Below are 40920 nucleotides of genomic sequence, written 5' to 3' on the forward strand. Positions count from 1 at the left end.
CTTATCGGTGAGCTTTGCATGTTTTTCATATGATGAATGATTGTCCACGACAACTCTCCAAAAAAGCTCAGGACTTATCGGCGAGTTCTGCATCTTTTCATACAATGAATGATTGTCCACGACAGCTCTCAAAAAAAGCTCAGGACTTATCGGCGAGTTCTGCATTTTTTCATACAGTGAATGATTGTCCACGACAGCTCTCAAAAAAGCTCAGGGCTTATCGGCGGGCTCTACATGTTTTTCATATGATGAATGATTGCCCTCGATTCTGCATTTTTAGCGTTGACCTGTTGTGTATCCTGTTGATTTCTTTTTTTTCATCTTGCCAGTGATCTTGTTTGTGATTAGTAGGCGTTCAATTTTTTAACTCTCTGTTATTCAAACGGTTTTTATCCGGCGCTTTCGCTGTCCGCTTTTCTGTATTTGCCTCACTAATAATCCGTCGATTTATAAGCTTGTTTCGGGGAGTTTCTCCCTTGCAAACCTGTAGGTTAATTTCTATAGTGTGCGTTAGTGGGTAATTGTGGGTAATTGTGGGCAGTTTTGGTTAAGGAGTGAGTTTTTTTGGTATTTCGGGGTGTCAATCCAATCAATCTGGATGCCAAGGGCCGTATGGCCATACCGGCACGCTACCGTGACAAGATCACGGAGCATTGCGGTGGGCAACTGGTTGCAACGATTGACACCGAGGAACGCTGTCTGCTGCTTTATCCCCTGGCTGAATGGGAAGAGATTCAGGAAAAGATTGAAGCACTTCCCAGTTTTAACCCCGCGGCGCGGCGTATTCAGCGCTTGCTGATTGGTCATGCAACCGATCTGGATATGGATGGCAATGGCCGGTTGCTGTTGCCTGCTCCACTGCGGGAATACGCAGAGCTTGATAAGAAGATTGTGTTGCTGGGGCAGGGGAATAAGTTTGAGATCTGGAGCGAAACGCGTTGGCTGGCAACCCGCGAGGAGTATCTGGCAGAGGTTGATGGCGGTGCTGAACTGCCGCAAGAGTTACAGAATTTATCACTTTAAACCGACAGGGGTTAGCACATGAGTGCAGAGTTTAAACATATCACAGTACTGCTGAATGAGGCTGTGGATACCCTGGTCGATGATCCGGATGGCTTTTATATCGATGGCACCTTTGGACGGGGTGGTCATTCTGCACTGGTATTGAGTCGCTTGTCTGCGCAGGGACAACTGATGGGGATTGATAAGGATCCTGAAGCGATAGCCTGCGCTGCAGAACGATTTGGTGATGACCCGCGTTTCAGTATTGAACGAGGGTCATTTGCTCAGCTGGAGGCGTTTGTTCGTCAGCGCGAGCTGGCGGGAAAAGTCGATGGTGTATTGCTGGATCTGGGGGTTTCATCTCCTCAGCTTGATGATCCGAACCGGGGGTTCAGCTTTATGGCTGATGGTCCGCTGGATATGCGGATGAACCCGGATGTGGGAGAGAGCGTGGCCGAGTGGCTTGCGCATGCCGCAGAGAAAGAGATTGCTGATGTGCTCTATACCTACGGTGAGGAACGTCACTCCAGACGGATGGCCCGGGCTATTGTGAATGAGCGGGAGCAGGAACCGATCGTGACCACCGGCCGGCTGGCGAAAATTATTACAGAGGCTAACCCCGCATGGGAAAAAGGGAAAAACCCGGCCACCCGCGCTTTTCAGGGGATCCGGATCTTTATTAACCGGGAGCTGGAAGACCTGGAAGACTGTCTCGATCAGGCGTTGGAAGTATTAAAACCCGGTGGGCGACTGGTAGTGATCAGCTTTCACTCTCTGGAAGACCGGATTGTAAAGCGATTTATCCGTAAGTATGTCAAGGGCGATGAGCATCTGCCGCCGGGTATTCCGGTGACCGATGATATGTTGAATATCCGCCTGAAAGCGGTGGGTAAAGCGGTGAAAGCCGGGCGGGAAGAGGTGTCGGATAATCCTCGCTCACGCAGTGCCGTTATGCGGGTAGCGAAAAAAGTACGATGAAACTGGGAGTGACACTGCCTGGATGGCTGAGAGCCCGGGATGAGCAACCGATTGATGATGTGATAGCGCCTGTCGAGCTGGTTAAGCCGGCGCTGATGGTGTTCTGCATGATCGCTCTGGTAGTAGTGTCATCGTTGATGGTGATCTGGTCGGCACATCAGTACCGGATCTTATTTAACCAGCAGCAGGAGCTGGTACAGCAGTGGGATGAGTTGCAGGTTGAATGGGGGCAACTACTACTTGAACAGGGGACTCTGGCCGCGAATAACCGGGTTGAGTCAGTGGCAATTAAACGCCTGGGAATGCATATTCCTGAGCAGGTTGAGGTGATCAGAGATGAGCGATGAGCAGGACTTTCAAGCTCGTGCTGCAAGGGGCTGGCGCTTATGGCTGGTGTTTTTGCTGCTGTTGCTGATCGCGGCTGCGGTGGCGGGTAAGATGCTGTCACTGAATGTGCAGGAGCAAGCGTTTCTGAAGCAACAGGGGGATGCCCGGGTTCTGCGTACTGCGGTGATTCCGGCGCATCGGGGGATGATCAGTGATCGCAACGGTCTGCCGTTGTCGGTCAGTGCGCCTGTCTCAACGGTGTGGATGAATCCTAAAGAGTTTGACCTGCATAACGCCTCGATCAATAAACTGGCGACCCTGATCGACAGTACTAAATCCGACCTGCTGAAGCGGGTAGCGCAGTTCCGTGATAAGCAGTTCATCTATCTGAAACGTCAGATGACGCCTGCTCAGGCGGAGCAGATTGAAGATCTGCACATGCCTGGCGTCTATGTAGACCGCGAATATAAACGCTTCTACCCTGCTGCAGAGGTTGCCACGCATCTGGTGGGCTTTACCAGTGTTGATGGGGTTGGCCAGGAAGGCATTGAACTGGCGTTTGAGGACTGGTTACAGGGTGTACCGGGTAAAAAACTGGTGATGCGGGATCTGCTCGGCCGGACGGTTAAACATATCCGCGAGCTGGAACCGATGGTGCAGGGTAAAGATCTGCAGCTGAGTATCGATCTGCGGTTGCAGTATCTGGCATATCGGGAGCTGAAAGCTGCGGTGCAGGCCCATAAAGCAGATTCAGCGGCGATGGTAGTGCTTGATGTGCATACCGGTGAAGTGCTGGCGATGGTCAATCAGCCCTCTTACAACCCGAATGATCGCAGCAACCTCGGCAGTGATATGAAGTCGCTGCGTAACCGGGCGGTGACCGACACCTTTGAGCCGGGGTCTACCATGAAACCGCTGACGATCGCGGCGGCATTGATGAGTGGTAAGTATACCCCTGACAGTGTGATTGATACCTCGCCTGGTTATATCCGGGTGAAGGGCAACACGATCCGTGACCACCGAAACTATGGTGAGCTGGATCTGGGCCGGATTATTACTAAATCCAGTAACGTTGGGGTGACGAAGCTGGCGCTGAGTATGCACGGGGATGCTGTGCGGAATGTTTTTCAGAATGTCGGGCTGGGACAGGTACCGGGTACCGGTTTTCCTGGAGAACAGCCGGGCGTATTACCCTATTTGTCCGAACGGCAGAAGGTTGAGCGTGCCACGATGGCTTATGGCTACGGTCTCTCTGTAACCCCGTTGCAGCTGGCGCAGGCGTATCTGCCGTTCGCCACCGGTGGGCTGGTGCGCCATGTATCGCTGCTGAAACTTGACCGGCCCGAGCCCGGCACCCGGGTGATGCCGGAAAAGGTTGCACGGGAAGTGCTGGAGATGATGGAAACCGTTACTCAGGCTGGTGGTACCGGACGCCGGGCTGCCATCGACGGATATCGGGTAGCGGGCAAGACCGGGACTGTGCATAAAGTTGGCACCGGCGGCTATGCGGATGATCAGTATGTTTCCATTTTTGCCGGTGTCGCGCCGGTGGATAATCCTGAAATCGTGGCGGTGGTGATGGTGGATAATCCGAAAGGGCAGGAGTACTACGGTGGTGAAGTGGCCGCACCTCTGTTTTCGCGGGTGGTCGGTGGCGCTCTGCGCATGTTGAATGTGGCACCGGATAACTGGCAGCCAGTGCACACGCAGATGGTGATGAAATGAGCCGGGTCAGTTTTCATCTGGTTGAGTTGTTGCCACAACTGGCCGGTAGTGATCTGGCACAGCTGGAGATCGGCGGTATCTGTCAGGATAGCCGTCAGGTGAAACCGGGTGATCTGTTTTTTGCCCGTAATGGTGTGAGCCATAAAGGGATCGATTTTGTTTGCTCCGCTGCAGCAGAAGGGGCAGTTGCTGCGATTGTTGATGACGCAGAACTGGCTGCAGCGGACTCTATTGATGTGACTATCCCGCTGATCGGTGTGACGGATGTCGCGGCACTGATTGGCGAGGTAGCTTCACGTTTCTTTGGGGAACCCTCTCTTCATATGCGGGTGGTGGGTGTCACCGGCACCAACGGTAAAACCTCCAGCGCGCACTATATCGCCCAGTTGCTGCAGGGCTGTGGCGAGGTATGTGGCCTGATAGGGACCGTGGGTAATGGTTTGCTGGGGCAACTCAGGGAGTCAACCCATACCACGCCGGATGCTATTGGTGTGCATCGCCTGCTGGCAGAACTGCGGGATAGTGGTGCAACGGCTGTGGTTATGGAGGTATCCAGTCATGCACTGGATCAGCAGCGGATCAGCGGGGTGCACTTCAATGCGGCAGGCTTTACTAATCTGTCGCGGGACCATCTGGATTACCACGGTGATATGGACAGCTACGGGGCAGCAAAAGCCCGGTTGTTTTTCGAGATGGAGATTGATCATCAGGTGGTGAATGCCGATGACGCTTTCGGCGCAACGATTCTGGCCCGTAAAGATGGGCAGGACCGGATCGGTTTTGGCGAGTCTGAACGGGCGGAAGTACGAGCCACCGGAGTGGTACTGTCGGCCAGCGGAATTATCGCCCGGATTGAGACCGCAAGGGGAACCTTTGCTCTGGATACGGGTCTGATCGGCCGCTTCAATCTGAGTAACCTGTTGCTGGCCATCGCTATTACTGAGCAGATGGGTTATCCGCAGCAGCAGATTGAACGTGCGTTGCAGCACCTGACACCGGTGGCTGGACGGATGCAACGGGTATCCCGCCAGACACCTCTGGTGGTAGTGGATTATGCCCACACGCCGGATGCGCTGGAAAAAGCCCTTGAAGCACTGCGGAATCATTGTCAGGGGCGGCTCTGCTGTGTGTTTGGCTGCGGCGGTGACCGGGATACCGGTAAAAGAGCGCAGATGGCACAGGTAGCGGAGCGACTGGCTGACTGTATTGTGGTCACCAGTGATAATCCCCGTACAGAAGATCCGCAGCAGATTATACAAATGATTATGGCAGGTTTTAGCCGCAGCGCCTCTGTGTCCTCTGAAACTGACCGCAAACGGGCCATTGAACAGGCGATTGCGGCGCTGCAGCCAGACGATATTTTATTGATCGCCGGAAAAGGGCATGAGAACTATCAGGATATACAAGGGGTGAAGATGCCGTTCGATGACCTGGCGGTTGCCAGAGAGGCATTAGTAATGCGGGCAGCTAAACAGGGGCGTTCCCAATGAACGGTCCGTTCAGTCTGAGTGAGCTGGCGCCAGCACTGTCAGCCCGCCTGATTGGCGGAAGCTGCGAGGTGCTGGGGGTGAGCACTGATACACGCCATATTGGCAGCGGTGATCTTTTTATTGCCTTACGGGGTGAACACTTTGACGCCCACAACTTTGTAAAACAGGCAGTCGCTGAGGGGGCGGTTGCGGTGGTGGTTGAGCATGAGGTCGATGTTGATGTGCCTCAGTTGGTGGTCAGTAATACCCGCATGGCGCTGGGTAATATCGCCGCTTATAACCGTCAACGGTTCAGCGGTTCGATGTTTGCTGTGACCGGTAGTAGTGGCAAAACCACAGTAAAAGAGATGCTCGCGTCTATCAACCGGCTGCGGGGACAGACTCTGGCAACCCAGGGCAATCTGAACAACGATATCGGTGTTCCTCTGACGCTGTTAAGGCTGTCGGCCGGTGACCGTTATGGGGTGATTGAGATGGGCGCCAGTGGTGCCCATGAGATCGCCTATAGCACCCAGCTGACCCGACCGGATGTGGCGATTCTGAATAATGCCTTTGGTGCTCACCTGGAAGGGTTTGGCTCCCTCAGAGGCGTGGTGCTGGCGAAAGCGGAAATTTTCGAAGGGCTATCTGACAGCGGCACGGCAGTGGTTAATCTGGATGATCCCCACGCTGATATCTGGCTGGGCATGTTGCAACAGCAGCCGCTGATGACCTTTTCGGTAGAGCGCAGTGAGGCGTCTGTGTTTGCCTCAGATATCTGCTTACAGGGCAACGGCTGTTATGCCTTCAAACTGAACTATCAGGGGCAGCAGTATCCGGTCAGTCTGGCGGTAATGGGGCGGCACAATATCGCCAACGCGCTGGCAGCAGCGGCTGCAGTACTGGCCGACGGCTGCCCGCCTGAAACTGCAGCGCAGGGACTGGGGCAATGCCAGGCCGTTGCGGGGCGGATGCGTCCGATTCAGTCAGACGGCTCCACCCTGATTATTGATGACAGCTATAACGCCAACCCTGATGCGGTGAAGGCGGCACTCAATACACTGTCAGAACTGAACGGTGAAAAGGTAGTGGTGCTGGGTGATATGGGGGAGCTGGGTGACGGCGCAGAGGAACAGCACCGGCAACTGGGAGCGTTTGCGGCAACCCGGCCAATCGACCTGCTGTTGACTTGCGGCGCCCTCAGCACCGCGACTCATGCAGGCTTTAGTACCGCCGGAGGCAAAAAAGCAGAACACTTCGCGGATAAAGCCGCTCTGCTCAGCTATCTGCAACAGCTACCACCGCGTCAGCGCATTATTCTGGTAAAAGGCTCCCGCAGTGCGGGGATGGATCAAATTGTAACTGGCCTGGCGAATACAGGCTCTACCGATGGGGGTAGTCACTGATGTTATTGCTTCTGGCCAACTGGCTGGCTGAATATAACAGTTTTTTCTCCGTATTCAGCTATCTGACGTTGCGCGGAATTCTTGGCGTGCTGACGGCACTGGCGATCTCGCTGTTGCTGGGGCCTGCGCTGATCCGCAAGCTGAAAAGCAAGCAGATTGGTCAGACGGTACGTAGTGATGGTCCGGAATCCCACTTCAGCAAGGCGGGAACGCCGACAATGGGTGGCGCGCTGATTATTCTGGCGATCATGATCAGTAGCCTGCTGTGGTCCGATCTGAGTAACCGATACACCTGGATCGTTCTGGGTGTGACCTTTATCTTTGGCGCTGTTGGCTGGGTCGATGATTACCGGATGGTGATCGAGAAGAGTTCGCGGGGATTACCAGCGCGCTGGAAATATTTCTGGCAATCGGTTGGTGGCCTGGGGGCCGCCATCGTGCTTTATGTAACTGCCCATGGGCCTGCAGAGACACAACTGATTATCCCGATCTTTAAAGATGTCGCCATTGAGATGGGGCTGTTCTTTATCGTCTTCACTTACTTTGTCATTGTGGGGACTTCCAATGCAGTCAACCTGACCGATGGCCTGGATGGCCTGGCCATTTTGCCCACCGTGCTGGTTGCCGGTGCGCTGGGGTTCTTTGCCTATCTGGGGGGGAACGTCAACTTTGCCAACTATCTGCATATACCCTACATCGCGGGTTCCGGTGAGTTGATTATTATCTGTGGTTCAATTGTCGGGGCCGGCCTCGGGTTTCTCTGGTTTAACGCCTATCCTGCTCAGGTGTTCATGGGGGATGTGGGCGCGCTGGCGCTGGGGGCTGCGCTCGGTGTTATCGCCGTTATTGTTCGTCAGGAGCTGGTGCTGCTGATTATGGGCGGCGTGTTTGTCATTGAGACGGTATCGGTGATTCTCCAGGTAGCATCATTCAAGCTGACCGGACGGCGGATCTTTCGCATGGCGCCGCTGCATCACCATTTTGAACTGAAAGGCTGGCCGGAACCCCGCGTTATTGTGCGGTTCTGGATTATTACTGTGGTGCTGGTTCTGATCGGACTGGCGACCCTGAAAATACGTTAACGGAGCGATTGTGAGCCTGATAGCAACAGATCAACTGCGGATTATTATCGGTCTTGGACAGACCGGGCTGTCCTGCGCCCGTTATCTGACACGCAAAGGTGTTCCGTTTGTTCTGGTTGATACCCGTGATGTGCCGCCCAATCTTGACCTGATTCGCTCAGAGTTCCCAGCGACAGAGTTGCATTGCGGCCCACTGGATCAGCAACTGTTGTGCCGGGCGGGCGAAATTCTGCTGAGCCCGGGCGTTGCCAAGGATCAGCCCGCTATTCAGGCTGCCGTTGCCGCCGGGGTTAAACTCAGTGGTGATATCGATCTTTTCTGTCAGGCGGTTACTGCTCCGATCATTGCGATTACAGGTTCCAATGCCAAGAGCACCGTGACCACTCTGGTCGGTCAGATGGCGCTGGATGCGGGTATTGATGCTGGTATCGGAGGTAATCTGGGGACGCCGGTACTGGATATGCTGGAAGGAGGCGAACAGCAGCTCTATGTTCTGGAGCTATCCAGTTTTCAGCTGGAAACCGTCAATGACCTGCGGGCTGCGGCGGCAACGGTGCTCAATGTCAGTCCCGATCATCTGGACCGTTACAACAACAGCCTGCAACAGTATTACCAGGCGAAGCACCGTATATTTAAGGGTGCTGCAAACGTTATTGTTAATCGTGATGACCCACTGACATCCCCCCTGGTGAGCAGTGGAGTTAAAGTATCCAGTTTTGGCCTGGGCCGCCCCGATCTTAACCAGTTTGGTTTACTGGAGCAGCAGGGTGAGTTGTATCTGGCCCGGGGCCTGAAACCCTTGCTGGCGATCAGTGAACTGAAAATTCAGGGGCAACACAATATCGCCAATGCACTGGCGTCGCTGGCGCTGGGAGAGGCGGCCGGTATCCCGCTGCTATCGATGTTGCAAACCCTGAAAAACTTTACCGGCCTGAAACATCGCTGTCAGTGGGTTGATGATAAGGGCGGCGTGGCCTTTTTTAATGACAGTAAAGGCACCAACGTGGGGGCCACGGTCGCAGCCATTAACGGGCTGGCGGCAACCCTGACCCCAGGTAATAAAATTGTGCTGATTGCTGGTGGCGTTGGCAAAGGGGCTGATTTTAGTGATCTGAACCAACCGTTGCAGCAAGCGGGGCGGGCGTTGGTGCTGATCGGAAAGGATGGTGGGCTGATCGATCAGGCGGTCAGTTGCCTGCCCGGGCAGTACGCTGCCACGATGCCGGAGGCGGTTTCACTGGCTGCCCGTCTGGCCCGGCCCGGTGATATCGTGCTGCTGTCTCCGGCCTGTGCCAGCTTTGATATGTTCAGCGGTTTTCCGGCCCGGGGTGATGCCTTTATTGAGTCGGTGGAGGCACTATGAGTATGGCCACCACTGCCCCAGTCACTGCCCGTAACCGGGTGTTGCCATTCGATCCGCTGTTTGTCAGCGCGGTACTCTGCCTGATCCTGATAGGCTTCGTGATGATCAGTTCCGCCTCGATTGAGGTGGCTGCGGTACGTAACAATAATCCGTTCTTCTATATGATTCGCCATGGTGTTTTTATTCTGTTGGGGCTTGCAGCGGCGATTGTTGTACTGCGAATTCCAATCAGCTTCTGGCAGCGCAGTGGCCCCTGGTTGTTGCTGGTAGGTTTTGTATTGCTGGTACTGGTGCTGGCGGTGGGCCGGGAGATTAACGGTTCGGTTCGCTGGATCTCTCTGGGGCCGGTAAACCTGCAGGCATCAGAGGTGGCCAAGTTTGCCATGGTGATCTATCTGGCCGGTTATCTGGTGCGGCGACTGACCGAGGTCAGAAGCAGCTGGAAGGGGATTGCCAAGCCTGCGCTGCCACTGGCTTTTTTTGTCTTTCTGATGATTCTTGAGCCAGACTTCGGTGCCGCTGTGGTATTGATGGGCAGTGTTATGGGGATGATCTTTCTTGGCGGGATGAAGTTCAGTCAGTTTGCCCTGATTGTGATCGGTTGTGCCGTTGTGATCCCCTCACTGGCGATGCTTCAGCCCTACCGGGTGGTGCGTCTGAAAACCTTCCTTGATCCCTGGGCTGATCCGTTTGGTTCCGGCTATCAACTGGCGCAGGCGCAGATCGCTTTTGGCCGGGGCGACTGGTTTGGCGAAGGTCTGGGCAACAGCGTTCAGAAGCTGTTCTATCTGCCTGAAGCGCATACCGATTTTGTGTTCTCCGTTCTCGCCGAGGAGATGGGGCTGGTGTTTGCGCTGCTGGTGGTATGTCTTTACGGCCTGATCGCCGTGCGTATGTTTCGTATTGGCCGCAGAGCGGAAAAACTACAGCAGTTTTTTATGGCCTATATCGCCTATGGCTTCGCCATCATGCTGACAGGTCAGGCGCTGATCAATATCGGAGTTAATGTGGGGGCCTTGCCAACCAAGGGACTGACCCTGCCACTGGTGAGCTACGGCGGCAGTAGCCTGGTGGTCAGCTGCGTCATGATCGCTATCGTGATGCGGGTTGATTACGAACTGAAAAGGTTGTTGGCAGATGCTCCGGCTCCGGCCACAACAAAACAGCGAAAAAAGACAGCGGGCGCTGATGATGAAAAATAACCGCACAGTACTGATTATGGCAGGCGGCACCGGTGGCCATGTGTTTCCCGCGCTGGCGACTGCTGACTGTCTTCGCCAGCAAGGAGTGTCTGTCGAGTGGCTGGGGACTGCAGCGGGTATTGAAGCCGATGTTGTTCCTGCCGCGGATATCCGTTTGCACTGTATCGATGTAAAAGGTTTGCGGGGTAAGGGGAAGTTAAGCTTACTGATGGCACCCTTGCGGTTGCTCCATGCTTTGTATCAGGCGTTGGCTGTGTTACGCCGGGTTAAACCTGACATGGTGTTGGGGATGGGAGGTTTTGCTTCGGGGCCCGGGGGGCTGGCAGCCTGGTTGACCGGGGTTCCGGTTGTGGTGCATGAGCAGAATGCCTGTGCCGGAATGACCAATAAAATTCTGGCGCGGATGGCCCGGCGGGTGCTTGAAGCGTTTGGCGGCGCATTTCGCGGCAAATTTACAACCACCGTTGTGGGTAATCCGGTGCGCGGCGATATTCTCAATCTGCCCGCACCCGAACAGCGCTTTGAGGGACGCCAGGGGCCTGTTCGATTGCTGGTGGTGGGGGGCAGCCTGGGGGCGACCGCCATCAATGAGTTACTTCCCGCCGTATTAAGCCAGCTACCAGATAGCTGTGAGCTGGAGGTTTTGCACCAGGTGGGTAAACGGAATCTGTCGCAGACTCAGTCGCTGTATCAGGCGGCAGGACTTGCAGAGCGGGAGACGATCCGGGTGGTGCCCTTCATTGAACGGATGGATGAAGCTTACGGCTGGGCTGATCTGGTGTTATGTCGGTCAGGCGCATTGACAGTCAGCGAGCTGAGCATTGCCGGGGTTGCGTCTGTACTGGTGCCTTTTCCCTTTGCGGTGGATGACCATCAGACGGGAAATGCCCGGTTTCTGGCTGAAGCGGGTGCTGCGATTCTGGTGCAGCAGAAAGATCTGGATCGGGACCGGCTGATCAATATTTTGACAGAGCAGCTGAATGACCGGCAGGTGCTGCTAGAGATGGCGCAGAAAGCGCGCCAACTGGGACAACCTGACGCTAGTCAAACGGTAGCCGATATCTGTCTGGAGGTAATGAAAAAGTGACTGAGAATACGACAGAAGTTTATGAAGTACCGGAGATGCGACGTATTCGCAGGATCCACTTTGTGGGTATTGGCGGCGTAGGTATGTGCGGTATCGCTGAGGTTTTGCTGAACCAGGGATACCAGATCTCCGGTTCAGATATTAAAACCTCAGCCACCACGGAACGGTTGCAGAAAATGGGTGCAGAGATCTTTATCGGACATCTGGCGGAGAATATTACCGCCGCCAATGTGGTGGTCACCTCTACAGCGGTTCGGGATGATAACCCGGAGGTGAGCGCAGCCCGCGAACGACGTATTCCTATTGTTCGTCGTGCCGAGATGTTGGCCGAACTGATGCGCTATCGTCATGGTATTGCGGTGGCGGGCACCCATGGTAAGACCACTACCACCAGTTTGCTGGCATCGGTGATGGCAGAAGCCAAACTGGATCCAACCTTTGTGATTGGCGGGCGGCTGAACAGTGCCGGAACCAACGCGAAGCTGGGCGGCAGCCGCTATCTGGTCGCTGAAGCTGATGAGAGTGATGCTTCCTTCCTCCATCTGCAACCGATGGTGGCAATTGTCACCAATATCGATGCCGATCATATGGACACCTATGGGGGGGACTTTGGCAAGTTGAAGCAGACCTTTGTCGATTTCCTGCATAACCTGCCGTTCTATGGACTCGCTGTGCTGTGCACCGATGATCCGGTGGTCAAAGAGATTATAGCCGAGGTCGGCCGGCCTGTTGTCACCTACGGGTTTAATGACGAGGCGGATTACCGCGCAGAGAATATCGTTCAGAACGGTTTGAAAACCCGTTTTACCGCTAAACGTCCAGATGGACGGGACGATCTGCAGGTGACTCTGAATATGCCCGGCAGACATAACGTCCTGAACGCTCTGGCTACCATCGCCGTAGCGACTGATGAAGGGATCGATGATCAGTCGATCTGTCAAGCGTTGCAGACGTTTGAGGGGGTCGGTCGCCGTTTTCAGGTGCTGGGAGAGATTCCGGTTAAGGGCGGCACGGCGATGCTGGTGGATGACTATGGTCACCACCCCCGTGAGGTTCAGGCAACGATCCGTGCGGTGAAAGAGGGATGGCCGGATAAGCGTCTGGTGATGATCAATCAGCCCCATCGTTATACCCGTACCCGGGATCTCTATGAAGATTTTGTCCAGGTACTGTCTGAAGCGGATGTGCTGTTGTTGATGGAGGTTTTTTCCGCCGGCGAAGAGCCGATAGCGGGGGCCGACAGTCGCAGCCTGTGTCGAAGTATACGTCAGCGGGGCAGTGTTGATCCGGTGTTTGTTGAGTCGGTTGATGCGGTGCCTGGATTGTTACACAACCTGCTGCAGCCGGGAGATCTGCTACTGACCCAGGGCGCGGGAAATATCACCGCTCTGGCGCATGAGCTTTCCAAACTTGATCTGACTGTGGCGGCGGAGGCAGATTGATGACGACTTTTATGATTAGTGCACAGGAACGAAGCCAGTTTGGCCGGGTTGCGGTGCTCTATGGTGGTTCTTCGGCGGAGCGCAGTATCTCTCTGAAAAGTGGTGCAGAGGTGTTGCGAGGATTGCTGCAGGCCAATGTTGATGCTTTTGGTATCGACCTCTGTGCTGAGGGGGCCGACCCGTTGCAGCAGTTGCAAAACGCTGAGTTTGACCGGGCGTTTCTGATTCTGCACGGTCGTGGTGGCGAAGATGGCACGATCCAGGGGGTGCTGGAGATTATGGGCAAACCCTATACCGGCAGTGGTGTTATGGCGTCAGCCCTGGGGATGGATAAGGTTAAATGTAAGCAGATCTGGAGTGCTGCCGGCCTGCCAACCCCGAGCTATGTCGTGCCAGATGAAAACTCAGATCTGCAGCAGATCGCAGATCAGCTTGGTTTTCCGATGATTGTTAAGCCTGCCCATGAGGGGTCCAGCATCGGTATGAGTAAGGTTGACAGTGCCGGGGCGTTAGCGCAGGCGATTGGTGCGGCCCGGCAGTTCGACCGGGCTGTTCTGGTTGAAAGCTGGATCAGTGGTCCTGAATTTACCATTGCGGTCCTGAATGGCCAGGCGCTGCCGGTTATTCGTCTGGAAACGCCCCATGAGTTTTATGATTTTGACGCCAAATACCAGGCCAGTGATACCCAGTACCACTTTGATAACGAGCTGACAGCGAATCAGGAAACTGAGCTCAAACATCTGGCAGAACAGGCATTTGATATGGTCGGCTGCAGTGGCTGGGGACGGGTTGATGTGATGCTTGATCAGCAACGGGGCTTTCAGCTGCTGGAGGTGAATACGCTTCCGGGGATGACCGATCACAGTCTGGTACCGATGGCTGCCCGGGAAGCGGGTATCAGCTTTGAGGAACTGGTGGTCACCATTCTGCGGGGGAGCCTCTGAAGCATGTTAAAAAAACTGTTTTCACAGGCTGAACAGCAAGAGGAGCCGCCTAAAAGGGGGGCCTCTGCCACTGTTCACAGGAAAGCAGAGACCAGTGGCGCTAAAAAACGCTTCTGGAGATCAGAACGGTCTGCGGTTGCCGATGAGCGTCTGCTGAAGCAGAAAAGCAAAACATCCGCTGAAGGGACAGAACGTGAGCCGCTGGCCGCAGAGGAGACTGCGCGCTGGCATGGTATTGATGGTGACTGGTGGATCAAGCCCGCCACCATACTGACGGCACTGGCGGTGTTTATTGCCCTGGGTAATTACTGCTACAGCTCGCTCTATCACTGGCTGGATCAGCCGGTTGAGTGGGTTACTTTTGAGGGGAATACAGAACATCTGGACCGGACGCAGCTGGCGGCCAGCTCCGTTGCCCTGATGAAGGGGGGGCTGCTGAGCGCCGATCTGGACGCGGTAAAGGCGGGTATACAGAAGAACCCCTGGGTGTATCAGGTGGGAGTGAGTCGGCGCTGGCCTGCCTCCCTCTACCTGCAAATAAAAGAGGAGGTTCCGGTTGCCCGCTGGGGAGATGATGCTCTGTTGAACCATGAGGGGGATATTTTCTGGCCCGATCAGGTCGCCCGATACAGCGCTCTGCCGCTTTTGACAGGACCTTCCGGTAATACTGCGATGATGATGTCGGAGTATTACGACCTGAATCAGATGCTGCGCAACGCCGGCCTGCAGCTGGTTGAGCTGAAGCTGGAAGCGCGGGGGGCCTGGACCCTGATGCTGAATAACGGCATTAAAGTTGTGGTGGGACGGGACCAGGTAGTGGCCAGACTGGAACGGTTTCTGACGGTCTATCAGCAGCGATTGCAGGCGGAAGCTGACGCCGGGCGGATAGAACAGATCGATATTCGATATAACAACGGCATTGCCGTTAAGTGGCGCCCTGAGGCGGCCACAGATGAACAACAAAAAGGTTGATACTGTGAATATGGCGATGAAGCCTGGAAATAATATGATCGTGGCACTGGATATAGGCACCTCGAAAGTGGTGTGTCTGGTGGGCGAGGTTGGCCTGGACGGCACGATCGATATCGTTGGTATCGGCTCCCATGAGTCGCGGGGGCTGAAGCGGGGCGTGGTGGTGAATATCGAATCCACCGTGCACTCCATTCAGCGGGCGGTGGAAGAGGCCGAGCTGATGGCGGGCTGCAAGATCCACTCGGTGACGGTGGGGGTCGCCGGCAGTCATATCAACAGCATGAACTCCCACGGTATCGTTGCCGTCCGCGACGGCGAAGTGATGGAACATGATCTGGAACGGGTGATTGATGCGGCCCGGGCGGTGGCGATTCCCGCCGATCAGAAGATTTTGCATATCCTGCCGCAGGAGTATGTCATCGATAACCAGGAGGGCATTCGCGAACCGCTGGGGATGTCCGGGGTGCGACTGGAAGCCAAAGTGCATCTGGTGACCGGCGCGGTGAATGCGGTGCAGAACATTGAGAAGTGCGTTAAGCGTTGTGGTCTGGCGGTGGATAACGCGGTGCTGGAACAGCTGGCATCCAGTTACTCGGTGCTGACCGAGGATGAGAAAGAGTTGGGTGTCTGCATGGTGGATATGGGGGGCGGTACCACCGATATCGCTATCTTCACCGGTGGTGCGATCCGCCATACCGCGGTGATCCCGATTGCCGGTGACCAGGTGACCAACGATATCGCCATGGCGTTGCGCACACCGACACCCCATGCAGAAGAGATCAAGATCAAATATGCCTGTGCGCTGGCCCAGCTGGCCAGCGCCGAGGACACCATCAAGGTGCCCAGTGTCGGTGATCGTCCGGCGCGGGATCTGTCGCGACAAGCGCTGGCAGAGGTGGTTGAACCGCGCTATGACGAACTGTTTACCCTGGTGCAGGCGGAACTGCGTCGCAGCGGTTTTGAGGATCTGGTGGCCGCGGGAATAGTACTGACCGGGGGCACGGCGAAGATGGAAGGGGCGGTGGAGCTGGCGGAAGAGATCTTCCATATGCCGGTGCGACTGGCGTTGCCAAAAGGTGTGCGGGGCATGGGAGATATCCTTAACAGCCCGATCTACGCCACCGGCATCGGCCTGTTGCAATACGCCAAACAGGATATTCAGCATCTGGGCGAAGCGGTAGTGGTTGAAGATGTAGTAGAGCGACCTAATGTACTGAACCGGATGAAAGCCTGGTTCCAGGGGAACTTCTGATGAGTTACTAACTGAAATTCGACGCAGACAGAGAGGTCGCGTAAGACAAGTTTAGGGGGCAGGTACCCAGAGTATTAACCCCGGTGATTGATGTGTTCACAGGATGTGACAGACAGCAATGAAACAGAACGCAACAAAAAAACAGGTGCGGGTTGGGCACTGAACCTGGAGGGAAGGGATATGTTTGAACTAGTTAATAATATCGCACAGAACGCTGTCATTAAGGTGATTGGCGTCGGTGGTGGCGGTGGTAATGCCGTACAGCACATGGTCTCATCGGATGTCGATGGGGTCGAGTTTATCTGTGCCAATACCGATGCACAGGCGCTCAACAATATGGGCTCACGCAGTGTTCTGCAGCTGGGTGGTGAGATTACCAAGGGGCTGGGCGCGGGGGCCAATCCGGATATCGGTCGTCAGGCGGCTCTGGAGGATCGCGATCAGATTGTTGAGATGCTCAGCGGTGCGGATATGGTGTTTATCACCGCTGGTATGGGTGGTGGTACCGGTACCGGTGCGGCGCCGGTTGTCGCTCAGGTGGCCAAAGAACTGGGTATTCTGACGGTTGCGGTAGTGACCAAGCCGTTCCCGTTCGAGGGTAAAAAGCGGATGCTGATCGCCGATCAGGGGATCAAAGAGCTGTCCGAGCATGTCGACTCGCTGATTATCGTGCCCAACGAAAAACTGCTGCAGGTGCTGGGCAAAAACTGCACCCTGATGAAAGCGTTCGACGAAGCAAATGATGTCCTTAAAGGGGCGGTGCAGGGGATCTCTGATCTGATTATCCGCCCGGGTATGATCAACGTCGACTTTGCAGACGTACGCACGGTGATGTCAGAGATGGGTACCTCAATGATGGGGACCGGCATGGCACGGGGTGAAAACCGGGCGATTGAGGCGGCTGAAGCGGCTGTTCGCAGTCCGTTGCTGGAAGATGTCGACCTGATGGGGGCTCGCGGTATTCTGGTGAATATCACCGCTGGTCTGGATCTGGGTCTTGGCGAGTTCAGCGATGTGGGTCAGGTGATCGAAGAGTTTGCCTCTGATAATGCTATTGTGGTGGTGGGCACCGTTATCGATCCGGAGATGGTGGATGATATTAAGGTGACCGTTGTGGCGACCGGCCTGCAGAGAGCGAAGCAGGAAGATACCACGGTTAAGGTGGTCAGCAATAACCGTAAACCCGATGGTCAGCTTGATCTGAATCAGCTGGAATTGCCTGCAGTTCACAGGCGTAAGGCAGACCATATCAGCGCTGAAAAAAATAGAGTGTCACACAGGGAACTTTCTGGAAATCAGGAGTCGAAGAGTGGCACACAGGGGGAAACTGAGACCTATCTGGACATCCCGACATTTCTGCGGCGTCAGGCGGATTAAGCAGTCCACTGGAAAGCCTGATGTTGCAGGGGTTACGCGAATCAGTTATTGCTGATATAGCGGTATTTTTGTTAATATGGCGCGTTAATTCGCGACACACCAAACAGCCTTGGCAGACAATATGATCGGACAACGTACATTACGGAACAGCATTAAAGCAACTGGCGTAGGCCTTCACACCGGTCAGAAAGTGTATCTGACTCTGAAGCCCGCGCCTGTAGATACCGGTATTGTTTTTCGTCGGGTGGATCTTGAGCCGGCTGTAGAGATCCACGCACGGGCAAAAAATGTGGGTGACACGACACTGTCGACCAATCTGCAGAAGGGTGATGTACGGGTTTCCACCGTTGAGCATCTGCTGTCGGCTATGGCTGGACTGGGGATCGATAATGCCTATGTCGAGCTGAGTGCCGAAGAGGTGCCGATTATGGATGGCAGTGCCGCGCCATTCGTTTTCCTGATTCAGTCTGCGGGTATTCAGGAGCAGAATGCGCCGAAACAGTTTATCCGCATCATGAAAGAGGTCACTGTTCAGATTGAGGACAAAATTGCTACCTTTAAGCCGTTTAATGGTTTCAAGGTTGGCTTTACCATCGATTTTGATCACCCCGCTTTTGCTGACCGTAACATGGAAGCCAGTCTGGATTTTTCCAGCACTTCATTTGTAAAAGAGGTTAGCCGGGCCCGTACTTTTGGCTTTATGCGGGATATTGAATATCTCCGTGCCCAGAATCTGGCACTGGGTGGCAGTATGGATAACGCTATCGTGGTGGATGATTACCGCATCCTCAATGAGGATGGTCTGCGTTATGACGATGAGTTTGTTAAACATAAAGTACTGGACGCGGTGGGTGATCTTTACCTGCTGGGCAAAAGCCTGATTGGTGAGTTTCACGGCTTTAAATCCGGCCACTATCTGAACAATCTGCTGCTGCGCAAACTGCTGGAAACAGAGGATGCATGGGAGATTGTAACCTTTGAGGGGCGCGAGCAAGCGGTGCCAATCTCATATCTGCAGCCTGCAGCTGTAAGCTGATTAGCATTAACACCCTGAAAGCCGGACTCCAGAGTCCGGCTTTTTACTTTTTTTAAGGTCGATATATCCGCAAAAAAAATATCCCTATTGAGATTCAATTTGATGCCCCAATAGAGGTAGAATGTTGCGTTAATTTAATACTTTAACCGGCCTAAGACCGCCGCTTCTAACAGGTAAATAATCAGATTATGTTCACTTCGATGTTAAAGAAGGTTTTTGGTAGCAAAAACGAGCGTGTACTCAAACAGATGGGTAAGATCGTTAAACAGATCAATAGCTATGAAAGCGAAGTTGAACAACTCTCCGATGATGACCTGAAGGCGAAGACGGCGGAATTCAAGTCGCGTCTCGAGCAGAATGAATCCCTCGATGCAATTTTGCCGGAAGCTTTTGCTGTTGTCCGGGAAGCGTCACGGCGGGTGATGGGGATGCGCCACTTCGATGTACAGATGATCGGTGGTATTACCCTGCATGAGGGTAAAGTTGCTGAGATGCGTACCGGTGAGGGTAAAACCCTGGTGGCAACGCTGCCGGTGTATCTCAATGCCCTGGCGGGGCGGGGGGTGCATGTTGTTACTGTCAACGACTACCTGGCCAGCCGTGATGCTGAGTGGATGCGCCCACTGTATGAGTTCCTGGGGCTGAGTGTGGGTGTGGTTCTGTCGGGACAGGATCCGCAAACCAAGCGGGATGCCTATCATGCCGATATCACTTACGGCACCAACAACGAGTTTGGTTTTGACTATCTGCGCGACAATATGGCGTTCAGTGTCGAGGATAAAGTTCAGCGGGATTTCTATTTTGCCGTGGTGGATGAGGTGGACTCTATCCTCATCGATGAGGCGCGTACCCCACTGATTATCTCCGGAGCGGCGGAAGACAGTTCAGAGATGTATCGCAAGATGAACACTCTGATTCCGGGGCTGGAAAAGTATGAGGGTGAGATCGACCCTAAAAGCGACGAAGAGATCGATGGCGATTTTGCGGTTGATGAGAAGAACCGTACTGTTGAGCTGACCGAGCGGGGCCATCAGCGGATTGAGGATATGCTCGCCAAAGAGGGGATCCTGACTGAGGGCGAAAGCCTGTATGCGCCACAGAATCTGAGCCTGCTGCACCATGTGCTGGCAGCACTGCGGGCGCATAACCTGTTTCAGCGTGATGTAGATTACATCGTTCAGGACGGCGAAGTGGTGATCGTTGATGAACATACCGGCCGTATTATGCCGGGACGCCGCTGGTCAGAAGGCTTGCATCAGGCGGTGGAGGCCAAAGAGGGCGTCCATATCAATCAGGAGAGCCAGACGCTGGCGTCGACGACCTTCCAGAACTATTTCCGGCTTTATGACAAACTCTCCGGTATGACCGGTACAGCGGACACCGAAGCGTTCGAGCTTAATCAGATCTATGGTCTGGATGTTGTGGTTATTCCGACTAACGTGCCGGTGGCCCGAATCGACTATAACGATCTGGTATTTCTCACTATCGAAGAGAAATATGAAGCGATCCTCAAAGAGATTGAACACTGCGTTGAAGAGAAACGTCCGGTGTTGGTGGGTACTGCATCGGTTGAGTCCTCTGAGCTGATCTCAGCATTTCTGAAGAAGAAAAAAATCCCCCACAATGTACTGAATGCCAAGAATCACGGTAAAGAGGCAGGGATTATTGCGGATGCCGGTCGTGCAGGGGCGGTGACAATCGCTACCAATATGGCGGGCCGGGGTACCGATATTGTGCTGGGTGGTAAGTTCGAGTCCGTTCTTGAGGGGATGGATAACCCGACTGAGGAACAGATTGCCGCGGCTAAAGCTGAGTGGCAGGCGCGGCATGATGCAGTGCTGGAAGCCGGTGGCTTGCATATTATCGGTACCGAGCGTCATGAATCACGCCGCATCGATAATCAGCTGCGGGGTCGTGCCGGTCGTCAGGGTGACAACGGTTCATCCCGTTTCTTCCTGTCACTGGAAGATGATCTGATGCGGATTTTTGCTTCCGACCGGGTTCGTCAGTTTATGAAAGCCCTGGGGATGGAGAAGGGTGAAGCGATTGAGCATAAGATGGTCTCCAATGCGATCGAGAAAGCTCAGCGTAAAGTAGAGGGCCGCAACTACGATATTCGTAAGCAGCTGCTGGAATATGACGATGTTGCCAATGATCAGCGTCGTGCTGTGTATGATCAGCGTAATGAACTGATGGCCACCAACGATATTTCCGAGACTATTGAGGCGATTCGAGCTGAGGTGGTTGATAATGCGATCAGTGACTATATCAAGCCGCAGAGTCTGGAAGAGCAGTGGGATGTTCCCGGCCTGGAGAAGCATCTGCAGTCGGAGTTTGGCCTGGAGATGCCAGTACAGGAGTGGCTGGATAAAGATGATACCTTGCATGAAGAGTCGCTCCGTGAACGCATTCTGCGCGATATCGTCGAGGATTATCAGGCTAAAGCGGCGATTGTCGGGGTAGAAAATATGCGCCTGTTTGAGAAACAGGTGATGTTGCAGGTGTTGGATACGTTGTGGAAAGAGCACCTGCAATCGATGGATATGCTGCGTCAGGGTATCCATCTGCGCGGCTATGCCCAGAAAAACCCGAAACAGGAGTATAAGCGTGAATCCTTTATCCTGTTTGAGCAGCTGCTGGAAAATATCAAGACCGATGTGATTAAGATTCTCAGTCACGTGCAGGTGCGCCAGCCGGAAGAGATTGAAGAGATGGAGCGTCAGCGACGTGAGCAGGCGGCGAAACAGCAGATGAATTTCCAGCATGACCAGTCCTCCGCGATGGCGGCTGATGAAGCTGGTGATGAGGAGGCCGTTGCCGGTGCTGAGCCTTTTGTTCGCGAAGGTAAGAAAGTGGGGCGTAATGATCCCTGTCCCTGTGGTTCCGGCAAAAAATATAAGCAGTGTCACGGTAAACTGAGCTGATCATTAATATTGAGTATTTACCCTGATCTGGTGATTGATTAATACAGAGAAAGCAGCGAAGCTGCTTTCTTTTTGTCTATAGATTAACAATAAGGTTTAAGGAGTCTGTAATGGCAGTAGGTCCTGGCACGCTTCCAACGCTGCACCCGGTTGCAGGTTTTCGTATCGGTACAACCTCGGCAGGGGTTAAAAAGCCAGGGCGAAAAGATCTGGTGCTGATGGAGATCGCAGAGGGCGCCAGCACTGCAGGGGTTTTTACCCTGAACCAGTTTTGCGCTGCACCGGTGAGAATTTGTAAGACACATCTGCAGCAGGGGATGCCATCCTATCTGGTGATCAATACCGGTAATGCCAATGCGGGGACAGGTAAGCAGGGGCATCAGGATGCTCTGGATGTCTGTCAGGCGGTTGCAGATCGGGCCGGTGTTGCTATTCAGCAGGTGCTGCCATTCTCGACAGGGGTGATCGGTGAAAAACTCCCCACGGATCGTATTATCAGCGCGGTGCCTGCTGCGTTTGATGCGCTGTCTGATGATGGCTGGCTGGAAGCCGCCAGCGGGATTATGACCACCGATACCCGGCCAAAAGCGTATTCGATGCAGCTGGAACACCAGGGGCAGGTGATCACCCTGACCGGTATTTCAAAGGGCGCGGGTATGATCAAGCCCAATATGGCAACTATGCTGGCTTATATTGCGACGGACGCAAAAGTTGAGCCTGCCCTGCTGCAGTCACTGCTAAGCCGTGCCGCAGACCAGTCGTTTAACCGTATCACCATCGATGGTGATACCTCTACCAACGACTCCTGTATGCTGGTGGCGACTGGTGCCAGTGGCGTAGAGGTGACAGAGGATAATAGCGAGCTGCTGGCTCAGTTTGGCGCCGCTGTGGATAAGGTGTTGCTGGAGCTGGCTCAGGCGATTATTCGTGATGGCGAAGGGGCAACTAAATTTGTCACCATCAGGGTTGAACAGGCCGCCAGCTCGGAAGAGGCGTTGAAAACCGCTTATGCGGTTGCTCATTCACCGCTGGTTAAAACCGCGCTGTTTGCCAGCGACCCTAACTGGGGACGGATTCTGGCGGCGGTTGGTTATGCCGGGATTGATAATCTGGATGTTGATACTCTGCAGATCTGGCTGGGAGAGGCCTGCATTGTCGAAAACGGTGGTCGGGCTGCCAGTTATACCGAGGCTGCCGGACAGGCGGTAATGAATCGTGAAGAGATCACTATCCGCATTATCCTTAATCGTGGTGATAAACAGGAAACGGTCTGGACCACGGATCTGAGTAAGGAGTATGTGGCAATCAATGCGGATTACCGCTCCTGATCCCTGCCCAGCGCTGAAACGGTACCGATTTTGAAACTGATACATGTCGCGGCTGCGGCGATCTTCAATGACTCCGGTGATCTGTTGCTGGCGCTGCGTGATAAGGCGCAGCATCAGGGGGGCTTATGGGAGTTTCCCGGGGGTAAGGTCGAACCGGGTGAAGAAGTTCGCAGTGCGCTGGCCAGAGAGTTACAGGAGGAGCTGGGGATTGAGATTGATCAGTCTGCTACCGTCCCCCTGATACAGGTCCCCTTCCACTATCCTGATAAATCGGTATTGCTGGATGTGTTCCGCGTTAACCGCTTTAAGGGGCAGGCCTATGGCCGGGAGGGGCAGCCGCTTAACTGGGTTAAACCGGCGGATCTGAGCAATTATCAGTTTCCGGCAGCGAATACACCCATTGTCAATGCGCTTCTGCTGCCGACAGCGTTAGCCATCACCCCTCGATTATCACCTGATCAGTACAGTGAATATATCGATAAAGCCCTTCAGAAGGGGGCTGAGGCGGTTATGCTGCGGGCGAAACACCTGGCTGAAACAGAGCAGCTAAACCTCTATCAACAGCTGGCAGAGGCGTTTCCTGAGCTGTTAGTAATATGGAATGGATCGCTGGACGCAGCAAACCATGCTGAAGTCACAGCGCTTCATCTCAGTTCAGAACGGCTGATGCAGCTGAACAGTCGAGAAACCTATCGTGGGCGCTGGCTGGGGGCTTCCTGCCACAATGAGGAACAGATACGCCGGGCAGAACAGATCGGCGCGGATTACATCACCCTTTCACCGGTGCAGAGAACCGCCAGTCATCCAGAGGTCACGCCAATGGGCTGGGCTGAATATTCTCGCCTGGTACGTCTATCCTCTCTGCCGGTTTATGCTCTGGGCGGTGTATCGCTGGCAGATCTTGAGCAAACCCGTCAGGCGGGTGGCCAGGGGATCGCAGCGATTAGATGTTTTTTTTGAAGCAGGGAGTGGTGAAACTGCCGGGGTTTCAAATCAGTAGGCGCTGCATCTTGCAGCGATAAAGCTTTGCCGTTGCGCAGACCCTCGCCGCTGGAAGCGGCTCCCACACTATAAAGCTGACTCGCCACCGAGGTCACAGATTAGTAGGAGCTGCATCCTGCAGCGATAAAGCTTTGCAGTTGCGCAGACCCTCGCCGCTGGAAGCGGCTCCCACACTATAAAGCTGACTCGCCACCGAGGTCACAGATTAGTAGGAGCTGCATCTTGCAGCGATAAAGCTTTGCAGTTGCGCAGACCCTCGCCGCTGGAAGCGGCTCCCACACTATAAAGCTGGTTCGCCACCGAGGTCACAGATTAGTAGGAGCTGCATCCTGCAGCGATAAAGCCAGATGTTTATAAATCAGCTTTTACAGGTTATTCCCTGTAGTGGAAATGCTCCAGAGGAGCAGTATTCTCAGTGCAGTGGCCGGTCCAGATAGTCTGCGCTTTCGCTATCTTCGAAGCTGCTGCTGTAATCATCAACACTGGGCTCTGCCGGTATCTGATACGCCTCATCAGCCCAGGCACCCAGATCAATCAGCTTGCAGCGCTCGCTGCAAAACGGGCGAAATGGATTAGCTGTGCTCCACTCCTGGGCTTTACTGCAGGTAGGGCAGGCCACCAGTGGCTTTTTCTTGTGTGAATCAGTGTTGTCAGGCTTTTTAACCAAAATCAGACTCCCGCTCCTGTCGCGCTTTTTGCAGGAACTTTGTATGTAGTTTTTCCACCAGGGGTTTCAGTTCATCCGGCGTTCCACTGTTGTCGATCAGATCGTCTGCTTTAGCGATGCGCTGATCGCGGGGGATCTGGGCGGCAATAATCGCTTCGACCTGCTCTGCATCGGTATTATCCCGTTCGGTTGTACGGCTGATCTGAGTGGCTTCATCGACATCGATCACGACCACATGGTTTACCAGCAGGTGCTGATCGGTTTCCAGCAGCAGAGGCGAGGCGAGAATAGCATACTCCGCTTTTGAATTATCAAGTTTCAGCAGAATCCGGTCCCTGATCAGGGGGTGGAGCAGTTGCTCCAGCCAGTCCCGCTGACGGGGTGCTTCAAAGACTATTTTTCTCAGCGCTTTACGGTCCAGATTGCCATCGGATAACAGAATATCGCTGCCGAAACGCTGGGCAATTTTAGCCAGTGCCGCTTCACCCGGTTCAACGACCTCCCGGGCGACCTGGTCGGCATCAATCACATCGACAGCCAGCTGTTCAAAGAGCTGCGAAACGGCTGATTTACCACTGCCGATACCACCGGTAAGACCTACTACAAACATATCAGACTCTCTGAATGAACTGACTTTACGAAATGAAGTTTATCAATAAACAGGTTTATAAGTTTAGCAGATGCAGATACCAGCTGGTCAGCTCATCTCCCCATAACAGCGCGATCCAGCCTGCGCCTGCCAGATAGGGGCCAAAAGGGATTGGTGTTTGCGATTGCTGACGGCTGAAAGCGATCATGATCCCACCGATAATAGCGCCGATCAGTGAGGAGGCCAGAATAATCAGTGGTAGCATATCGGCGCCGGCCCAGGCTCCCAGTGCCGCAAGCAGCTTGAAATCGCCATAGCCCATCCCCTCTTTGCCGGTGGCCAGTTTGAATAGCCAGTAAACCGACCAGAGGGAGAGGTAGCCCAGCACCGCTCCCCACAGGGCTGAGGGCAGCGTGGTGAAGTAACCAAAGCTATTGATGATCAGGCCGATCCAGAGCAGCGGCAGGGTGATTTTATCCGGCAATAGCTGATGATCAATATCGATAGCGGTAAGCGCAATCAGACACCAGCTGAAGAAGATCGCGGCAAAAGCCACCGGGTTAAAGCCGAACTGCCAGACAATAAAAGCCGATATCAGCGCAGTGACCAGTTCAATAAGGGGATAGCGCAGTGATATCCTGGTTTTACAACCACTGCATTTTCCACCCAGAATCAAAAAGTAGCTAATTAGCGGAATATTTTCATACCAGTGGATCAGATGTCCGCAGTTAGGGCAGGTTGATGCAGGTTGAGCCAGGTTGAAGGGGGGGGATGGCTCTGCGGGTGTTTCCTGTGCCTCCGGATCTCTTGTTTCAGCAGCTTCAGCAGCTTCAGCTGCCATCAACTGCCATTCCCGCTCCATCATCTGTGGCAGTCTGTGAATAACCACATTCAGAAAACTGCCCACCATCAGTGCAAAAACAAAGGTAAGTGACAGCGACAACCAGGTATCAGCTGCAATCAGTTCGAACATCATAGTATCTAGGTTTTCTCAGTCAGGGTTCGTTGTATTGTTAGTGTACGACATTACCCAACTGGAAGATTGGCAGATACATGGCGATAACCAGACCGCCCACCAGAATACCCAGAATCGCCATAATCATCGGCTCGATCAGCGTAGAGAGGTTATCGACGGCGTTATCCACCTCCTCCTCATAGTAACTGGCAACCTTATCCAGCATCATCTCAAGGGAGCCCGCCTCTTCGCCGATGGCGATCATCTGGGTAGCCATCGCTGGAAACAGTCCGGTCATGGTGACGGCGTTTTGCAGTGATTGTCCGGTAGAAACGCCGTTCTTGATCTGCATAATCGCCTTTTCATAGACTACATTCCCGGAAGCGCCCGCCGCAGAATCCAGCGCATCGACCAGCGGGACACCAGCGGCAAAGGTGGTGGCCAGGGTTCGGGCAAACCGTGCAATAGCGGAGTTATGCAGTATCTTCCCGACAATGGGTAGTTTCAGTACCGTGCGATCGAGCCACTCCCGGAACCCCCGAGATTTTTCATGAGCTTTGGCAAATGAGAAACCGGCGACCGCAATCGCGATCAGTGCGATAAACCACCAGTCCTGGGCAATTTTCGACAGATGCACAACAAACATAGTGAAGGCGGGCAGGTCGGCACCGAAGCTGGAGAATACACTTTCAAACTGGGGGACTACCTTGATCAAAAGAATGGCGGACACTACCAGACCGATGACAATTACCGCAATGGGATAGGTCAGGGCTTTTTTGATCTTCTTTTTAAGAGTCTCCATTTTTTCTTTATAGGTAGCGATCCGGTCAAGCATGGTTTCCAGCGAGCCGGAACTTTCACCGGCATGGACCAGGTTGCAGTACAAATCATCAAAATATTTTGGATGGCGTTCCAGGGCTTTGGCAAAGTTGGTGCCGCCACTGACATCGGCTTTCAGATCGTATATCACCTGTTTCATCTTCTGTTTTTCGATACCGTTAGCAACGATATCGAAGCCCTGCAGTAGTGGCACCCCGGACTTCAGCATGGTGGCGGTCTGGCGGGTAAACAGGGCGATGTCCAGCGGTTTTATCGGTTTGTTATGGTTGCTGAACATGCTGTAGCTCTGTTTACGAACCTTTTTGGGCATAATACCCTGTTTGCGCAGCATCGCTTTGGCTTCAGCGAGGTTTTCAGCGTTGATCGCCCCTTTGCTGGCATTACCGCTCTTATCTTTACCTTCCCAGTTAAAGGTGAGAGGCGTTTTGTTTGCTGCTTTCTTAGCCATCCGGTTGTTTCCGTATTACAGGTTTAGAATCGTTTAATAATCAGTCGGTTTAACAAACAGCGGTTTACAGTTTTATAACCCGGTTCATCTCTTCCAGGCTGGTGACGCCCTGAATTACTTTGCGCAGGCCTGACTGTCTGAGAGAGCGGAACCCCTGCTGTTTTGCGGTTGCCAGAATATCCAGAGATGAACCGTTGTCCATAATCACCTGGGCAATCTCCGGGGTCATCGCCATGGTTTCATAGACCCCCACCCGGCCTTTATAGCCCTTATTGCACTTACTGCACCCTTCCGGATTATGCTCAAACAGACTGAGACCCGCTTTTATCTGTTCCGGAGTAAAGCCCTCTTCCAGTAATGTTGCTTCAGGAATGGTGGCGGGCTTTTTACACGCGCTGCACAGACGTCGTCCCAGTCGCTGGGCAATAATCATAGACACAGAGGTAGCAATATTAAAGGCCGGAACCCCCATATTGCGTAGTCGTGTGAGTGTTTCGGCGGCACTGTTGGTGTGCAGAGTTGACAATACCATATGGCCGGTCTGGGCGGCTTTGATAGCGATCTCAGCGGTTTCCAGATCTCGGATCTCACCTACCATTACTACATCCGGATCTTGTCGCAGGAAAGATCGCAGTGCTTCTGCGAAGGTCAGTCCCACTTTATTATTCACATGGACCTGGTTGATCCCCTCCAGGTTGATCTCTACCGGGTCCTCCGCGGTGGATATATTGCGTTCAACGGTGTTGAGAATATTCAGGCCGGTATAGAGGGAGACGGTTTTACCGCTACCGGTGGGGCCGGTCACCAGAATCATCCCTTGTGGTTTATGCAGGGTTTGCATAAACAGCTCTTTCTGGTCTTCATCGTAACCCAGCGCTTCGATCCCCATCTGCGCACTGGTGGGGTCGAGAATACGCAGCACCACTTTTTCGCCCCAGAGGGTGGGCAGGGTGTTAACCCGGAAGTCGATGGCGCGGTTTTTGGAGATCTTCATCTTGATACGGCCATCCTGGGGGACTCGTCGCTCGGAGATATCCATCTGCGACATCACTTTCAGTCGGGCGCAGAGACGGGAAGCCAGATTGGCTGGGGGCTTGGCGACCTCCTGCAGAATGCCGTCGATACGGCAGCGGATGCGGTAGGATTTCTCATAGGGCTCGAAGTGGATATCCGAAGCACCGGTTTTTATCGCATCCAGCAGTATTTTGTTGACGAAGCGTACAATCGGAGCATCGTTGGCGGCTTCTTCACCATTGTCTTCCTGCTGCTCATTAAGCCCCTCATCGATCTCCAGGTTATCGAGATCGGCATCTTCCAGGCCATCGAGGGCGGAGTTCTGTTCATCGAGGAAGGTGTCGATCAGATGGGCGAGCTTATCCTCTTCAACGATCACCCCCTCGGTGGTGGTGCCGGTATGGAACTTAAACTCATCCAGCGCCTGAATATTGGTAGGGTCTGAGATTGCCACATAGAGGCGGTTCTCACGCTTGATCAGAGGCAGGGCATGGTGTTTGGTGATTAGCTTTTCATCCACCAGGCCCTGGGGCAGCGCTTCAATATCGATGACATCGAGGTCAAACAGGGGCATGCCGAACTCATCGGCAGCGGCCGCAGCAGCCCGATAGGCACTCACCAGGCGGTTTTCGATAATATGGGCGATAAAGGGCTTATTGTCCTTGCGGGCGGTTTTCAGGGCGTCCATGGCAACATCGGATGAAAACACACCGTCATTAACCAGTCGTCGTGCCAGACCACTCAGCGGCTGAAAGGGTTGTACGCTCATTATTCAGAGAATCCATTTTTATCTGTTGATATCGGCGACAGAAACAATAGCTTAAGTTGGCGGCCTGAATTTGTATAGCTAAAGCTGTTATCCTTTATCTCTTATTGTTTGTCAGTTCTTAATACCGACGGCTTTACCTCTAAGGCATCCATTACTGTCTACCATCACCACTCATGAAAAGTTATAAAGAATAAGATCTTACCTTTAACCTAAACTGCCTTGTATTATTATCTATTTGTAAAGTAACATCTATCGGTCGGTTTGAGAATCAACAGACGCTTGCTTCAGGTCACTGGACTGCCATAAAAAATAGGTTACTATCTGTATCAGGCTCGTATGGAGCATGGAGGATGGGCCCTATGGCAAGGGAAAGAGTCGTTCGGAGCAAGGATGATGATGAATACTTTACTCGCTGGAGAGATTACGAATGAAAAACACTATTAAAAAACAGCAGGGTTTTACCCTGATAGAATTGATGATCGTGGTCGCGATTATCGGTATTCTGGCGGCAATCGCGCTGCCTGCGTATAACACTTATACCAAGAAAGCTCGTTTTTCTGAAGTGGTACAATCAGTTACAGGTGTTAAGTCTGCAGTTGAAGTGTGTTATCAAACAGGAAATGCTTTAGCTGATTGTGATACCGCGGGCAACGGTTCAGTTAGTACTGCTGTAGGTATGGCAAACGTTGGTACTTATGTTTCTACTGTTACTGCTGTAGATGGTACAATAACAGCAACCGGTAGTGCAGAAGTTGATAATAAAACCTTTATTCTCGTACCAACAGAAGTGAATAGCGGTCTTACTTGGTCTTCAAGCGGTGGTACTTGTATTGCTGCAGGTTTGTGTGACTAATAACCTGAATAGGTTTGTGAAAAAAGCGCAAATTATTTTGCGCTTTTTTTATGCCTGAAATTAGCCTTTCAGCTACTATATTTAGCTATAAGGTTATGATTTACTTAGGTTCAAATTATAAGAAAGCCCCGGTACCCAATGAACAAAAAAACCATCCTCCTTATCCTGATCGCTATAACCGCGGCAGTCACCTACTATCTCTACGAAGAGCCGCTGCCTATTGAAAAACGGGCAGTGGTTGAAGCGGATCTGGCCGCTCAGCCGGATAAATACCCTGCGACCCCGGTATGGTGGTCAGATGGTGGTATTCTGGCGATCGGTATGCTGCCCCGTGAAGGAGGGGAAAAACGCAATGACAGTGCCAAAGAGATCTGTCAGATTCTCTGGAAGCATAACGTTAATAAAACCGTAGTTGAGGTGTACGATATCCTGCAGATTCAGAAAAGTGATGAGTGGGAACTGATTGGCGCAGCGGATTGTCGGCGCAAAGCACCATAATTAAAAGCACCGTAATTCAAAGCTCTGTAATTCAAAGCTCTGTAATGGAAAGCTCCGTCATTAAAAGCCGGGTAATTATTCAAATTCAGGCTTTTTTGAGCAAATCAACAGATAGTTTGCAGGGTTGTTACTCAAAGTGAGTATGAGAGTTTTATTGTTATTCTTTCTATATTGGAATTAATAGGCCGCTCTGAACATAAAAAAATCCGCACAGACAGGCGGATTTTTTATGGCGCATCGCACTTTAATTGGGAATATATTCTGCAGTCCAATTAAAAGCAGACTTACCACAGTACCCAGGGGGCATAATAAGGTCACGAAGAGCACAAAGAAACTGAGAGGATAGAGCTTCTATGAATAGCTCTTCTTCGTGTCCTCTGTGTCCTCAGTGGTGAATTTTTCTTTTGCTTTGCGTTTTGCCTCAGATAAACCGCATCGACAGGTCCACCGCTTTGCAATCTTTGGTTAGCAAGCCGATCGAAATATAGTCAACGCCGGTTTCGGCGATGCTGCGCAGGGTGTTGGCATCGATGCCACCTGAGGCTTCCAGTTTAGCCGGTGTGGGGTGTTCCTTGTTCTTCTGTACTGCCAGGCGCAGGCCGGCATGGTCAAAGTTATCCAGCATAACGATATCGGCCTGAGCATCCAGTGCCTCTTGTAGTTCTGCAAAAGACTCGACCTCAACTTCTACCGGTTTGCCCGGTTCGTTGCGCTTGGCGGTGGCGACCGCGCTGGCGACTGAACCGCAGGCCATAATATGATTTTCCTTGATCAGAAATGCATCATAGAGACCGATTCGGTGGTTGAAACATCCTCCACAGGTCACCGCATATTTTTGCGCGTTACGCAGGCCGGGAATGGTTTTGCGGGTATCCAGCAACTTCACGCCGGTGCCTTCAACCAATGAGGCATAGTAGGCACTGATCGTCGCGGTACCGGAGAGGGTTTGCAGAAAGTTCAGTGCGCAACGCTCTCCGGTGAGCAGTGAGCGAGCCGGCCCCTGCAGTTCAAACAGGGGCTGATTAGGAGTCACCCTATCCCCATCGTTGACCAGCCAGTTCACCCTGACACGGTCATCGACCTGGCGAAATACCTCATTGACCCACCCGACACCGCAGATAACCGCGTCTTCACGGCTGATTACCCGTGCGCTGGCCTGCTGCTCTGCCGGTATCAGTTGGGCGGTGATATCTCCGTCACCCAGATCTTCCGCCAGCGCGGTGGTTACGGTAGGTGGGATATCGCTGAGCAGTCGGTTAGTGGCCATAAGGGCTCCGTGTTGGTGATCAGATTGCGGTTGTTCTGCTATCAAAGGGTCTGTCTGTTCTGATAGCTTGTCTGAAATAGAAGGCGTGGTACTATCAAAGGGCACTTATATGAGCCACACCAAGGTCGCTATTTTAACGGAAAGCCGCTGGGTAAAGTAGTCGCTGGCAGGGGAAAAATGACGCAGTTTAACGAGATTTACACAATCAAGGAGGGCTGGCTTAGTGGTGCAGAGCGCTGCCCATCGCCCAACTTTAATCAGCGACCAGATAGCATGCAACCCCGGTTGCTGGTAATACACAATATCAGTTTGCCGCCGATGAAATTTGGTGGGGGTTATATCCGGGATTTTTTTCTCAATCGCCTGGATAGCAGTGCTGACCCCTATTTTGAAACGATCAGCGCTTTGCAGGTGTCAGCGCACCTGCTGATTGAACGCAATGGACGGATGGTTCAGTTTGTTGGTTTTGATCAGCGCGCCTGGCATGCCGGGCAGTCGAACTACGATGGTTGTGATAACTGTAATGACTTTTCCATCGGTATTGAACTGGAAGGAGCAGATCATATCCCCTACACCGATGCGCAGTATCGGCAACTGGCCAGAGTGACTGCGGCATTGATCAGCTACTATCCTGAGATGGGGACTGAACATATCACCGGCCACTCTGATATTGCGCCGCAGCGTAAAACAGACCCCGGTCCGGCATTTAACCGGAACTATTTTTATCGCCTTTTGACACAGGAGATACACGGATGAAGTTTCTGGCAGTGATGCTGGTGATTGTTTTGGGACGCTATACACGACGGTCACCTAAGGTTATCAGGCTGGCCCGTGCCGCCATTCCTCAGAGTTCTCTTCACTGGATTATGCTGACCCTGTATATGGTGGCTCTGGAGGCCCTGCTATTGCAGTTTTTCCGCTGGGAGTTTGGCATCTTTGTGCTGGCCATTGAGCTGGCGGCGCTCTACCTTTATCTGGAGAACTGGTCGCCCAGTGATATTACCGGGAAGTACTATCGGGACTGGTGTAAAGGCAATTTTCAGGCATCCTGGTTGCAGTTGGCGGAGCTGCTTGGGCTTAATCGCACGGATGATGTCACGGATTGTCAGTCAGCCCACTATGCGATTTGTCAGCAGTATTTCTACCTGTCGCTTGTTGGCTTTTTTGCCCTGTTGTTCTGGTTTATCTTGCTGGGTATCCCGGGTTTGTTTCTGGCTCTGTGGGCGGGCTGGTTAATCCAGCATAAACATACCAAACGACTGCCGGGCATCGCTGAACTGGTTATCCGGATCCCCGCCCGCTTATTAGGCTTTACCTTTTTCATTGTCGGCAACGGCCTGAGTGCCTATACCCAGCTTAATAACCCGGAAGCCAAAGATCATAATGTCAGTGACTGGCTGTTCAGAATCGCTCTGGCCGCGGTGGGAGAGGAGAGCTATCAGCAATACCGGTTTGCGGGCGATTGTGGCGATGAAGAGTTTCGACACCATGCGGCTGAAGAGATTATCAGCCTGAATCGGTTGATCCGCCGATCAGCGATCCTGTGGTTAATGGTATTTGGTGTGCTGACAATGCTGGGTGTGGAAACCCCGCTGTATTAAACTCCGCTGTATCCCTCGCCAGAAGCCCTTAATTCCCAGCAGATATGCTAGCGTCATAGATGGATGCTTTTATGGGAGGCGCGCCCTCGCAGCGAGGCAGTTCTCTTGTGCGGGGTTATATGGTTGAAATCAGCGTCGTTATAAGCGAGAATCATTTTCATTTAGGTGAGAGTGTTCCCAACTTATGACCCCCCTGCTGGAACTCAGATCGATCAGCTGCGGCTATGACAACACAGTGATTACCCAACAACTGAGTTTTCAGTTGCAGGCGGGGGAGATTGCCTGCCTGCTGGGCCCCAGTGGTTGTGGTAAAACAACGGTGTTGCGGGCCATCGCCGGTTTTAATCCTCTGCTATCCGGAAGTATTGTGCAGAACGGTACACCGATATCTGCAGCGGGTTTTACCCTGCCGCCGGAACAGCGTGGCATCGGTGTGGTTTTTCAGGACTACGCACTGTTCCCCCACCTCAGCGTATTTGACAATATCGCCTTTGGTTTAAAGGGCCGTAGTCGCGATGAAAAACGTGAAGCGGTCGCCGCTTTATTGCAACTGGTTGAGTTGCCTGATCTCTCCGCCCGCTATCCCCACGAACTTTCCGGTGGTCAGCAGCAGCGGGTGGCGCTGGCCCGGGCGCTGGCACCGAAGCCAAAACTGCTGTTGCTGGATGAGCCTTTCTCCAATCTTGATACCGATCTGCGCCGCCAGCTGGCGCTGGAGGTGCGTTCCATTCTCAAGGCTCAGGGAATAGCGGCGATTATGGTGACCCATGATCAGGAGGAGGCGTTTGCCATCAGTGATCAGTTGGGAATTCTGGCGCAGGGACAACTGCAGCAATGGGGGACGCCTACAGAGCTGTATTATCGCCCGGTTAACCCGTTGGTGGCTGGTTTTGTGGGTAAAGGGGAGTTGTTTTCGGGTGAATGCCTGGATGCGACCACGGTCAGAACCGAGCTGGGTACCATTGAGTTTGCCGAGCCCTTTGGTGCTGAAGTTGGGAAACCGCTGTCGCTCTTTATCCGCCCGGGGGATATCCGTCCCAGTATTGAGCCCGGTGCCGTGATGGCCACTATCGAACAGAAAGAGTTTCTCGGCAGTTCTGTGGTGTATCAGTTAAGCCTGCCTTCCGGTCGCCGGATTGAGTCTGAGATCTATGAACCCCTGATGCTGGAAGTGGGAGCCAGGGTGTCACTGCATGTGGCGGCCCATCGGCCGATTGCCTTCGCGCTTTAATGGTTTTCAGTTGCTATCGCGGGTCGCTGAGATGGTCCGGCTTAGCAGTATGACCGGGATAATGCCAACCAGAACGATCAGCAGGGCGGCCAGTGAACAGGCTTCCAGCATCTCGTCTGAAGCATACTGATAGACATAGGTTGCCAGGGTGTCGTAGTTAAAGGGTCGCAGGATAAGCGTGGCGGGCAGTTCCTTCATGCAATCGACAAACACCACCAGTGCGGCTGTCAGCACCCCTCCCTTAATCAGCGGCAGATGAACTTTTACCAGGGTTTGCAGTGGCGAGTGACCCAGCGAACGGGAAGCCATGTCCATGTTTTCGGTTATCTTATTCAGGCTGGACTCGACTGAACCCACCGAGACGGCCAGAAAGCGAACCACATAGGCAAAGATCACTGCGAAGGCGGTTCCGCTGAGCAGAAGTCCGGTGGAGATACCCAGCAGTTGCTCCATCAGGCTATCAACGAAGTTATCGAAAGCAGCGAGGGGGATGATGACCCCGATCGCTAGCACGGCTCCGGGCATCGCGTAGCCCAGGCTGGCAAACCGGGCAGCCAGACTGAGGCTGCTGTTTTTGTGTAGCCGTTTTGAATAGGCCAGTAGCAGTGCCACAAGAATGGTCAGTAGTGCCGCACAGCCTGAGAGTATAAAGCTGTGGCTGGCATGGAGCTGAAAATCGCTGCTCCAGAGCTGATCAAGGTTATTCAGGGCGTAACCCGCCAATACCCATACCGGAATAATAAACCCGGCAATCACTGGCAGCGCACATAACAGCGTGGCCCCCCAGGCGCGCCATCCTTTCAGAGGATATCCGGTCAGCGTTTTGAAGCGGTCTGCGCTGTGAAACTGTCGCTGCTTCGCCCGGGCCAGTCGCTCCAGTGAGATCAGGATGACCACAAATATCATCATCAGACTGGCGATCTGTGCTGCACCACCCAGATTGCTCATATTCAGCCAGGTATCGTAGATACCGGCACTCATACTTTTGACGGCAAAGTAATCCACCGTACCAAAATCGTTAATGGTTTCCATCGATACCAGCGAGAGGCCTACGGCGATGGCCGGACGGGCGATCGGCAGGGATACCCGGTAGAAACTCTGCCACGCGGTACAGCCCAGCGTGCGGCTGGCATCGTGAATAGTGGTGGACTGCTCCAGAAAGGCAGCCCGTGCCAGCAGATAGATATAGGGGTAGAGTACCAGAGCCAGCATCAGAATGGCGCCGCCGAGGGTGCGGATATCGGGAAACCAGTAATCACGGGCGGATTGCCAGCCGAACAGCTCCCGCAGAAAAATCTGCAATGCCCCGGAGTATTCCAGCAGATCGGTATACACATAGGCGATCACGTAGGCCGGGACCGCAAAGGGCAGCAGCAGTGCCCACTCAAACATTCGACGACCGGGAAAACGACACATGGTCACCAGCCAGGCACCGCAGACGCCGATAGCGATTGACAGCGCGCCAACCCCCAGCATCAGTATCAGGGTTGTGGTGATGTACACGGGTAGCACCGTTTCTGCCAGATGGGTCCAGATATTTTCTCTGGGGAACAGCGCCAGATAGAAAACCGACAGCACCGGCAGGGCTACCATCAGTGCTGTACCCCAGGTACAGCTATACCAGCCAAACAGGTAACGGTTGTTTTCAGAAATACTCTGTTTTGAATCGCTCACTCTGGCCATATGGGGAGCGGGTTTTGCCCGCGCAACTCTCTGCTGTTAACGAAAAAACGGTAGCACGAGACTACCGTTTGTGTGAATCATTGTCGATCACTGTTACAGAAGGTTGATCAGTTATCGAAGCCAACTTTATCAACCATCCGTGATGCCTGCACTCTTAACTCAGCGACCTTCTGCAGGTTGATATTGTCCTGTTTGAACTCTCCCATATATTGGTTCAGCAGCGCTGAACGGGGAGTTGCGGGGCGCACCGGAAACTCAAAGTTAGCTTCGGCGTACATCGATTGTGCCTGGGCTTCGCTCAGGAACTCCAGCAATTTGATGGCACTCTCTTTGTGGGGCGCATACTGGGTGAGAGCAGCACCGGAGATGCTCATATGTGCGCCACGATCATCCTGATTGGGAAAGACCAGGTTGACCGCATTGGCCCACTCTTTCTGTTCCGGTTGTTTTTCATTGGTGAGCATTTTGCCGAAGTAGTATGAGTTGCCCAGGGCGATATCACACACTCCCTCTTTAACCGCTTTGACCTGCGCACGGTCATTCCCCTGAGGCTTTCGGGCCAGGTTGGCTTTGACACCTTCGAGCCATTTTTCTGCTTCCGCTTCACCGTGATAGGCGATCATCGAACCGATCAGTGACAGGTTGTAGGTGTGCTTGCCACTACGGGTGCAGATACGTCCCTTCCATTTGGGATCCGCCAGTTCTTCGTAAGTTTTAATCTCGCCCTCTGCGACCCGCTCTTTTGAAGCGTAGATCAGACGGGTACGGCTGGTAAGTCCGAACCAGCGGTTTTGCGGGTCACGATAATGGGCTGGAATATTATTTGTCAGGACGTCACTCTGCACCGGTTGGGTCAGTCCCTTTTCGACCACATCGTAGAGTGGCCCGATATCCGATGTCAGGACAATGTCCGCGGGGGAGTTCTTACCTTCATGCTCTAAGCGTTCAATCAGCCCTTTTTTGGCAAACACAACATTGGTTTTGATACCGGTGTCTGCAGTGAAAGCTTCCAGCATCGGTTGAATCAGAAACGGTTGACGATATGAATAGATATTAACTTCATCAGCGGTGGCTACAGAGCTGACCGCCATTGTCAGTGGCAGAGCGAGAAAGGCGAGTTTTTTGAACGGCTGCTTGAACGTTTTTCGCATAGTTGAAACACCTGAGTTGTGCCTGAATGATTAAAAGGGTTAAGCGTCAGCCCTTTATATTGCAGTGATAATGCGAACTATTCTTATTTAACTTGGGGCTGATGTCAACTCAAATGAGGATGATTCTCAATTAAATTTTTTTATATCTGGGTTATCCGACGGTCACAATGGCGGTTGCAGACAGGTACAGCGAAGCGTGACTCAGATGGGGAACAGTCTGGCCAGTAATACCGGCACTGCGTTTTCAACCCGCAGAATTCGCTGACCGATATGGATCGCTTCAAATCCGCAGGCCTGAAGCTTTTCCACTTCATAGGGAATAAAGCCGCCCTCGGGACCGATCGCCAGTGTTGTCGCTTCGTCGCTGGCCCCGGGGCAGGGAACGGCGTGATAGGGGTGTGCGACCAACGCCCGGGTCTGACGGGCGATCTCGGGAAGTTCATCCTCTACAAAGGGCTTAAAACGCTTTCGCAGGTGTACTTCAGGCAGCACTGTGTCGCCTGCTTGTTCCAGGCCCAGCAGTAACTGCTCTCTGAGATTATCCTGCTGTAAAGCCGGCGTTGACCAGTAGCTTTTATCCACTTTGTAGGAGTTGATCAGATAGAGTTGTTTGACACCCATACTGGTAATGGTTTGCAGGGTGCGTTTCAGCATCTTGGGTCGAGGCAGAGCCAGAAGCAGGGTCAGCGGCAGAGCGGCAGGGGGTTGGTGTACCAGCTCTACCTCCAGAGTAATACTCTGATCCGTCAGACCGATCACCGTGCCGCTGCCGGTCGCGCCGTTTAGCAAACCTACTCTGAGCTGCTGACCCAGGGCGGGTTGGTGAAACAGTCTGATATGGTGAAAGCGCCGGTCACTGATGACCGCCCTGTTGGTTGTACTATAGTCACTTTCAAACAGCAGTATCAGGTTCATGGCCGACTCAGAATGGAGATAAGGGGGCCATTCTAAAGCAGCTTTAAGCGGTTATCCATCGCCGAGTTTTTTCAGGCGATAGGCCAGCGCCGGACGCGTGAGTCCCAGTTTACGTGCCGCTTTTGAAACATTGTTGTTGCACCGGGACATCGCCTCCTCAATCAGCTTCTGCTCCAGCTGTTCGAGGCTGAAGTTGTCAACCAGCAAACTCTCTACCGGTTCTGTCGTCGTTAAGCTGGATTTGGGTGCCTCTTCGCAGAGTTGTCCCCGGCCACCAATAATATTCAGGGGATGAGAGGGCTCAGACAGTGAGGGAAAGAAGCTGGACATACTGATGGACTGATTATTTTCAGTCAGAATAACGCCCCGCTCGATCATGTTTTCCAGCTCGCGGATATTACCGGGCCACTTGTACTGAATCAGTGCCTGCATCGCCTTATCTGAAATACCGGAGGTTTTTTTATTGTACAGGGTGCAGTATTTTTTCAAAAAGTGCTCTGTTAACAGCGGAATATCTTCAGTACGGTCGCGCAGCGGAGGGATATGCACCGGATAAACATTTAAGCGGTAAAACAGATCTGCGCGAAAACGACCCTCCTGGACCGCTGTTTCAAGATCCTCATTGGTCGCAGCTACCACCCTGACATCGATGCGCCGGGTGCGGTTATCACCGACCCGTTCAAACTCTGATTCCTGCAGAACTCTCAACAGTGAGGCTTGCGCCCTTGGGGTCAGCTCGATCACCTCATCGAGAAAAATAGTGCCGCGGTGAGCCCGTTCAAATTTACCTTCGCGGGATTGGATTGCGCCGGTGTAAGCGCCTTTTTCTACCCCGAATAACTCAGCTTCAATCAGGTCCGGCGGGATGCAGGCACAGTTAACCGCAACAAAGGGTTGGTTTGCCCGGTCACTGGTTGTGTGAAGGCCCCGGGCTACGACCTCTTTGCCGACGCCGGTTTCTCCCTGCAGCAGCACACTCACTTTACTTTTTGAGGCTTTACGAATCAGGTGGCAGACATTTTTAAAGGCTGCTGAGTGGCCGACACTGTTAAATAAGAGGTCCTCTTCTGCATCGTTACTGCGAAACTGATCTTTCAGAACACTGACCTCATCCTGTAGCGCCAGCAACTGTTCAATAATCGGGTCGGGAAGCAGGTATTTTTCTGTCTCTTCGGCATCATCCCAGTCTTCGGCCGGACGCCCCTCAATATGACAGTGATCGGCTCCAGTCGCAGCGCACTGAGTTTCCCTGAAGATGATCTGCCGGTTCATGTAATAGGTTGAGAAACCACTGGCGTAACCGAGCAGTGTCCAGCATACCGGAACGTCTGAATTGCCAGAGCTTGCCAGGTGGGTTTCCACTTCATGGGAGTTGTACCAGTCAAAAGCACCATAGAAATGCTGGCTATCTTCGTCGAACTCCAGAGAGCGCGGGATAACTTTGACCATGCCTTTGATGGCATGAAGCTGAGGTCCCACCATGAAAACCTCTTCAGCGGTCATATCAGGACGAACTTTTTTAGCCAGTTCGGCATCCCGCCAGCCGGTATGATATCCGAAGCGCATCAGAAAGCCTTTCGCTCTCTCGACTCCCAGGGTCTGGATCAACTCGTTTCGCAGCAACCCCATTACTGCGGAATGGATCAGCAACATCCGCTGCTCATCCAGCCAGATTTTGCCCTCCTCATTGTCGAAACGGATCTGTTCTAAGAGATCCTGAGCGTCAGGAAGCTTAGGTTGTAGTTCTGTCATATGGCACTGCTTTTGTTATTTTTTTTTTTAATGAGTATCGGCGTCGGAGGCCTGCTTGTTTTTTATTGTGACGCTTATTTTGTCTAAAAAACAACACCTATTTTTAAATATCCCTCGGGAGTGTACAGCTCATACTCAGAGGGGCTTTTTTAATTTTTTCATTAACTTTTCACTATTTCATCACCTGTTATCCGTTCCACTGCGGGGTAGCTGTTGGCCATAGTCAGGCTGATGTATTGTTTTTTTTATTATTTAAAATCAATATCTTATTTGTTCTGTTTGGCCGTTTTACAGATTTTTTCTATCTCTGGCACAGCCATTGCTGTAACCCCTGTGATCAAAACTTAATTTTACAGGTGATCATATGGCAGATCTGAAACTACACAGCCCTCATGCTTCTGGGAACCGGTCCGGCTTAGACCAGATGACTAAGTATATCCGGGTGCGTAGTGATAAAAATGCTCGTTTTGTCGAGTTTGATTTTGCTATTGGAGACCCCTCTCTGTTTGTCGAACTGATTATGCCTCAAGGTGCCTTTAAACATTTCTGTACCACCAACGATGTGGTCTTTATGACCCGGGAACAGCAGGAAAATGTCGATGCCGAGATGGAAAAATGGCGCTACGGAGAGGACACGCTGATGGCGAACAACCATAGCTGAGCCTTGCGGCAACACTGCACTTATTCAATAAAAACAATGAACCCAAGATGGGATAACGCAGATGACTATAGAAATAAAAACAGCCATGCTGGAACCGGTGCGCAACAC

Annotated in this window: 36 protein-coding genes; 25 read left to right on the plus strand and 11 right to left on the minus strand. The window is 53.0% G+C overall.

Annotated elements, in window-relative coordinates:
- Positions 1 to 192 (minus strand): hypothetical protein (locus tag BMY09_RS22290; protein WP_217647480.1); only part of this gene is annotated, 192 nt, incomplete at its 3' end.
- Positions 193 to 564: 372 nt separating this feature from the next.
- Here BMY09_RS22290 and mraZ point away from each other — a divergent pair.
- The 19 genes from mraZ (at position 565) to BMY09_RS20960 (ending at position 23876) form a co-directional block, all read left to right on the plus strand.
- Positions 565 to 1023 (plus strand): division/cell wall cluster transcriptional repressor MraZ, encoded by a 459-nt coding sequence (mraZ, locus tag BMY09_RS20870; protein WP_091362081.1) that lies wholly within the window; start codon positions 565 to 567, stop codon positions 1021 to 1023.
- An 18-nt stretch (positions 1024 to 1041) separates the two neighbouring features.
- Complete coding sequence (gene rsmH, locus BMY09_RS20875) at positions 1042 to 1980, plus strand: 16S rRNA (cytosine(1402)-N(4))-methyltransferase RsmH (RefSeq protein WP_091362082.1); 939 nt, start codon at positions 1042 to 1044, stop codon at positions 1978 to 1980.
- Positions 1977 to 2327, plus strand: a complete 351-nt coding sequence (ftsL, locus tag BMY09_RS20880; protein WP_091362083.1) for a cell division protein FtsL — start codon at positions 1977 to 1979, stop codon at positions 2325 to 2327. The genes rsmH and ftsL overlap by 4 nt, the downstream gene beginning before the upstream one ends.
- Positions 2317 to 4032, plus strand: a complete 1716-nt coding sequence (locus tag BMY09_RS20885; protein ID WP_091362084.1) for a peptidoglycan D,D-transpeptidase FtsI family protein — start codon at positions 2317 to 2319, stop codon at positions 4030 to 4032. Before ftsL ends, BMY09_RS20885 begins: the two co-directional genes overlap by 11 nt.
- Complete coding sequence (locus BMY09_RS20890) at positions 4029 to 5522, plus strand: UDP-N-acetylmuramoyl-L-alanyl-D-glutamate--2,6-diaminopimelate ligase (protein WP_091362085.1); 1494 nt, start codon at positions 4029 to 4031, stop codon at positions 5520 to 5522. The genes BMY09_RS20885 and BMY09_RS20890 overlap by 4 nt, the downstream gene beginning before the upstream one ends.
- Positions 5519 to 6907, plus strand: a complete 1389-nt coding sequence (locus BMY09_RS20895; RefSeq protein ID WP_091362086.1) for a UDP-N-acetylmuramoyl-tripeptide--D-alanyl-D-alanine ligase — start codon at positions 5519 to 5521, stop codon at positions 6905 to 6907. The genes BMY09_RS20890 and BMY09_RS20895 overlap by 4 nt, the downstream gene beginning before the upstream one ends.
- Positions 6907 to 7989 (plus strand): phospho-N-acetylmuramoyl-pentapeptide-transferase, encoded by a 1083-nt coding sequence (gene mraY, locus BMY09_RS20900; RefSeq protein WP_091362087.1) that lies wholly within the window; start codon positions 6907 to 6909, stop codon positions 7987 to 7989. Before BMY09_RS20895 ends, mraY begins: the two co-directional genes overlap by 1 nt.
- Before the next feature lie 10 nt (positions 7990 to 7999).
- Positions 8000 to 9352, plus strand: coding sequence for a UDP-N-acetylmuramoyl-L-alanine--D-glutamate ligase (murD, locus tag BMY09_RS20905; RefSeq protein WP_091362088.1), 1353 nt, complete (start codon positions 8000 to 8002; stop codon positions 9350 to 9352).
- On the plus strand, positions 9349 to 10554 hold the full coding sequence (ftsW, locus tag BMY09_RS20910; RefSeq protein WP_091362089.1) for a putative lipid II flippase FtsW: 1206 nt from the start codon (positions 9349 to 9351) through the stop codon (positions 10552 to 10554). The genes murD and ftsW overlap by 4 nt, the downstream gene beginning before the upstream one ends.
- A complete protein-coding gene (gene murG, locus BMY09_RS20915) occupies positions 10541 to 11641 on the plus strand; it encodes an undecaprenyldiphospho-muramoylpentapeptide beta-N-acetylglucosaminyltransferase (protein ID WP_091362090.1) in 1101 nt (366 codons plus the stop codon). Before ftsW ends, murG begins: the two co-directional genes overlap by 14 nt.
- A gap of 35 nt (positions 11642 to 11676) precedes the next feature.
- A complete protein-coding gene (murC, locus tag BMY09_RS20920; RefSeq protein ID WP_217647481.1) occupies positions 11677 to 13083 on the plus strand; it encodes a UDP-N-acetylmuramate--L-alanine ligase in 1407 nt (468 codons plus the stop codon).
- Positions 13083 to 14027 (plus strand): D-alanine--D-alanine ligase, encoded by a 945-nt coding sequence (locus tag BMY09_RS20925; RefSeq protein ID WP_091362092.1) that lies wholly within the window; start codon positions 13083 to 13085, stop codon positions 14025 to 14027. Before murC ends, BMY09_RS20925 begins: the two co-directional genes overlap by 1 nt.
- Positions 14028 to 14030: 3 nt before the next feature.
- Positions 14031 to 14999 (plus strand): cell division protein FtsQ/DivIB, encoded by a 969-nt coding sequence (locus BMY09_RS20930; protein WP_091362093.1) that lies wholly within the window; start codon positions 14031 to 14033, stop codon positions 14997 to 14999.
- Positions 14980 to 16251 (plus strand): cell division protein FtsA, encoded by a 1272-nt coding sequence (gene ftsA, locus BMY09_RS20935; RefSeq protein ID WP_376787862.1) that lies wholly within the window; start codon positions 14980 to 14982, stop codon positions 16249 to 16251. Before BMY09_RS20930 ends, ftsA begins: the two co-directional genes overlap by 20 nt.
- Positions 16252 to 16431: 180 nt before the next feature.
- Positions 16432 to 17628, plus strand: coding sequence for a cell division protein FtsZ (gene ftsZ / locus BMY09_RS20940; RefSeq protein ID WP_091362114.1), 1197 nt, complete (start codon positions 16432 to 16434; stop codon positions 17626 to 17628).
- 121 nt (positions 17629 to 17749) lie between these two features.
- Positions 17750 to 18664 (plus strand): UDP-3-O-acyl-N-acetylglucosamine deacetylase, encoded by a 915-nt coding sequence (gene lpxC, locus BMY09_RS20945; RefSeq protein WP_091362094.1) that lies wholly within the window; start codon positions 17750 to 17752, stop codon positions 18662 to 18664.
- 188 nt (positions 18665 to 18852) lie between these two features.
- Positions 18853 to 21588: a preprotein translocase subunit SecA gene (gene secA / locus BMY09_RS20950; RefSeq protein WP_091362095.1), complete on the plus strand. Its 2736-nt coding sequence runs from the start codon at positions 18853 to 18855 to the stop codon at positions 21586 to 21588.
- Positions 21589 to 21698: 110 nt separating this feature from the next.
- Positions 21699 to 22916: a bifunctional glutamate N-acetyltransferase/amino-acid acetyltransferase ArgJ gene (gene argJ, locus BMY09_RS20955; protein WP_091362096.1), complete on the plus strand. Its 1218-nt coding sequence runs from the start codon at positions 21699 to 21701 to the stop codon at positions 22914 to 22916.
- 30 nt (positions 22917 to 22946) lie between these two features.
- A complete protein-coding gene (locus tag BMY09_RS20960; protein ID WP_175483622.1) occupies positions 22947 to 23876 on the plus strand; it encodes a Nudix family hydrolase in 930 nt (309 codons plus the stop codon).
- Positions 23877 to 24330: 454 nt separating this feature from the next.
- Here the strand turns inward: BMY09_RS20960 and yacG are convergent, their stop codons facing one another.
- The 5 genes from yacG to pilB form a co-directional block, all read right to left on the minus strand.
- Entirely contained in the window at positions 24331 to 24585 is a 255-nt protein-coding gene (gene yacG, locus BMY09_RS20965) for a DNA gyrase inhibitor YacG (protein WP_175483623.1), read from the minus strand.
- Positions 24578 to 25195 (minus strand): dephospho-CoA kinase, encoded by a 618-nt coding sequence (coaE, locus tag BMY09_RS20970; RefSeq protein ID WP_091362098.1) that lies wholly within the window; start codon positions 25193 to 25195, stop codon positions 24578 to 24580. The genes yacG and coaE overlap by 8 nt, the downstream gene beginning before the upstream one ends.
- Before the next feature lie 55 nt (positions 25196 to 25250).
- Entirely contained in the window at positions 25251 to 26150 is a 900-nt protein-coding gene (locus BMY09_RS20975; RefSeq protein WP_091362099.1) for a prepilin peptidase, read from the minus strand.
- Positions 26151 to 26187: 37 nt separating this feature from the next.
- Positions 26188 to 27417 carry a type II secretion system F family protein gene (locus BMY09_RS20980; RefSeq protein WP_091362100.1) on the minus strand — a complete coding sequence of 410 codons (1230 nt, stop codon included), beginning with the start codon at positions 27415 to 27417 and terminating at the stop codon, positions 26188 to 26190.
- A gap of 64 nt (positions 27418 to 27481) precedes the next feature.
- Positions 27482 to 29200, minus strand: coding sequence for a type IV-A pilus assembly ATPase PilB (gene pilB / locus BMY09_RS20985; protein ID WP_091362101.1), 1719 nt, complete (start codon positions 29198 to 29200; stop codon positions 27482 to 27484).
- A 427-nt stretch (positions 29201 to 29627) separates the two neighbouring features.
- Between pilB and BMY09_RS20990 the strand changes: the two genes are divergently transcribed.
- Positions 29628 to 30053 carry a pilin gene (locus BMY09_RS20990; RefSeq protein WP_091362102.1) on the plus strand — a complete coding sequence of 142 codons (426 nt, stop codon included), beginning with the start codon at positions 29628 to 29630 and terminating at the stop codon, positions 30051 to 30053.
- 138 nt (positions 30054 to 30191) lie between these two features.
- Entirely contained in the window at positions 30192 to 30551 is a 360-nt protein-coding gene (locus BMY09_RS20995) for a hypothetical protein (protein ID WP_091362103.1), read from the plus strand.
- A 421-nt stretch (positions 30552 to 30972) separates the two neighbouring features.
- On the opposite strand, the gene nadC is transcribed toward BMY09_RS20995, so the two are convergent.
- Complete coding sequence (nadC, locus tag BMY09_RS21000; protein WP_091362104.1) at positions 30973 to 31818, minus strand: carboxylating nicotinate-nucleotide diphosphorylase; 846 nt, start codon at positions 31816 to 31818, stop codon at positions 30973 to 30975.
- A gap of 177 nt (positions 31819 to 31995) precedes the next feature.
- Here nadC and ampD point away from each other — a divergent pair, with 177 nt between their 5' ends.
- From ampD to BMY09_RS21015, 3 genes are all read left to right on the plus strand, one after another.
- Positions 31996 to 32574 (plus strand): 1,6-anhydro-N-acetylmuramyl-L-alanine amidase AmpD, encoded by a 579-nt coding sequence (ampD, locus tag BMY09_RS21005; RefSeq protein WP_091362105.1) that lies wholly within the window; start codon positions 31996 to 31998, stop codon positions 32572 to 32574.
- Positions 32571 to 33419, plus strand: coding sequence for a hypothetical protein (locus BMY09_RS21010; RefSeq protein WP_091362106.1), 849 nt, complete (start codon positions 32571 to 32573; stop codon positions 33417 to 33419). Before ampD ends, BMY09_RS21010 begins: the two co-directional genes overlap by 4 nt.
- 184 nt (positions 33420 to 33603) lie before the next feature.
- The gene (locus BMY09_RS21015) at positions 33604 to 34650 is read left to right on the plus strand and encodes an ABC transporter ATP-binding protein (RefSeq protein ID WP_091362107.1); all 1047 of its coding nucleotides are present in this window, start codon (positions 33604 to 33606) and stop codon (positions 34648 to 34650) included.
- A gap of 6 nt (positions 34651 to 34656) precedes the next feature.
- Here BMY09_RS21015 and BMY09_RS21020 read toward each other — a convergent pair whose 3' ends face one another.
- From BMY09_RS21020 to BMY09_RS21035, 4 genes are all read right to left on the minus strand, one after another.
- Positions 34657 to 36324 carry an ABC transporter permease gene (locus BMY09_RS21020; protein ID WP_245756646.1) on the minus strand — a complete coding sequence of 556 codons (1668 nt, stop codon included), beginning with the start codon at positions 36322 to 36324 and terminating at the stop codon, positions 34657 to 34659.
- Positions 36325 to 36440: 116 nt separating this feature from the next.
- On the minus strand, positions 36441 to 37484 hold the full coding sequence (locus BMY09_RS21025; protein ID WP_091362109.1) for a Fe(3+) ABC transporter substrate-binding protein: 1044 nt from the start codon (positions 37482 to 37484) through the stop codon (positions 36441 to 36443).
- Positions 37485 to 37685: 201 nt separating this feature from the next.
- Positions 37686 to 38399, minus strand: a complete 714-nt coding sequence (locus BMY09_RS21030) for a 16S rRNA (uracil(1498)-N(3))-methyltransferase (RefSeq protein ID WP_091362110.1) — start codon at positions 38397 to 38399, stop codon at positions 37686 to 37688.
- A gap of 51 nt (positions 38400 to 38450) precedes the next feature.
- Complete coding sequence (locus BMY09_RS21035) at positions 38451 to 40151, minus strand: sigma-54-dependent Fis family transcriptional regulator (RefSeq protein ID WP_091362111.1); 1701 nt, start codon at positions 40149 to 40151, stop codon at positions 38451 to 38453.
- 424 nt (positions 40152 to 40575) lie between these two features.
- On the opposite strand from BMY09_RS21035, the gene BMY09_RS21040 reads away from it, so the two are divergent.
- Entirely contained in the window at positions 40576 to 40812 is a 237-nt protein-coding gene (locus tag BMY09_RS21040; protein ID WP_245756647.1) for a phenol hydroxylase subunit, read from the plus strand.
- Positions 40813 to 40920 lie beyond the last annotated feature (108 nt).

This window comes from Amphritea atlantica (genome assembly GCF_900111095.1).
GTDB lineage: Bacteria > Pseudomonadota > Gammaproteobacteria > Pseudomonadales > Balneatricaceae > Amphritea > Amphritea atlantica.

Coding starts and splice junctions, on each gene's coding strand:
- rsmH (WP_091362082.1), top strand. CDS start 1,042: ATGAGTGCAGAGTTTAAACATATCACAGTACTGCTGAATGAGGCTGTG.
- ftsL (WP_091362083.1), top strand. CDS start 1,977: ATGAAACTGGGAGTGACACTGCCTGGATGGCTGAGAGCCCGGGATGAG.
- BMY09_RS20885 (WP_091362084.1), top strand. CDS start 2,317: ATGAGCGATGAGCAGGACTTTCAAGCTCGTGCTGCAAGGGGCTGGCGC.
- BMY09_RS20890 (WP_091362085.1), top strand. CDS start 4,029: ATGAGCCGGGTCAGTTTTCATCTGGTTGAGTTGTTGCCACAACTGGCC.
- BMY09_RS20895 (WP_091362086.1), top strand. CDS start 5,519: ATGAACGGTCCGTTCAGTCTGAGTGAGCTGGCGCCAGCACTGTCAGCC.
- mraY (WP_091362087.1), top strand. CDS start 6,907: ATGTTATTGCTTCTGGCCAACTGGCTGGCTGAATATAACAGTTTTTTC.
- ftsW (WP_091362089.1), top strand. CDS start 9,349: ATGAGTATGGCCACCACTGCCCCAGTCACTGCCCGTAACCGGGTGTTG.
- murG (WP_091362090.1), top strand. CDS start 10,541: ATGATGAAAAATAACCGCACAGTACTGATTATGGCAGGCGGCACCGGT.
- murC (WP_217647481.1), top strand. CDS start 11,677: ATGCGACGTATTCGCAGGATCCACTTTGTGGGTATTGGCGGCGTAGGT.
- BMY09_RS20925 (WP_091362092.1), top strand. CDS start 13,083: ATGACGACTTTTATGATTAGTGCACAGGAACGAAGCCAGTTTGGCCGG.
- BMY09_RS20930 (WP_091362093.1), top strand. CDS start 14,031: ATGTTAAAAAAACTGTTTTCACAGGCTGAACAGCAAGAGGAGCCGCCT.
- ftsA (WP_376787862.1), top strand. CDS start 14,980: ATGAACAACAAAAAGGTTGATACTGTGAATATGGCGATGAAGCCTGGA.
- ftsZ (WP_091362114.1), top strand. CDS start 16,432: ATGTTTGAACTAGTTAATAATATCGCACAGAACGCTGTCATTAAGGTG.
- lpxC (WP_091362094.1), top strand. CDS start 17,750: ATGATCGGACAACGTACATTACGGAACAGCATTAAAGCAACTGGCGTA.
- secA (WP_091362095.1), top strand. CDS start 18,853: ATGTTCACTTCGATGTTAAAGAAGGTTTTTGGTAGCAAAAACGAGCGT.
- argJ (WP_091362096.1), top strand. CDS start 21,699: ATGGCAGTAGGTCCTGGCACGCTTCCAACGCTGCACCCGGTTGCAGGT.
- coaE (WP_091362098.1), bottom strand. CDS start 25,195: ATGTTTGTAGTAGGTCTTACCGGTGGTATCGGCAGTGGTAAATCAGCC.
- BMY09_RS20975 (WP_091362099.1), bottom strand. CDS start 26,150: ATGATGTTCGAACTGATTGCAGCTGATACCTGGTTGTCGCTGTCACTT.
- BMY09_RS20980 (WP_091362100.1), bottom strand. CDS start 27,417: ATGGCTAAGAAAGCAGCAAACAAAACGCCTCTCACCTTTAACTGGGAA.
- pilB (WP_091362101.1), bottom strand. CDS start 29,200: ATGAGCGTACAACCCTTTCAGCCGCTGAGTGGTCTGGCACGACGACTG.
- BMY09_RS20990 (WP_091362102.1), top strand. CDS start 29,628: ATGAAAAACACTATTAAAAAACAGCAGGGTTTTACCCTGATAGAATTG.
- BMY09_RS20995 (WP_091362103.1), top strand. CDS start 30,192: ATGAACAAAAAAACCATCCTCCTTATCCTGATCGCTATAACCGCGGCA.
- nadC (WP_091362104.1), bottom strand. CDS start 31,818: ATGGCCACTAACCGACTGCTCAGCGATATCCCACCTACCGTAACCACC.
- ampD (WP_091362105.1), top strand. CDS start 31,996: ATGACGCAGTTTAACGAGATTTACACAATCAAGGAGGGCTGGCTTAGT.
- BMY09_RS21010 (WP_091362106.1), top strand. CDS start 32,571: ATGAAGTTTCTGGCAGTGATGCTGGTGATTGTTTTGGGACGCTATACA.
- BMY09_RS21015 (WP_091362107.1), top strand. CDS start 33,604: ATGACCCCCCTGCTGGAACTCAGATCGATCAGCTGCGGCTATGACAAC.
- BMY09_RS21025 (WP_091362109.1), bottom strand. CDS start 37,484: ATGCGAAAAACGTTCAAGCAGCCGTTCAAAAAACTCGCCTTTCTCGCT.
- BMY09_RS21030 (WP_091362110.1), bottom strand. CDS start 38,399: ATGAACCTGATACTGCTGTTTGAAAGTGACTATAGTACAACCAACAGG.
- BMY09_RS21035 (WP_091362111.1), bottom strand. CDS start 40,151: ATGACAGAACTACAACCTAAGCTTCCTGACGCTCAGGATCTCTTAGAA.
- BMY09_RS21040 (WP_245756647.1), top strand. CDS start 40,576: ATGACTAAGTATATCCGGGTGCGTAGTGATAAAAATGCTCGTTTTGTC.